This is a genomic window from Paludibaculum fermentans (assembly GCF_015277775.1).
Lineage (GTDB): Bacteria > Acidobacteriota > Terriglobia > Bryobacterales > Bryobacteraceae > Paludibaculum > Paludibaculum fermentans.
In genome coordinates, this window is sequence record NZ_CP063849.1 from 8,724,833 (window position 1) to 8,781,748 (window position 56,916).

Consider the following 56,916-nt stretch of genomic DNA (forward strand, 5'->3'; position numbering starts at 1 on the left):
CCTGAGCACCAGGGATCGGGCCAGGGCGACGCGCTGTTTCTCCCCACCGCTCAACTGAGCCGGCTTGCGGTCCTGCTTTCCGTCCAACTGCATCATCTCGATGCATTCGCGGACACTCTCCCTGGCATCGGCACGCGGGTTGTAGCGCAGCCCGAACTCGATGTTCTGCCGGACCGTGAGATGTGGGAACAGGGCGTAGTTCTGGAAGACCGTGGAGACCTTCCGCGCATGCGGAGGCAGTGCGGCCTGGGGCTCACCGCGCAGCAGGATTTCTCCGCGGCTCGGAGCCTCGAAGCCTGCAATCAGGCGCAAGGTCGTCGTCTTGCCGCAGCCTGACGGGCCAAGCAGGGAAAAGAACTCACCCTCATCGATCGCAAGAGACAAATCGTCCAGTGCGACGTGGTTTGGAAAGTGCTTTGAGAGTCCGTGCAGCTCCAGAACATGGCCCATGGCTTTCACAGCATGGTAGCGCGAATGCCGCGGCACGCGACGAGGGCCGGTGTCAGGCGATGATGACGGCTGTGCCCGCGGCGGTAACCATCAACATGCCGCCGCCGTGGCTGGTCGAGATCGTCTCGTAGTCGAGATCCACCCCAATCACGGCGTTGCCGCCCATCTGGCGCGCCTGCTGGCACATCTCCTCAATGGCGATGTCCTTCGCCTTCCGGAGCTCCGCCTCATAGGACGCCGAGCGTCCGCCCACGATGTCACGGATACCGGCAAAGAAGTCTTTGAAGATGTTGGCGCCCAGGATTGCCTCGCCGCTGACGATTCCCAGATACTGGCGAATCTCCTTACCCTGGAGCGTGGAGGTGGTGACCACAAGCATATTGGACATTCAGTAAGGTATTTTGTTCACACTCGATCGCCAAATGGCAAACGGACGGTCGCCTTCGTCCGGCAGCAACCGCTGCGTCGGCAGGGACCGGTCCTTTTCATCAAGTGGGATCTGGACGTACAGGAAAGAATCATCGAACCCGGCTGCGGAGGCGTCGTCCTTGGACGCTGCGTAGTAGAGCGCATCGACCCTGGCCCAATAGATCGCGGAGAGGCACATGGGGCACGGTTCGCAGGACGCGAAGATGGTGCAGCCCCGCAGTTCAAAGGTGTTCAGCTTGCGGCAGGCTTCCCGGATCGCAACCACTTCCGCATGGGCCGTGGGGTCGTTGAGCGTGGTGACATGATTGGCGCCTTCGGCGAGAATCGTGCCGTCTTTGACAATCAGGGCCCCAAAGGGGCCGCCGCGCCCCAACTCGACGTTTTCAACGGCGAGCTGAATGGCGCGGCGGAGGAACTCTTCGTGCATAAGATTCGCGAGCGCGACGGCGCTCTCTGTGTTACTTGGTGAAGTGCTCTTCAGCCTTTTCCCAGTTCACCACACCCCACCAGTTGGTGATGTACTCCGGCCGGCGGTTCTGATACTTGAGGTAGTAGGCGTGCTCCCAGACATCGAGACCCAGCACGGCCGTCTTGCCTTCCATCAGCGGATTGTCCTGGTTCGGAGTCGAAACGATCTCGACGCCATCGCCGGACTTGATCAGCCAGGCCCAACCGGAGCCGAAACGCCCGACGGCCGCGGCCGCGAACTTCTCCTTGAAGGCATCAAACGTGCCGAACTTCGCGTCGATCGCGGCGGCGAGCTTGCCCACCGGGGCGCCGCCCTTGGCCGGCCCCATCACTTCCCAGAAGAAAGTGTGATTCCAGTGGCCGCCACCGTTGTTGCGCACGGCGGTGCGGATGGCTTCCGGCACGCCGGAAACACCGCTCGCCAACAGCTCTTCCAAGCTCTTCCCGGCCAGATCCGGAGCGGATTCCAGTGCCTTGTTCAGGTTGGTCACGTAAGCCTGATGATGCTTTCCGTGGTGGATCTCCATCGTCAGCTTGTCGATGTACGGCTCCAGCGCGTCGTGGGCATACGGAAGCGTCGGCAAAGTAAACGCCATTGTTTGTGAATCTCCTTCAACTATCCCAGATGATTGAAATGACTCAAAGGATGCGGCCCGATTCCAGGGAACCGGGCCGCATCCTTTGACTTCTGAATTTTAGAACGAATTGGCGGACTAGACGGCGAACCCGCCAGCCTGCTCGAAGGCCGAGGCCAGCCGAAACATGCCGGATTCGTCAAAGTGGCGCGTCAGAATCTGCATGCCCACCGGCAGCCCTTCGGCCGTGTTGCCGCAAGGCACGCTCATGCAAGGAATGCCCGCCAGGTCGCCGGTGATCGTGTAGATGTCGGACAGATACATCTGGATGGGATCGTCCAGTTTTTCGCCCAATTTGAAAGCCGGGAAGGGCGAAACCGGCGTCACCAGTGCATCCACCTGGGTGAAGGCCTGTTGAAAGTCGCGGGCGATGAGGGAGCGAACCTTCTGCGCCTTCAGGTAGTACGCGTCGTAATACCCCGAGCTGAGCACGTAGGTGCCGAGCATGATGCGCCGCTTGCACTCCGCCCCGAAGCCCTCACCCCGCGTCATTCGATACATGTCCTGCAATGTCTTCGCCTGGGCGGAGCGTCTGGTATAGCGGACGCCGTCATACCGCGCCAGGTTGGCGCTGGCCTCAGCAGTACAGATGATGTAGTAGCAGGCCACCGCGTAATCGGTGTGGGGCAGGCTGACGTCGACAATCTCGCAGCCCTGCTGTTTCAGCAGCTCAATGCCCTTGTGGATCTGGTCGCCGCTCTCGCTGTCGAGGTGGGCAAAATACTCTTTCGGCAGGCCGACACGCAGTCCGCGAACATCCTTGCCCAGGCTTTCGCGATAGTCGGGCACCGGTGCGAAGGCGCTGGTCGCATCCTTCGGATCCCGGCCGGCGATGGTTTGCAGCAGGATGGCCGCATCTTCCACATTCCGGGCGAACGGACCGATGTGATCCAGGGAACTGGCGAAGGCCACCAGGCCGTAGCGGGAGACCCGTCCGTAGGTGGGCGTCACTCCAACAACACCGCAGAAACTGGCCGGCTGCCGGATGCTGCCGCCGGTGTCGGATCCCAGCGAGACTGCCGCCGTCCCTTGAGCGACCACAGCCGCCGAGCCGCCGGAACTTCCGCCAGGCACCCTGTCGAGCGCAACTGGATTCCGTACTGGTCCGTACGCGGAATTCTCGTTCGACGACCCCATCGCGAACTCGTCACAATTCGCTTTGCCGATAATCACTCCGCCCGCCGCTTCGAGCCGTTGTACCGCCGTGGCATCGTAAGGAGGGATGAAGTGCTCCAGCATTTTGGAGCCGCAGGTGGTGCGCAGCCCCTTGGTGACGATGACATCCTTCACCGCGATCGGTACGCCCGCCAGCGCCCCTGGCGCCTCTCCGCGCGACAGCTTCTCGTCCACGGCTGAGGCCGTCTGCAGCGCCCGCTCTTCGCTGAACGTGAGGTAGGCGTTTGTCTTCGAATTCTCGCCCCGAGCGAAGGCCAGGGCTTCCTGAGTCAGCTCGGTGGCGCTGAATTGACGGTTCCGCAGGCCTTCCTGTATCCCGGAGATGGTGAGTTTGGCGATGTCCATTTCGATTGCACTTCCAACTTCTCGGTCGGTCTTCCGCGGCCGCTATCTCTCGATGATCTTCGGCACTTTGAACTGGCCCGCGCCGGACAACGGGGCGTTCGCCAGGGCGGCCTGATTGTCCAGGGACGGCTCAATCACGTCTTCGCGCAAGGTGTCCGTCTCTCCGGAATCATAGAGGACCTGAGCCATCGGCTCGACGCCGGTCACATCCAGTTCATTCAACTTATCGATGTGAGACAGAATGCCGTCCAGGTCATGAGCCATGCGGGCCGTCTCTTCCGCGCTGAGCTGCAGATTCGCCAGGTCGGCGACATACTTGACCTCTTGTTCCGTGATCTTCAAGACGCTTGTGCCTTTCTGCGGGAGTTCACATAAATGCGGCGCAGGACCGGATCGGCAATTCCATCGGCGTCATCCTTCGGCCGCAGCGCAGGCGCTGTCAGCGCGAAATTGGAGGGCGCTTCTTCCCGCTGTGGCGGACGCCGGGCCACCCCAATCCGAAACTCAATCCCTTTCGGCGCCGCGCCCTCCAGCAAATCGCTAAGATTCCTGAGGATCTGCTGCCGCAAGCCGTACAGATTGCGCTTCCACTGGTCGTCTTCCACCAGCACCACCAGATTGTTGCCCTGGATGGCCACGGCGCGCGTGCGTCCGGCCAGCCGCTTGCCGATGGCCGCGGGCCAGGCAGCCAGGGTCAACTCCTCTTGTGTGAAGTGTTTCTGGGCCGTTCTGATTCTGGCGATGATCCGCCCGGCTCGTTCCATTGCGGTGCTTTCCTGGAACGGTCATTTTAACATGCGATGAGGCTCCGGCCCCCATGCTAGTCTGGACTTCCCATGATCGTATTGGCTTCGCAATCGCCGCGTCGCAAGGAGATTCTGCGGATGGCCGGACTCCCTTTCACCGTGCGTGTCCCCGGCGTGGAAGAGGTGCGGCAAGCCGGCGAAACGGCGCACCAATATGTTGAGCGCCTGGCTCGCGAAAAGGCACTGGCTGTCGATGCCTTGCCCCAGGAGTTCGTGGTTGCCGCTGACACTACGGTTGTCGTCGATGAGCATGTTCTCGAGAAGCCCGCATCCGAGGCGGAAGCCATAGGCATGCTTACCCGTTTGAGGGGCCGCCAGCACGTCGTCCTCACCGGAGTCTGTGTCCGGCACAATCATCAAGTCTGGAGCGGGGTGGAGTCGACGGCCGTCACCTTTGCGCCCCTCACGGACGCGGATATCCAGGCCTACGCTGCCAGCGGCGAGCCCTTCGACAAGGCGGGCGGCTACGCGATCCAGGGCTTGGCCTCCAAGTACATTACGCGCGTCGAAGGCTGCTTTTTCAATGTGGTAGGGCTGCCGGTCGCCCGGCTGTACGAGATGTTGAAAGCCGCCGGCTACAGTTTGGCTTTGGGGTAACGCTTCTTCATCCAGTCCACAAAAGCCTGTGGGACAGCCATCGTGGAGAGCCGCCCCTGCCGGATCAGCGCCCAATCGTCAAACAGCCCGGTAGCCTTGATCTCAGGCAGGGTGACAGGCGGATCGATCTCGCCGGTAAACTCCAGGTCGACAACCGCCGACTTCGGGTTTGCCGGGTCAGGCCGCGGTGCAGAGGTGATTTTCGCAAGCCCCAGGATCTTCGACTGTCCACCGCTGTGATAGATGAACACCCGGTCGCCAGGCTTCATGCAGCGGATCACCGCCACCGCCTGGGCATTCGTCACTCCATCCCAGGTCGTGGCTCCATCCCGTTTGAGTTCGTCGATGGAGTAGGTGTCAGGATCAGTTTTGGCGAGGAAGTAGGCCATCATTTGCCGCCTTTGTGCAGGGAATACCGGATTGTTGCACGGGCCAGTAGTCCCATGACTTTCGCCCCCGGAAATTCGGACAGGATCGTATGCTTCATCATATCAGTGAGTTGCCCGATCTAGCCGGCCTCCCCAGGGACCCGGCGGACTCACATTGCTGTTGTACAATAGATTGAACAATAAACTGGGGCGCGTCAACGATCCCGGATTGCTGGCAGTGTCAAGTGTGGCCCCGGTGAGTGAGAGTTTCGTGGTCAAGCGGAGGGTGACGAATGAGGTCGAACTGGAAGCTGTCCCTGGGACGGCTCCTGTCTTTGTTCCTGATGTTGGCGGCTGGAGGGGTTCTCGTCGCTCAACAGGAGAATGCCAAAGGCGCGGGCGGTCAAAAGCCGGCCGAACAAGGTAAGCCAGTTGCTGGCGGCGAAGATCTCAATGTTGCCGCGCCGGTAGACCCCAAGAGCTACAAGATCGGTGCGGAAGACGTACTCAATATTCGTGTCTGGCGCGAGAACGACCTCAGCGGGAATGTTGTCGTCCGGCCTGACGGCAAGATCACTGTGCCCCTGGCGGGCGAGATGGAAGCCGCCGGTCTGACGCCGGAACAGCTGACAACGAGGGTCGGCGAGGCGCTTTCCAAGTTCCTGACGAAACCCGAAGTGATCATTTCCGTCGTGTCGGTGATGAGCAAGCGGTACTATCTCTCGGGCAATGTCAACCGCTCGGGGCCAACCCCGCTCGTCACCCCCACCACCATCCTGCAGGCGCTGAGCGCCGCTGGTTTGGGGCAGTGGGCGAAGAAGGGCAAAATCGTCGTCATGCGTGGGACTGAGCGCATCAAGTTCAACTACAACGACGTGATCAAAGGCAAGCACCTGGAGCAGAACATCTACCTCCAGGATGGTGACCACATTTTTGTGCCGTAGGCTGTCACCCCGGAGGAATTAACCATGACGACAGCATCAATGCAGCCGACTCAGGGTCTGCAGGACCAACCCATTTCAGTGCCCCGGCGCGCGCTTGATATCGAAGACTACATCGATATCCTTCGCCGCCACCGTTCCTGGATCCTCGGACCATCTTTCATCGGCTTGGTGGCCGGCGTGGTGACCGCATTCCTCTGGCCCAACTCCTACATGGCCCAGGGCATGATTCGAGTGGTGCCTCCTCAGGTCTCCTCCCGCCTGGTTCGGACCAACATCACGGAAGAAATGTCGAGCAAGATTGCGTCGACATATCAGAACATTGTCAGCCGCCCGAATCTGCTGAACCTGATCCAGACCTACAACCTGTACCCCGACGACCGCAAGCGGCTGCCAACCGAAGATGTCATTGAGAACATGCGCAAGGACATCCAACTCGGGCAGATGCAATCGGTTTCCCGCGGTATGGGCGGCCGCGCCAATAGCGTCAGTGCTTTTAATGTCAGTTTTTCGTATTCCGACCGACGGCTGGCCCAGAAGGTCACCATCGATTTGATGTCCAGGTTCATCGACGAGAGCATCAAGTCGCGTTCCAATCAGAACCTGATGACGACTGAGTTCTTCAAGGACCAGTTCGACACCGCCAAGCGGGAGTTGGAAGAGATCGACAGTAAGATCTCCGCCTTCCGCGGCAGCAACATGGGCACGCTGCCGGAGCAGGAACAGGCGGCGCTCGGCCGCATCACCGCCCTCGAGGCGTCTGCTCAATCCATCAACAGCGAGATCAGCCGTGCGCATCAGGACAAGTTACAGTTGGAATCGCAGCTCCGCGACCTGAGAGATCAGGCCCAGGCGCTGTCCCAACCGGTAGCCGAAAGTTCAGTGCCCGGCACCGCGAAGAACGAGCGCCTGGCCGAAGTGAACCGCGAGATCGAACGCACCGAAGCCACCATCGCCGCCCTCCGGGAAGCTTACAAAGACTCCCATCCGGACGTGCAGCGGGCCCTCGCCTACCTGCAGAGCAAAACCAAGATTCGCGAGCAGATTCTTCGCGAGAGTGAAGGGGCGAGGATTGACACCTCAGCGCCCAAGACCAGAATGGTGATTCCTCCCGCGAATGCCAGCAAGTTGCGTGAAGTGAACAGCCTCATTTCCCGCGTGCAGACCAGCCTCCAGTCCAAGGACATGGAACTCGAAGATCAGAACCGCCAGTTAGCGGATTTGCGCGGGAAGATCCGGAATGCCCAGGCACGGCTCGAATCCAGCCCGTCAGCCAACCAGGAATACCTCCAACTCATGCGTGATAGGAGCCTCGTCGCCACGCGCTACGACAACCTGAGCAAGAGCATGCAGGAGTCCGCGATGGCGACTGATATCGAAACGCGCAAGCAGGGTGAACTTCTGGAAGTGCTGGAGCAGCCGGCCATTCCCGAAGAACCCTATGCTCCGAAACGGCCATTGATTGTCGGTGTTGGAGTATTGCTCGGAGTTGGTCTCGGTTTCTCGCTCGCCGCTGGGCGGGAGCTGAAAGATACCTCTTTGAAGAATCTCAAGGATGTCAGGGCCTATACGCGCCTCACTGTCCTTGGTAGCATCCCTCTGTTGGAAAACGACTTTGTAGTGCGCCGCCGCCGCCGTATCGGTTGGCTCGCCTGGACCGCCGCGTTTCTTGTCGGGGTTCTTTTGATGGCTGGCTCCGTGGCGTATTACTACACCTCGAAAGCGTAGTGCGTTCGCGGCAATTTCTGTAGAGAATGACTGGAAGAAATCGGAGAGACCTATGAGCCGAGTGCACGATGCCTTGAGGCGTGTCGAATCCACCGTGATGGGAACACCGGTTCCACCGGAATCGGTTTCGGGCGGACGGATAATCAGTCCCGAACCTGCCAATGCACTGCGTGGATTGCTGGAACGCATTCAGACGATCCCGTTCACTCCTTCTCCAGACGCTTCTCTTCTGGATTCCAGCCGCCCCAGCGAATCGCCGGCCGAGGAGTTCCGCAGTCTTCGGACCCGCTTGAACCATCTGCAGAGCCTGCAGCCGATTCATAACGTCGTGCTGACCTCCGCCTCACCTGCGGAGGGTAAGTCCTTCTCGGCCACCAATCTGGCGCTGGCTCAGGCGCAGTTGGAGGGCAATATGACCCTCCTGGCTGACTTCGATTTCCGCCGCCCCGTCATCCACACCTTCTTCCAGGTCCCTCGCAGCCCGGGGATCACCGACTATCTTCAGGGCAAGGCCACCCTGGAAGAGGTCATCAAGCGGATCGAAGGCACCAATCTTTGTATCATGCCCGCGGGTGAAGCCGTGCTGAATCCGCTGGAACTCCTGAACCTGCCGGAGGTCAAGAATATGCTCGACCTCCTGCCCTCCATCTTCAACTGGGTGATCCTCGACACTCCACCCCTGCTCTTCGCCGCCGATGCCAACCTGCTGGCCACTCTCTGCCACGGGTTGGTGATGGTTGTGCGCATCGGCAACACGACCATCGACGCCGTGACTCGCGCCATGGGTTCGCTCTGCCAGAACAACATTCTCGGCATCATCGTGAACGGCGCGCATCGCGGAGAGCTGTACAGCAAGTACACCTACTACCACTCGTATTACTACTCGAAGCCGGACTAACCACCACCCGGTCTTTGTCTGATGACGCAAGAACCAGCCGGTTCCTATCCGCCGAAAGGCCTCAGTGAGCGCTCTTGCCGGCTGCTCGCCGGCCTCGATACGGGGCTCGCGGGGGCGATTGTCCTCGTTGGCTGGTTCCTGTTCCACTCCTGGCTCACCGGTGAGTTCTGGTGGGCGAAGCTAAACGTAGCTGGGGCTCTGTTTTACGGCAGCTCTGTCTACACCATGGGCTTCAGCCGCGCTTCCCTGGCAGGGGCTTCTCTCCTGCTTGTCCTTTACACCGCGTTAGGCGGGCTTTTCGGTCTCATCGCGCGCCCGAGCGGCTTCACTCGCAACCTTTTGCTGGGCATGCTGCTTGCCATGACTTGGCACCTCCTGTCTCAGCGTTATTTCTGGCGCCGTCTCGACTCCTTCGGACCGGCATACTTTCCAGTGCTCTCCACTTTGCCGGCTCACCTTATCTTTGGTTTGAGCCTCTCAAGATTTTCCAGCCGCTTCCAGCGTCTCGCCTTGGCTTTTGGGGATTCTGAATGGGTGGAGGATTTGTTGAGGAACCTCCATCAGGAAGAGGCGCAGCCACCGGCGGAACCGTCGCCCGTGTTCGGCCCTGCCGGCTCATCAGAGGTCACTGACGTGGCGGGTCCCGTGGAATATACCCATGAGACTCCTGAAGTCTCAACAATAGGCCCGCCAGAGCCCGTGGATGCAGCGCTGCGGGCTTCGACGGCCCCCGTCGCAGGCGAGCCCGCAGCCGACCCTGGAACCCCGCTGGAAGCCTCCCAGCAGACAGCTTCTGAAGCTCCTCCGGATCAAACCAAGCCGCCGGCCGGCGAGGAATCTTCGCCTTCGGTGAAGTCGGATTGTTGATCGATTCAAGATTCCGCTAGAATGGAGGCTTGTGCCTGCGTGCAGCGATGTTTCTTCCATGTAACGGCGCCGGACTCCGGTGCGTCTGAGGCGAAGGCGCAGAAAGAAAGGATCTTGACTGTTCACGATGACCCGCAGGCGTAGAAGCCTGAAAGCCGTACCGCTTTGCCTCGTTGTCCTTTCGATGATCATCGCGGGCGCGGCGGGAACTGTGCAGGCAGAACCCCAAGCCGCGCCTCCACAGGCGCAGGCCCCAAAACCGGCTGAGCCCAAGAAGGCAAGTCCTTTCGAGAACGTATCCCCAGCGCCGGAGGCTCAACCCCCGAAGCCAGCTGAAACCAAACCGGCCCCTCCCTTCGAGACGGTACCGGCTCCCAAAGAGGAGCAGGTCAAGCCGCCCGCCGGTACACCGCCCGTGGCGGAGCCCGCCAAGGCTCCCCAAGCGCTGCCCGACGTCATTGAAGCCATTGAGTTCCGCGGTGCGCGACGCGTTCCGCAGGACACCCTCAAGGCGTTGATCATGACGAAGAAGGGCGACTACTATGACGCCGACGGCCTCCACCGCGACTTCATGCGGTTGTGGAACACGGGCCGCTTCGACGACATCACGATCGAACGCGAAGCCGGCAAGGTCGGTTGGATTGTCCGTTTCCTGGTCACTGAGCGGCGCGTCGTTCGTTCCATCAAGTACGAAGGCAACAAGTCGATCACCGTGTCCGAAATCCTGGATCGCTTTAAGGAACGGCGCGTTGGTCTGTCCGTGGAACAGCAGTACGAGCAGGGCCGCGTCCAGCGGGCTACCAACGTGCTGAAAGAGTTCCTCTCCGAGCGCGGCCGCCAGTTCGCCTCCGTGACTCCGGAAATCCGCCAGATTCCCCCATCTTCCGTCGAAGTGACCTTCAAAATTCAGGAAGGCGCCAAGGTCAAGGTGGGTAAGATCGACATCGAAGGCAACAAGGTATACGCCGACCGTGCTGTCATTCGGGCGATGAAGAATCTGCGGCCGATTGGTGTCCCGCATTCCGTCTTCCTCGAGAGCCTTTTTGCCAAGACCTTCGACTCCACCAAGCTGGAAGAGGACAAGGAACGCATCCGCCAGTTCTATGCGTCGAACGGCTACTTCCTCGCCCGCGTCACCGATCATAAAGTGACGATGCGCGATAAGGCCGGTGCCTCGATGCCTTTCACTCGTGCCAAGGCCGGCAAGGTGGCTGACGTCACGATGAACATGGACGAAGGCGTGCTCTATCGCCTCAACAACATCAACTTCGTCGGTGTCAAGTTGTTCCGTACGCCGGAAACCCTCATGCGTCCCCTGTTCGGAATGGACAAGGGCGACGTCTTCTCTACTGAGAAACTGCAGAAGGGCTTCAAGAATCTCACCAAGCTGTACGGTGAATTCGGCTACATCGACGCAGTGCCCGAGCCGGATTTTAACCCGCTCCCCGAAGGCAAGATCGACCTGACGCTCAATGTTGACGAAGGCAAGCAGTTCTTCGTCCGCCGCATCGATTTCCAGGGCAACACCACCACTCGCGACAAAGTCATCCGCCGCGAATTGCTGGTCGATGAAGGCGACATGTACAACACGCGTTTGTGGGACCTCAGCATCCTCCGCCTGAACCAGCTCGGCTATTTCGAGGCGCTGAAGGAGAACGAGTCCACGAACGTTACTCGCGACACGAAGAACAACACAGTTGATCTCACGGTCAAGGTGAAGGAACGCGGCAAGAACTCGATCAGCCTCAATGGCGGTGTTTCGGGTATCTCCGGCAGCTTCATCGGCTTCGGCTACTCCACCAACAACTTCCTGGGTCTTGGTGAAACACTGAGCCTCAACGCCGAAATCGGCGACCGCATGAAGAACGTGACATTCGGCTTCACTGAGCCCTATCTGTTCGACAAGCCCATGCAAGCCGGCTTTACGATCTACACGCAGCATTTCAACTACGATCAGGCGCGTGAAGTGTCACTGTTCTCCGGCCGCAACCTGATCCCGCTCTACAACGCACTGGGTGCCGACAACCTGCTGAAATATACCTCCAACGGTTACGGCGCAACTTTCTTCGTCAGCTATCCGCTGAAGCGTTCCTTTGCGCGCCTCAGCATGACCTACGGTATTGATCGCTCGAACATCGTTCCGAACAACACAGGATCGAAGAGCTACTTCGATTACTCGAACTTCCTCAACTTCGACGGTCCGAACTCCCTGAACGGCATCGTGACCAGCCGCGTGATCCCGGCCTACACCTACAACACGGTAGACCACCCGATCACGCCGAGCCGCGGCCGCAGTCTCTACGCCTCGTTCTCGTTCGCCGGCGGCCCCCTCGGCGGCAACGTGAACCTGATCGAACCGACAGTGTCCGCCACCTATTTCCGGAAGGGCTTCTCACCCAAGCACGTGATCGGTATGCGCGCCATGGGGCGCTACATTTCGGGCTATGGCGATCGTGTCGCACCTCCTTTCAATCGCGTCTTCATGGGCGGCGAACAGGACGTCCGCGGTTTCGAAATCTGGGGGATTGGGCCCTTTGCCTACATTCCCAGTTCCGCCGCCGTCAATGTGCGCAACAACGACGGCTCCGCACGCACCCAACAGGTCATCGTCAACGGAGTCCTCCAGTCGCAGAACGTCACTCAGAACATCCCCATCTATCAGTTGGTGTTCCCTGGCGGCGACACCCAGGGTGTCGGCAACTTTGAATACCGTATCCCGATTGTTGGACCGCTTGTCCTTGCGGCCTTCTTCGATGCCGGTGTCAACCGCATCAGCAGGGATAGCCAGTTGCGGTTGAATGCCAGCCGTGTGGATACGCTGAACGGCGCGTTTCCGCAGGCCGGTTTCGACAACAAGGCTTTCATTGTTGGAGAGAGCCAGAAACTTCGCACCTCCACCGGTCTCGAACTGCAGATCATGATGCCGGTGGTCAATGCACCATTCCGTCTCTACTGGGCCTACAACCCGACGGTTGTCAGGCAGTACTTCGTTCCTCCCATCGCTGTAACGCCCGCTATGTTCCCGAACTACGCGACGTATGCCTACGCCTCGCAGACCTTCGCGAACCCGGCGCCCTACTACGAAAAGAGGACGATGTTCCGGTTCACCATCAGCCGTACCTTCTGAGCCTCAGCCTGACGCTGCAGCGGCATGTTAGGATCATATAGTTTGAGGAGTTTGACACAAGTGAGATTCGACGCGAAGCAGATGGGCCTCTCTGTCCTGGCCCTCATCCTGACGGCCCCGGCCCTCCCGGCGCAAGCGCCCACCAAGGTGGCCATTATCAACATCCAGAGTGCCATCTTGGCCACGAAGGACGGCGAAAAGGCCCGCACCGCACTGACGGCAAAGTTCGAGCCCCGCGCAAAAGACCTCGAAAGCCGCGGTGGTGAGCTGCAGAAGAAGCGGGAAACCCTCAACAAGGGCGCCAACATGATGTCCGCCGAGGCTCGCGAGAAGCTCACTCGCGAGATCGACGACTTCCAGAAGAAGCTGCAATGGGATAGCGAAGATATGCAGCAGGAAGTGCAACAGGAGCAGGGCAAGCTCGTCAACGACATCGGTCAACGCATGATCCAGGTCCTCGACGAGTACTCCAAGGCTCAGGGCTTCACCATCGTTCTCGATGTCAGCACCCAGCAGAGCCCGGTGCTCTGGGCTGCCAATGGCATCGACGTCACCCAGCAGATCATTGATCTCTACGACAAAAAGTACGCCTCTGGCGCTCCGGCCGCCACTCCGGCTGCCCCGGCAGCCAAGCCTGCCGCTCCGCCCGCTGCCGCGCCCAAGAAGCCGGCTGGCGCAAAGTAAGGCAATCTTCGGATAGATAGAGAAAGAGCCCGGCGCAAGCCGGGCTCTTTCGTTTTGGCGAGTCCCAAACTCTCGGGATCGCCGCTTTCCCTACTCACCGCAGCCCGCTACGCCTAGTAGCCACTGGGTACAATCCGGAAACTCTCTTTCCACTGTCCGCCCGCCGCCACGCTCTGCAGCCCTTTGTACCAGCCGTCATGTGCGGCATTGAATGCGTTGGTGGGGCCAGTCATGGGCTCAAAGCAGACAAATCCGCGGCCGGGGGGCGCGTACACCACCGCGACCTCAAAATGCGGACCGTACTCCACCGTGATCTTCTGCTTCTGCCCCTCCACCCAGAATCGCGCCTTGCCATCCGCATCCCGCACGAGTCCATCGAACACATCATCGAGAGTGATGCCTTGCAACGGTTGCGGATCCTTGTATGGATTGATTGCACGCTCACCGGTCGGGATCAGCCGGTTCGAAAGCGCCAGTCGGTCCTTGGCGGGCAGGTGGACTTTCCACGCGTCGCGCGGTGCATCCGTCACCTGAAAATAAGGGTGATAGCCAAGCGAGACGGGCATCGGTTCCGCACTCAAATTCTCGATCGCGGTCTCTACTTCCAGGGCGCCGTCCGCCAGGCGGTATGTCATCTCAATGTTGTGCGCGAACGGGAACTGCGCCATCAACTCCGGATGCCTCCAGAACTCCAGCCGGGACGTGATCACCGCGGCGTGCCCGTCGGCCTTTGCACTCTTTACCCGCCAGAGATCCGTATACACCAGCAGGCCGTGAATCGGCGTGTTGTTCGGCCCCGGCTTCACATTGCCCACCTCCAGGTCGAGCGAGTACTTCCGGCCCGACGCATAGTAAGTCGTGCCATCAATCCTGTTTGCCCAGGGCCAAAGCAGCGGATTCCCGAGATGGGCGGGCTTCGCCGCAAATTCGCCCACGCTGGTGTAAGGCGACCAGAATACCTTCTGTCCCTTCACCGTCATCTCGTAGGAGTTGTTACCCAACCCCGGAGCGATACGGACCTCGGCCGCATGCGCCTGGTCACGCAGGATGTAAACTTCGACGGAATCGACCGTCGTCTTTTCAATGGAGTAGTTGGCAGCTTGTGTCATGGAAGTGGCGCCGAACAGGCATAGTCCGGCTGCAAGTGGAACGAGCGCGTTGCGCATGTTCCTGAGTTTAGTTCGTTGGGTCGGTATCTTCCAACGCCGGATCCCGCAAATCCAGTTTCATGGGACGCTGGCAGCACTGGCAGTTACCCGGAGTCCAGGCGCGGATCGAGCAGATCTCGCACCAGTAGGTGACCATCATGCGTTTGCCGCCGCTCCAGGCAAACAGTGCCTTCTTGTAGATCGGATCGGCTTCAAACTGGGTTGGCCCCGTAAAGTGGCCCATGGCCTCGAAATCCGCATCCTTCAGCCTTTGGTCGCGCAGGACGCCCACCGTGGCCGCATCACCACTTAAGTCAATGACCTTCCCGTCCTTAGTGAAGATGCCTGGCTTCGTTCCGTCAGCCTGCCGCAACCGGCCTCTCACGGACGTACGCTCTTCGGCCGCCGTCATCCGGAATGGCAACACAGCGGTCGCGAGAAGCAATACACGGCGCGTCATCAATCAGTTGGATGCGTTTTGGTCCGCAAGAGTCGCAGCCCGTTCAGCGTAACGGCAAAGGTCGCGCCCATATCGGCCGCCACCGCCATCCACAGCGTTGCCATGCCCGCCATGGCCGCCGCCAGGAACAGGACCTTCGCTCCCAGGGCAAAGAGAATGTTGCCTTTGATCACACGCAGCGTCCGCCGCGAGTGATCGACCAGAAACACCATCCGCCCCAGGTCATTGGTCATGAGTACGCCGTCCGCCGTTTCCCTTGCCATATCCGCACCTTGGCTGCCCATGGTGATACCCAGACTGGCTTCCGCCAGCGCTTCCGCATCCGTGAGGCCATCCGCCACCATGCCGACATGGCCGTAGAGCCGCCTCAACTCCCGTACGCGCGCGGCCTTCTCAAGAGGGTAAAGATCCGCCTCCACTTCGCTTACCCCAGCCGCCGCGGCTGCGGTCCGCCCGGCTTGGCAAGGGTCGCCGGTCAAGACCAGAACCCGCTCCACCCCCCGCTGCTTCAACTGCCGCAGAACCTCGCCGGCGCCCTGCCTGGGTGCGTCGCAATAGGCCTCCAGCACCAGATGCCCCGACTCCTCCCAAACCGCCGCTGTCCAACCCTTCCCCGCAAGCTGCTCGACGGCCTGGAGGACGCTGCCCTGTGCGCCTGACTCGCTCAAGGTCCGGGGTGTCAGCGGCCAGTCGACGCCCTGCTCGCCCTTCCATGCCTGCCAGTTCCGAATCTCCTGGCTCTCGGCTTCGTTCAGAGCCCTCTGGTCCGCCGCCTCCGGCAGGCCGCTTGTCAGCACCCCAGCCCGTCCCAAGACCAGCACCCGCATCCGTGCTGCTTCTTCGAGGAATGTCCCGCCTTTCAGCAGTACACCTTGCCTCGCCGCACTCGTCAGCGCCGCAACAATTGAGACCGGCGTCGAAATCACCAGGGCGCACGGGCAGGCGATCAGCAATACCACCATTCCCTGGTAGAACCATTCGCTCCAGCCGCCGCCCTTCCAGATTGGCGGGAGCGTGCTCACGAATAATGCCAGCAGCAGCACCGCCGGCGTGTAGTACCGCGTGAACCGTTCGACGATCTGCTCGCTGGGTGCTCTTCGCGAATGAGACTCTTCCACCATGCGAATCATCCGGGCGAGCGTGCTGTCTGAAGCTTCCCTGCTGGTCTCCACCTCCAGCGTGCCGCTTTCGTTGATGGTTCCCGCGAAAACCTCTTCGCCAGCGCGCTTCTCCACCGCGACAGACTCACCCGTGATCAGCGCCTGATTGACGAAGGAGACACCCTCCACCACCCTGCCGTCCGCCGGGATCCGTTCACCCGGACGGACGCGCACCCGGGCGCCCACCCGAATCGTCTCCACCGCCACTCTATGCTCATGACTCCCGTGGATGACGGACGCTTCCGGTGGAGCCACGGCCAGCAGGCGCGCAATCGCGTCCCGCGCCCGAACCATGCTCCAATGCTCCATCCGGCCCGCCAGCGCGAACAAGAACGAAAGCGTGGCGGCCTCGGTCCATTCGCCCAGGATGCTGGCGCCTACAACGGAAAGCAGGACCAGCAGGTTCATATCCGCCCGCAGGCCGCGCAGTGCGGCCCACGCCTTCGGCAACGCAGGTATCGCGCCAGCGCAGATGGCCGCCCAGAAACATAGCTGCACCGCCAGCGGCAGATGATGGCCCGAATGCTCGTGAACCAGCACCGCGTGCACCAGATCGCCCGACTGCCACGCCTCCACGGCCATGCCGCCGGCAAGTGCCAGCCCACTGGCCCAGGTGAAGGCAACCGCACTATCGATGCGGACAGCCTGTCCCGCCTTTGCGCTGCCTCTCAACCACTTTTCACACCGCATCCCAATCGAGGCAACGGCGGATTCGATCTCTTCCGGCGAGGTCTTCTCGGCCGAGTACTCCACGTCCATCCGCGCCTGAACTACGTCGAAGCGCAGGTCCCTCACTCCGTTCACCCGGCTGAGCCGTGAACGCAGCAGTGATACCTCCTGGGCGCAGTCCATCCCATGAACACGATACTGGGCTACTTTGTTAATGAGAATCTATCCTCAATAACATTGTAGCCGAATTGGCCCTCACCTGGGTAACAATGGAGGAAGAGGGCCACGATGGCAGCGCACAAGATCCACGGCAACCATTCCCACGTGCACGGCGAGGATTGCGGGCACACCGCCATCCTGCACGCGGGGCATGTAGACTACTTGCACGACGGTTGCCTGCACACTGCGCATGGCGACCATTTCGACGAATGCAGGATTCCGGTTTCCAGCGCCAATCCCGATGCGTGTACCCCCGCGCACACCTGCGCCGGGCACGAGGCAGGCCATCGTCATGGCGTGGGCTGCGGACACGAACCGGTGCCGCATGGGGACCACGTCGACTACCTGGTGGACGGGCACCTGCACCATCCGCACGAGTCGCACTGCGACGATCACGGAGCGGTAGAGCTGACCTGATGCGCCCTAGTCGTCGCCGTTTCTCGAAAGCAGTTCGCGCAGCCGGCTCAGGTCGGGAATGCTCACCCGGTTCTTGCCCAGGCGCACCAGTTCCAACTTCTCCAGGCGGTTGAGCTGGGTCGAAACCGTTTCTCGAGTCGATCCCGCCAAGCCTGCGATCTGGATCTGGGAGATGCCGATATGCGCCTGCATGGAGTCTCCTGCTGGAGCCGGAAACACCGTCGCCAGTTCGAGCAGGGCGGCGAGCAACCGCTGCTCCACACCCATCTGTGAGTGCTGGCTCATGCGAAGCAGCAGCGACCGGCGCTGCAACGCGAAGCGTTCGGCCAGCCAAAGCCCGACGTTCGGGTCTTCGGTCTTTGCCTTCAACAGGTTTGACCGCCGGATGCGCCATACCAGCGAAGGATCCATCAGCGCCGCGCTGGTTTCCCGCTTCCGCTTTCCATAGATCGCCTCGTCGCCCAATACTTCACCGGGGTGGACCAGCGTCAAGACGTACTCAAGGCTACCGCGCCGTTGTTGAAACAGGCGCGCTGCTCCACTCTCTACGAAATAGAAGCTGTCCGCCGCGTCGCCTGCCTGGTAGAGGGCAGAGGGGTATTTCCAGGACGCGAGACGCTCTCCATCCATCGCCTGCACAAATTGCAAACCTGCGTGAACACTGGGTTTCATGGATCAGAACTGCGAAGCTGAGCGAGAATGGCCGCTTCGACAGGCGGCTGGATAAAATCTAAGAGCCATTATAGTCGAAATACTGCGGCGTGCTTATAGCGGCCCGTTTATTTTGCCGCCTGTTCGCTTTAGGCGGTCAGCGCGATTTGCGCAGGCGTAGGGCAAATTCTTTCCCCTGCGCGAAGTCCGCTTCCAATTCGGCTGTGGCGTAGCGGGCCCGCAGGGCTTGGGCTTCAGCGATAAACAAGTCGAGAGCCTCCAATATTGACGGCCGGTTGGTCTCGAGAATATCGCGCCATATATCCCACCCGCTCAAGGCGAGCCGCGTGGAATCGACAAGTCCTGGTCCCGCAGCAGCGGCAATTTGTTCTGAATCAGGATTACGGCCAAGAGATCCTGATAGCGTTGTGGACAACAACTGTGGCAAATGCGAAGAATGAGCCACGATCCGGTCATGCTGGGCTGGCGATAGCACTCTTGGCACGGCTCCAATCTTCCGGACCCAGTTGACGAACGCCCGCGACGCTGGCGTCTCCAAGTCGGCCTCGGCCTTGGGGGTCAGCAGATAGGGCCGGCCTGCGAACAATTGGCCCTCAGCGGCCTGCACGCCGCGCGACTCCTTGCCTGCCATCGGGTGGCCGCCCAGAAACTGAGCCCGTCGCAATTGGGCGCCGCAATCCGCGATTCTTTGCTTCGTGCTGCCGGCGTCCGTCACCAGGGCGCCTTCTTTGACGAACGCGTCCAGTTGCGGGATGGTCTCGAGAATCGAGTGAATCGGACCGGCCAGATAGACCAGGTCGGCTTGCGCGCACGCCCGGTCCAGGGACAGACCCTCGTCGATTACCCGGTAACGCAGCGCTTCGGCAATGGTCCGCTCCGAGCTGACCCCGATAATGCGGCCGCCGAATCCGGCCTCCCTCAGCGCGAGAGCGAACGAGCCGCCGATCAACCCCACCCCAACAATGGCCACCGTCTCCATGGCTTGCCTAGATCGTCCTGCCGACGGCTGGCGCGATGTTGTGGAGTTGTCCCATCAATTCCGCAAACTGCTCGGGACTCAACGACTGGGCTCCGTCCACCAGAGCCGCATCGGGATCGGGGTGGACGTCGATCAGCAAGCCGTCCGCACCGGCGGCCACGGAGGCCCGCGCCATCGGTGTCACCTTGTCGCGTCGCCCGGTGGCGTGCGACGGGTCGGCCATGATCGGCAAATGCGACAATTTGTGCGCCACCGGAATGGCCGAAATGTCCATCGTGCTGCGGGTGTCCGCCTCAAAGGTGCGGATACCCCGCTCGCAAAGCACAACCTCATAGTTGCCGCCCAGCAGGATGTACTCCGCCGACAGCAGCAGCTCTTCCATCGTCGAGGCCACACCGCGCTTCAGCAGGACGGGCTTGCGCACCTCGCCCAAACCGCGCAGCAGGACGTAGTTCTGCATGTGGCGCGACCCCACCATGAACATGTCGGAATACGCGTCCACCAAGCCAAGTTGGGAGAGGTCGATCACCTCGGAGCAGACGAATAGCCCGAACTCGTCCGCCGCCTGGCGCACGAGCTGGAGCCCGGCTTCACCCAGGCCTTGGAACTGGTAGGGGGAGTTTCTCGGCCGGAACGCACCCGCCCTCAGGAAACGAGCTCCCGCCTTTGCTACGGCCTCAGCGGTGCGCCGCACCTGGTCTTCGCTTTCGACGCTGGGTGGCCCGGCCATCACGACGACTCTTTGGCCGCCGATCTCCACCGTGCCCGCACCTGCCCGCTCCAGCTTCACCACCGTGCCTTCCGGCCGGAAGCGCCGGCTGGCCAGCTTGTACGGCGACATCACGCGCAAACACTCTTTGACTCCGTCCATCACCCGGAACTCTTCCGGATCCACCACTTCGGCCGGGCCCACTCCGCCCAATACCGTGTGCACTACGCCCGTCGAGCGGTGCACGGAGAATTCGAGGTTCACCAGCTTTGTGATGACGTTTTGAATCTGCTCCTCGGTCGCGCCTTGCTCCATCACGACGATCATTTGGTTTTATCCCTTTCCATGCGCTCGCGTTGCAGGGTACGCATCTCGTCAATGATGCGTTCGAACAACCGCCGTACCGCGCCCTCGGATAGGGGGCCGCGGTTGCCCTGCAGCACGTTGCGGAATACTTCATCTTCCCGCTTTGGCTCGTAGATTGGCATGGTCATCGTCTTCTTGATGTCGCCAATGCGGGAAACCACGTCTGCCCGCTCGTTGAAGAGCGCCAGAATTCTCAGGTCGACGTCGTCGATCAGGGTACGCAGGTCGGCTAACGCTGCCTGTGCTTCTTCATTCGTCATGGCCGCCCGCTCAACCCCCGAGTGAATGATTCCAACTGCGCCGCCAGGTCGGCCGAGGCTCCGTGCTCCTCCACCACCCGCATGAACGCACTGCCCACCACCACGCCATCGGCGTAGCCGCCAATCGCTTCCACATGCTCGCGCCGGGAGATGCCAAAGCCCACTGCCACCGGCAGCGGGGTCAGGGCCTTGAGCTGCGAGACCAGTTCGTGAACGCCGCCCGCGACCGTAGCCTGCTCACCGGTCACACCCGTCCGCGACACCACATAAACGAAGCCTGTCGAATACTCGGCCACCAGCTTCAGGCGCCGCTCCGTGCTCGTCGGCGCGGCCAGGAACACTGTGTCGAGCCCGTGCTTCTTCATCGCCGCAACGGTCGAATCAGCTTCCTCTACACTCAAATCGGTGAACAGGCACCCATCCACCCCGGCTGCCCGCGCCTCCGTGCACAGCCTGTCGAAGCCGTAGCGCAGCAACGGGTTCATGTAGCTGAACAGGATGATCGGCATCGCACTGCGCGCCCTGATCTCTTTGGCTATCTCCAGGACCCGGGCTACGGTCGTCCCGGCGTGCAGCGCCCGGTCCGATGCGTGCTGAATCACCGGGCCGTCCGCGATGGGATCGGAGAAGGGAACACCCAGTTCCAGCACATCCGCTCCGCCGCGCTCCAGCGCCAGCGCCAGTTCCACCGTGCGGTCCGGGTGCGGATCCCCGGCGGTCAGATAGGCGACCAGGGCCGGCCGGCCGGCTTGCTTGCACGCCTCGAAACAGCGCGCGATCCGTTCACTACTCGGCATCGTCTTTGTCCAGTTCTGGGAAGTTCTCGCGGTAGATGTCAGTATCCTTGTCTCCGCGGCCCGAGAGATTGATCAGGTAGACTTCGTCCTTCGCCCCGGGCGCCCGCCGTAGCGCTTCCGCCACGGCATGCGCCGACTCCAGCGCCGGGATAATGCCTTCGGTCCGCGCCAGGGTTTTGGCTGCAGCCAAAGCAGCTGTGTCAGTCGCAGAGACATACTCCGCCCGGCCCTGATCGTGCAGCCAGGCATGCTCCGGGCCCACCAGCGCATAATCCAGGCCGGCCGAGACCGAGTGCGTCAGCGACACTTGCCCGTCTTCATTCTGCAGGAGATAACTGTACGCGCCCTGCAGCACGCCGGGGGAGCCGCCCGAGAACCGTGCCGCATGCTCGCCCAACTGCCCGCTGCGTCCGCCCGCTTCCACTCCAACCAGCTTCACGCCGGCATCCCCGATAAAGGCCGTGAATACGCCAATCGCGTTCGAGCCGCCGCCCACACACGCAAAAATCGTATCCGGCAGCCGGCCGATCCGCTCCAGGAACTGGGCGCGCGCTTCGTCACCTGTGCAGCGGTGGAACTCCCGCACCATCATCGGGTAAGGATGCGACCCCAGCGCCGAGCCCAGCAGGTAGTGCGTGCTCGATACGTTGGTCACCCAGTCGCGCATCGCCTCGCTCACGGCGTCCTTCAAGGTCCGGCTGCCGCTGGTCACGCTCACGACGCGGGCGCCCAGCATGCGCATGCGGAACACATTCAGCCGCTGCCGGCGCATATCCTCCTCACCCATGTAGACGACGCATTCCAGCCCGAATAAGGCGCAAACCGTAGCCGTGGCCACGCCGTGCTGTCCGGCGCCGGTCTCGGCGATGATCCGCTGCTTGCCCATGCGCCGCGCCAGCAGGATCTGCCCCAGGCAGTTGTTGATCTTGTGGGCGCCTGTATGCAGCAGGTCTTCCCGCTTGATGAAGATCCGCGCCCCGCCCAGCGTCTGGCTCAGCCGCTTCGCTTCGTACAGCGGCGTCGGACGTCCGGCAAAGTTGGCCAGCAGGTCCTTCAGCTCCGCCCGGAAGCCTTCGTCCTGCTGCGCTTCGTGGAATGCCCGCTCCAACTCCTCCAGCGGAGCCATCAGCGTCTCCGGGACATAACGCCCGCCATACGGCCCGAAGTGGCCGCCGGCGTCCGGTGTTTGTGTAGTTGTGCTCATAATCTTGTTTGCCGTACGGCCCTCAGGAACTCCGAGACCTTGCCGTGGTCTTTCCGCCCCGGTGCCCGCTCCAGTCGCGAACAGGCGTCCACGCCCCACGGCCGCACCTGCTCAATCGCCTCGGCCACATTCTCCGGCCCCAGGCCGCCCGCCAGCACGATCCGGCCCGGCAGATCCATGGCTAGGGACCAGTCGAATGTACGGCCCGTGCCCCCGCGCAACGCTCCGCTTGGCGTATCAATCAGATACGCCTCCGCGCCGCCTGCTTCTATTCTCTCCCTCAGGCCTTCGCTGGTGGCGGACCATGCCAGCCACAGCCGCAGCCCGTCCAGTTCCGCCGGCTGGCCGTGCAACTGGGCGACATCCAGCCCGGCGGTCTCCATCACCTCGCGCACGTGGGCGGCCTCGGCGTCGACGAATACCCCGACCCGCAGCACCCGCCCGGCGAGCGCATCCGTAATCGGCCGCGCCGCCTCAGGCGCGATATAACGCGGACTGCGGGGCCAGAAGTTGAAACCCAACCCATCAGCCCCGGCTTCCACTGCCTGGACGGCATCCTCCATGCTCGTAATGCCGCAGATCTTGACGAAGGTGCTCATCCGATCAGCGCCTTCAGCGCCGCCGTCGGATCGTTCGATTTCATGAGGTGCTCGCCCACCAGGAAGGCGTGGAAACCCGAGGCGGTCAGCCGCTCGACATCGGCCCGCGAGTGGATCCCGCTCTCCGCCACCTTCAGCATCGAGGCCGGCATACGTGCCGCCAGCCGTTCGCTGGTTTCCAGGCTCACCTCAAAGGTCCGCAGGTTGCGATTGTTCACGCCGATGATCTCGGCGCCGCTCTCCAGTGCCTTGTCCAGATCTTCCTCGTCGTGTACTTCCACCAGGCTCGACAGCTCAAACCGCGAGGCCAGCTCCCGGAGATGCTGCAGCTCCTCCCGAGAGAGGATCGCCGCAATCAGTAGGATGGCGTCCGCACCGCTGGCCGCCGCCTCCAGCACGTCGATCTCATCAATGGTGAAGTCCTTGCGCAGCACCGGCAGGAACACCGTGGCTCGCGCCGTCTTCAGATCGCTGAGACTGCCCTGGAAGAACTGCTTGTCCGTCAGGACCGAGAGGGCCGCCGCACCGCCCTCAGAGTATTGCTTGGCCTGCAGGCCCGGATTGAAATCGTGGCTCAGGACGCCCTTGCTGGGCGAGGCCTTCTTGATCTCGGAGATGATGGCCGGCTGCTTCTTCAGCAGCGCCTGCCGGAAATCGCGCCTCTGCCCTTTCTGGAAGTTAGCGCTCTGCTCGATACTCCGCCGGAGCTTGCTCTTCTCAGCGACTTCTTGGCGCTTGACCTCGACAATGCGGGCGAGGATGTCAGGAATAGATGCGGACATCAGGGGAATCTCCTACGATATCAAATGCTTGGAGACGGGGCGGCTAGCGGAGGTTCCAGCGCAGCCCCAATCGCCAAAGCCGGGGCGCCCCCGTCAGCACCGTCGGGCTGAAGCCCACCGCATATTCACGGTCCAGGGCATTCTCCAGGGCGAATGTCGCCATCACGTTGTGGGTCAACTGCTGCCGCGCGGCCAGGTGGAGCACCGCGAAACCCGGCAGCAGGAACGAGTTCCTGTCGTCCTCAAACTGCAGGCCCGCCGCGCGCAGCCCGCCGCTGACCAGGGTCCGGCCGCGCGACCAGGTCAGCAGCGCCGACCCCTGATGCTTCGGGATCTGCGGCACCCGCTCACCGGTCGCATAGCGTGAGTCGGCCAGTAGATAAGATGCCTCACCCCGCCAGGCGCCCCAGCGGTGGGAAGCCGTCGCTTCCACTCCGCGCGACGTCGTGGCGGCGGCATTGAACCGCTGCCTCGTGATCAGGGTGGGCGTCACCGACAGCGTCACGTTCGTCACCAGGCCGTCCAGCCGGTTGTCGAAGCCCGTCAACGAGATCCGCGTTGTGCCGGCGCTAAAGTCCACCCCCGCTTCCACACCCCGCAGCGACTCAGGCTGCAGCGCCGGATTCGCCAGTGTCAGCGCGTTGCCCACCCGGAACTGGCGGTACAGTTCGTTCAGGGTCGGCGCGCGGAATGCCCGGTAGGCCGACGTGCGGAATCGCCACCGCTCCAGCCCCACCGTGACGCCTCCGCTGGGACTCCAGAACGCCGTCCCGTTGCCCGCGTCGCTACCGCGCAAGCCGCCGTAGAGCCGCACAATCCCAATGGCCAGGTCCCCCTGGCTGAACAGCCCGTACTGCATCTGGGTGCCGCCGCCCACGCGCGAGCCCGCCGGATAGACCCGCTCCAGCGAATACCCCTCAGAGCGGTTGAAGTCGCCGCCCGACAACAGGTGCCACTTCACGCCCGACTTGCGCCACAGCCCGGCGCCGCCGGTCGACTCCGCCGGCACACTCTGCCGCAGGGTCAGCGACTCAGTCAGGCGCCCGGCTCCGATGGACGAGAACGTCGCGTGGAACTCCTCGCGGTTGTGATAGCCCAGCAAGGTGAAGGTGGAAGAGCCCTGTTCCCGCGTGTAGTTGGCGGCCACCGTGCCCAGGATGGTCGAATTCTGGGTGAGCGTCGAGCCGTTGTCCCGCTCTTCGCTGAGCGCATCCAGCCTCAGGAACAGCTTGTCATGCTGGGTGAAGTAGTCGGCGCGGACCGTGCCGGTGGCAAACTTGATGTTGGCTTTCGTATCGATGGGTCCGCGCGCATAGGCCGGTACGATGTAATACCCGTCCGTGGTGAACCCGCGGCCGTTGCCGGAGACCGCCCAGCTCTGCCCCAGGTAGATCGAGCCCGCGCCCTCCACCATATGGCTCTGCTGGTTGCCGCCCTCATAGCCGAGCCAGGCCCGGCTCTTCTGCGGCTCCTTCGAGAAGAGTGTCACCGCACCGCCCATGGCCTTGTCGCCAAAGACACTGGTGGAGGCTCCGCGCGAGACTTCCACGCGGTCTAACTCCTCTGGATTCACACGAGTCCAGTAGATCCAGCCCCCAAAGGGGCTGTTCAGCGGAACACCGTCCCACAGCACCACGCTCCGGCTGGCGCCGCTCGAGCCGATCCCTCGCAGGCTCACGCCTTGCGTGGTCGGATTGGCCACCAGCGAGGACGATCGCCGGAACAGCGAAAAACCCGGGACCAGCCGCAGCCGGTCATCCATATTGACGCCCGGAGCCTGTTGCACCTGCTGCGCATTCAACACGGTCAAGGCAGCCGGAGCCTCGGTGCTCACGTGCTCCGTCACCGTGATTGTCGTCTTAACTGGTTCCGGCTCAGTCTTTTGCTGTGAATGCCCAATGGTCGGGAGCCAGAATGCGAGCGTTGTTCCAATCGCAATCTTCCAGCCGGCGCGGCGATGAGGTAAAGACGATGGCAACACTCTCTTCTTCCAGGTTCCTGAGGGGCGCGGCCCTGTGTCTGCATTCCACCAGAGCCAGATACTTCAGGATAACGTACACATCGCCTTCCACCGGAGTCAGTACTTCAAAGTCCTGGGTTCGGAACCGGACTCGCGACCCGCCCTGGATGCATCGCCAGGCCAGGAACGCACAGCATTCCACTGCCTGCTCGAACCACTCCTCCTGCTCCCGTGGCACTTCCAGGTCCAGGAACAGCGTGATCAGGTGCTCCTGCTCGCGCGCGAACTCCCTCACCTGCAACTCGCCGGTATGCGCCGTGGCCCGCCAGTCCACGTGCCGGGCGCTTTCCATCATTTCGTAGGGACGGATCCGGTAGAAGTCGTGGCCGCGCCCGCGGAAGCGCGTCTCGGCTTCTCCGTTGACGTCGGCCAGGATCTGCTCAAACCCGGGCTGGGGTTCCAGGGCGGGATAAACCAGTACGTCCCGCTTCATCGTCACCCGCGCCCGGCGCTCGGCGAAGCCGAACGGGAATCTCGACGAGAACAGGAAGCTGTCTTCCGTGCGCAGGCCCCGCCGTCCGAAGCGGACCTCCACCGTCGTCTCAATCGACCCGCCGCCCGGGATCACGGGGAAGTAGAGATCCGTTGTGAAGACACTGTCCTCGACGCCGACCAGCCGGATGGAAAACGAGGGCATCCAGTGCTTTTCGTTCCGCAGCACGACCTTTGCCGCCACGGGCCTTTTGGCCGCGATATGGTCGGGCAGTTGGATGTCGAGCTCCAGGCCGGCGATCCCGATGCGGCTGACGAAACTGCTCACCAGCAGGGTGGCGAGCATCGCTGCCAGCATCAGGAAGAGGAGATTGTTGGCCGAGGCGAACGCCGCGAATCCGGTCAGCGCCAAGGCGAGCAGGAATACCAGGCCGGTGGAGGTCACGCGCTCGCGAACCCGAGCCTCCAGCCAGTGCTTGAGCTCTAACCGCTTCCTGCGTATCGAAGATCGCATCGCTGGTCTTGTCCGGCCGGGCGCGTTCGATCCCAACATGGCACAATCAAAGTTCTCATGTCGAGCAAACCCGCCGAACCCGTCCGCCTCAGCCGTACCCTGGGCCTGTTCCAGTTGCTCATCATGGGCGTCATCATGGTGCAGCCCACCGCGCCCATGCCGCCCTTCGGGGCTATCAGCGCGGGCGCCAACGGGCATGTCGTCACCACGGTTCTGATCGCCATGTTCGCCATGCTGCTCACGGCGTTGAGCTACGGCCGCATGGCCCGGGCATACCCCAGCGCCGGCAGCGCCTACACTTACGTGGCGCGCGAAATCCATCCAGCGCTCGGCTACCTTACCGGCTGGAGCATGCTGCTCGACTACGTGGTCAACCCCCTCATCTGCACGATCTGGTGCGCCCGGGCCACCATGGGCCTTTTCCCCGGCACGCCGTACTGGTTCTGGGCGCTCGCCTTTGTCATCCTCTTTACGGGCATGAACCTGCGCGGCATCCAGGCCACGGCCCGCACCAACGAACTGCTCACCCTTGCCATGGGCGTCGTGATCCTCTGGATGCTCGGCGTCTCGGCCCGCTACATCTTCGCCCTCCCGCAGCTCTCGGGCTCCGACTTCATCCGTCCCTTCTACGACCCGGCCCGCTTCACCTGGGGCTCGATCTCCAACGGAGCCTCCATCGCCGTCCTCACCTACATCGGCTTCGACGGCATATCGACGCTATCTGAAGAGGTGCACGACCCGCGCCGCAACATTCTACGGGCCATGGTCGGGACCTGCCTAATCATTGGGGTCCTCTCCGCCATCGAGGTCTATGCCGCCCAAATGGTCTGGCCCGCCTCGCAGCCCTATCCCGACAGCGACACCGCCTACATCCACATTGCCGGGCGCGCCGGCGGCCGCATCCTCTTTCAGGTCATGTCCTGGACCCTGGTCGTCGCGACGATCGGTTCCGCTTCCGGAGCCATGCTGGCCGGCGCCCGCCTCCTCTATGGAATGGGCCGCGACAACGCGATCCCCAAGGCCTTCTTCGGCTACCTCCACCCGGTCCGCCGCATCCCCAGCCGTAACGTCCTGCTGATCGGCGTGCTCTGCGCCGTGGGCGCCTTCGCCATGAGCTACCAGACCGGAGCGGAGTTGCTGAACTTCGGCGCCCTCATCGGCTTCACTGGGGTCAACGTATCCAGCCTGGTTCATTACTATATGCGGGGCCGTGACCGTCACTGGTCGCACCTCGTCCTGCCGGCCGTCGGCGGACTGGTCTGCCTCTATCTGTGGCTCAGCCTCAGCGTCCTGGCCAAAACCGCGGGCGCCATCTGGCTCATCGCCGGGGTTGCCTACGGAGCCTGGAAGACTTCGGGCTTCAAGAAGAACATGATCGACTTCGACGCCCCGTTGGGTGAGTAGTCCTGACGCAGTCCGCTCCGAGACGCTATGCTCTCAGTCGAGAGGTGTCCCATGTTGTACGAAAAGCTCTCGGATAAGACCATTGACGAAATCGACCTGGCCCTGCGGGATTCCGCGGGCCGCCACCAGTTCGGAGTCCTGCACGTTCACGATCTCCGGCAGGCCATGAAGAACAAGGGCGTCGAGTACCACCGCCAATGCTCGGTCTTCGAACTCTGCAATCCGCGCCACGCCAAGCGCGTCCTTGAAGCAGACCCGGCCGTCTCTTCGATGCTCCCCTGCCGCATCTCCGTCTACGAGACCTCTGACGGGCTGATGCTCTCCGCCATCCTGCCTTCGGCCATGATGTCGATGTTCTCCGATCCCAACATTAAAGAGGTGGCCGAAGAGGTCGAGGTTGTCCTGAAGGCCATGATCGACGAGTCAGCGTGAGCGCTTCATCGCCAGTTTCCACAGCTATGAACTGAACAGACCGGCCCCGCTCAGCGGAGGGGGGCCGGCCTGCTTCTTGTGCTTCGATTCGTGCGAACGGCTGCGGGCTAGAAGTAGTACTTGAATCCAAGCTGCACGTTGCGGTTGCCCACCTTCGTGCCGGTGATCTGGCCGAAGCTGGTGGAGCCGAAGCTGCCGTTGGGGTCGCCGAAGACCGGGTGGTTGAAGGCGTTCTGCGCCTCCAGCCGGAATTCGAACCGTTGCCGCTCCGTCACGAGGAAGCTCTTCAGCAGGGCGGCGTCGAACATCTTCATGCCCGGGCCGCGATAGCTGAGCGTACGCGGAGCGGAACCAGGCACGTCAATGTCGGGTTTGGTGAAGGCGGCCGGGTTGAACCAGCCATTGGTACGGCTCTGGATCGAGCCTGGCGTGGATGGGTCGCCCACCAGGTTCGGCCGCTGTGTGCCGTCCCAGATGTTGCCACCCGATTGCGTCACCTGCAGCGGCATGCCGGCCGAGAGCGTGGCCAGTCCGCTTACGTTCCACCCGCCGGCCAAGAGTTGCCAGGCCCGGTTCATGTTCGCGCCCCAGCGGCGGCCCTTGCCGAACGGCATCTCATAGGCGCCGGTGATGACGGCGCGATGGGAGATGTCGTGGGACGAAAGCGAGCGTTCGCTGCGCAGGTCCCAGATGTTCTGCAGCGACGAGTTCCCGCCCAGCCAGCCGTAGTTGCCCGAGCCGTAGGAGGCGTCGTCGATCATCTTGGACCACGTGTAGTGAACCAGCATGGTGAGCCCGCTGGAATACCGTTTTTCCCACTTCAACTGCAGGGCATGGTAGTTGGAATCGGCGCGGGGCGGTTCCGCCGTCCCGACGCTGGTGCCGTCAAATTGAGGCATGGGGCGCAGCAACCGGTACATCTGGATGGTTGGGTTCTTGAGGTTGGTGGCCCGGGGGTCAGTGATCTGGCCGTAAAACGGATTCGTCACGGCCGAAGTGAGGGTATTCCGGCCCAGCGACCAGTACTGCGGCGCCAATGGGGACAGCGTGGTCACGGGCAGGAACAGATGCGTGCCCCGGCTGCCGGTGTAGTTCATCTCGAATACCGATTGCCAGCCCACTTCGCGCTGGATGGAGAAGTTCCAGGAGTGGTACTCCGGGTTGCGGCTGTTGGAGCCGAGAATCGTTCCGGCGCCAAGACCGATGAAGGTGTTGTCGCCGAGGGAGCGGCCGGGCGGCAGCAGCATGCCATCCGGATACGGGTTGTTCAGCTTGGCATAGAGGGTCGCATTCGAGTCCAGCGAGGAGTTCGAGGTGGAGTTGACGTTGAACCCCGCGCCGGTGTGGCCGAAGACCGTGGCCCGGCTCAACTGGTAGAACAGCCCGTAGCCCGTGCGGATCGACGTCCTATTGTTGAGGGCGTAGGCCAGCCCAATGCGCGGCTGCCAGTTGTTCATGTCTGAATTGAAGGGGGAGCGTTTGTTGTCGTCGTTGAAGCGGAAGACTCCGCGGGTGTTGTAGCCGGGCGCCTGCACGGGGGACTGGGCATCCAGATCCCAATAGCTCTGGCGGTTTGTGGTTTCCCAGCGCGGCACATCGAAGTCGTAGCGCAGGCCAAGGTTCACGGTGAGTTTGCGCGTCAGCTTCCAGTCGTCCTGGATGAAGAAGCCCCAGTAAGCGGACCGGGTATAGGCCTTGGGATCAATGTGGAACTGGTTCGAGGTCCACCAGCCGGTCAACATGGTGGCCAGGCCGTTGCCCTCATCACCGGGGCACGAGAAACGGTCCTTGCAGGTGATGCCGCGAGCGAAGGAATACTGCCCGGACGGGTAGCCGGGCTGCGCGTAGTCCAGGAAGTTCTTGCGATACTCGCCGCCGAACTTGATGCTGTGGCCCCCGATGAACTTATTGGCCGAGGCGGAGTAGTGATGCACGCCTTCCTGGCGGTCCATCACGACCCACCCTTCCGTGCCGATGTCCTGGTAGCCCTCGGGCCCGATCGTGGGGAAGACCAGCAGCGTGGCGTTGTCCTTCATGTACTTGGGGAAGCCCAGAGAGGTGAGGTCGAAGTTGGGCACCATCGGGTTCCGGAAGTAGGTAGAGTAGGTCAGGCCGTAGCGTGCGGACCACAGGAACGTGGGGCTCTGCGCGCGGGTGAACTCCGCGACCATGGCGTGCGTCGTGCCCATATTCGGGCCGTCATTGAAGGTGAACGCGGGATTCCCGTCGCCGAACAGGTTGGCCGGATTCCCGGTGCCGCGGTTGTAGCTGTAGCGGCCCGTAATCCTGCTCTTGTCGCTGAAGTTGTGGTCGCCCTTCAGGTTGGTCTGGTGACCACTGCTGAGATTGATGCCCTGCTCATACCAGTTGTTGGTCTCAGTGAAGGGCGCGCCAGGCTGATTGGGCTTGGGGAAGTACTCCAGGGCCTTCAAGGCGATGGGATCCATCATCGATTTGGGGACGATGTTGCCCGCGAACGGCCTGCGCTCGATATTGCCGGCGGCATTGGTGAAGGTGTCGAAGGGGTTGTGGATCGTCATCAACTGGCCGGACGAATTGAACGTCTGCGAGAAGTTGCCATCGCGCTGGAGCAGGGTGGGCCACGTTGCAGTCTGATCCGTCGGGCTCTTGGACTTGGTGTATTCGTACGAGGCGAAGAAGAAGGTCTTGTTCCGGACCACGGGTCCGCCCAGGACGCCGCCCAGTTGGTCGCGGCGATAGAATGGCCGGTCGCGGCCGGATCTGTTGGAGAACCAGTTGTTCGAGTTGAGGTCGGAGTGGCGCAGGAAGTAATAACCGGTGCCGTGGTACTCGTTGGTGCCGGACTTGGTGACCATGTTCACGACCGCGCCGCCGGTCTGCCCGTACTCCGCGCTGAAGAAGCTCGTCTGCATCTTGAACTCCTGCACGGCGTCGACCGAGGGGCTGAACTTCAGGTCGGTAATGCCGGAGTTCTGCTCGACTGTCACGACGGTTACTCCATCCAGCAGCACGTCCGAGGTGGAATTGCGCGACCCATTGGCGACGAAATTCGTATTGGAGTCGGAGTTCGCCCGTCCGCCAGAGCCAACGACACCGGGCGTCATGTAGGTCAATCCCATGGCGTTTCTGCCGATATTGGGCAGGGATAGGATGTACTTGTTCTCGATTACCTGGCCCAGGTTGGAAATAGTGGTGTTGAGCAGCGCGGCGCTGGAGGTCACCTCGACGGCCGTGGAGATGTCCCCCACCTGAAGCTGGATGTCGAGGGTAGCCTGTTGCTGTACGGCTAGGGTGAGGGCCGTCTGCACATACTTGCGGAAGCCCTTCGCCTCGACGTTCACGTTATACAAGCCCGGCGGCAGGGCCGTCAGTTGGAAGCGGCCGGAATCGTCCGCGACCGCCGAATGTGGAACGTTTCGCTCCGATTCGGTCAGCACAATCCGAGCCGCGGGGATGGCCGCCCCGCTTGCGTCGGTAACAGTGCCGCGCACGGCGGCGGTAAATGACTGGGCAGACAGGGTGGCGGCAAACAGAGCGCAGGCAAGGCTCAACCGCGCACACGTGGAGCGTTGGAACATCGCATCCCCCCTCGGAATGTCGCGGCTGCTATGCGCCAAACGATAGGCGTTCGGCCGCGTTCATTACCTTATGTCATTGCGTTACAAAAATGTCAAGGATAAACGATCTAATGTCTTTCTAATAGACCGACAGGCAATCCTCAACTGAACGCGAAAATAAGGCGAATTATGCAAATGTATGACAGCCTGCACACGGTACGGAGGAGGCCGGGCCGAGCCGCCTCCGTACCCCTCCAGGGCATGTAAGCGATTCCCGTGTGGCTTGCGGGAATGCCGTCCACCTCAAAACACCCAGTGAAGGGCCTGGTATCGAGGCGCGGCGAACAGCCAGTGGCCGAAGTCGCGCGGCTCGCGGGACCTCTGCCACAGGCTGGGAAGGCAAGGTGCGGTTTTCAAAGAGCGTGTCCGGGCTGGCATTCACCGTGTCCGGGCGGCATTCCGGGGGAACTGGGTTTGTTTCGTCGAAACCGGCTAAACCGCTGCTTCGGCCGCCAGTCGCTCTTTGCCGGCGACCTTGAGCCAGGCGTCGGTCCAGGATTTGCTGAACTTGATGGCGGTTTTCGGTCCGGAGGTAAAGCGGGTTTGCGCCAGCACCTGCTCGGCGTGGTGTCCGACGAAGCATTCGCTGAGCCGCGGCTGCAGTTTCGAGACTTCGGCCATGGGGGCGGCTTCGGTGAGGGAGTGGATGGCAAAGGGGCTCTGGAGTTGGAGCAGGGCACGATCTGTCTGGAGTTTGCGGAGTTCGTTCATGGCCCGGTAGAGGGAGCGTTCGAGGTCGCGGCGGTAGCGGGCGAAGTGGTTCAGGCGGGCGGCGTCGGTCTCGGAGAAGTCGATTGGGTCCGTTTCGGCGAGGATGGCGGACTCGAAGGATTCGATGCGGCGAAGGTTCCAGGTATGCGCGAGGATGCGATGGAAGACTTCTTCCTCCAGGCAGGACTTGGGGTGAGTCTCGCGGAGGAGGCGCGCTTCCAGGGCGGCGAACTCGGCGCGGTCCTCTTCCGAGATGTGGGGAGTGCGAGCGGTGAGGCCGTGGCGGCGGGCGTTCTGAGCGGTGCGGGCTTTGCCCTGGGCGGTGACAGGCCCGGTGGACAGTTGAGCGTTAGCCTGGTTGGCGGTGATTTGAGCAGCGGAAGCCATGATGACGAATCTCCTTAGAAATAGAAAAAGCCGGCGTGGGAGCCGGCGCGATTCCAGGGTAAGGGGTGCGTCAAGGGGAAAAGGGCAGTTTGGGAGAGGGTCGTGTTGAAAACAAAGAGAAAAAAGAGTTTGCGATCTGGTGATGAAGAAAGCGCAATGGTGGAAATGGAGAGAGAAGTGGGGGTGAGAAGTAGAGGAGGGCGTCGGTGGGTGGCTGCATCCGTGATATCGGCGAAGGGTTCCCGGATGGGGATTTCGGGGGATTGGTAGGGGCTGAACAGGATCGGCGCAGTGTTGAGAATTGCCGGGGATCTGGTAGGAGAGCGGGTGGGGCAGTCGCACCAGTCCCTCCGAGGTCTCCTGCCGGCGATTGCGCCCTCTTCGTGCTCTTTGTGCAGTGTTGCGCAGAATTTAGCCTGTCTTGGCGGGTCGGACCGGATTCACTCCGACTGGTGGGTGAGGACGCGCTGGAAAAGGGAAGTGGGCACGCCCAATTTGGCTACGCTGCTGGGTGATTATCCCCTGTCGGAGAACTGCTCCTGGCGATTCGTGGTGTGACGGAACGTCTCCTTTCCCCGGTCGTTTGCGCCCGTAAGGCATGAGGAAGTCATTCGTTGTATATTGGCCAATACGGTCGGTGAATCGCAATGATGAACACCCTCACGATTGACAACCTCATCGAGTTGGTTACCAAAGCGCCCGAGCAAGCCGTCTTCGACTGGAAGACGGATTTCGTCTTGCCGAACGACGATGAGAAACGGGGTGAGATCATCAAGGATCTGGACGCCCTCGCGAATGCCATCACGTCTTCGTATGGCTTCGTTATCTATGGAGTCGATCCAAGGCGACCCGATCCCGTTGTCGGTATCACTGCGTCCTACGACGATGCCAAGCTCCAGCAGCTTGCCAAAGGAAAGATTGATCCTCTGCCCGAATTCCTCTATTACGAATTACTGTACGGCGCCAAGACCGTTGGCGTTCTCCAGGTCAAGGCGACTCGCCAGCGCCCCCATATCATCAAGGTTGATCTTGGCAAGGTCCGCAAGGGGCAGATTCTCATTCGCCGTGGATCATCAACCGAAGGCGTGACGCCTGCCGATCTGTGGGAGATGTACTACGGACAGAGCAGTGGCCACTTCCCCAAGGTGCTTCAGTACATGGAGGCTCACGCCAAAGCGAGGCAGGCAGATGCGGACTACCTCGGGCGGTTGCAAGCCGGAGCGGACAGCGCCCTGCGCGACATGGAAGTCATCGCCGGCGTCCCAAGGGGGTCTTTGGGCGGCAAGTGGTAGGCCCGCATCGTCAAGCCAATTCCCAAACTGGGACCCGAAAAGCGCTCCGAAGGCGAACTTGCTTGGAAAAGATCAGTAGACAATGGCGCCCGGCGACGGGATGACGGGGCGCGCGTTAGGATATTGCGCTCAGCTCAACTTGCCGGCTGCCTGACCTTTGGCGACAAGGGCCTTGAGCTTGGACAGGTATTGGCGGCACAGTTCTGTGGCGTCCTCCTTTCCAGTCCAATCATTGAAACTGATGAAGAGAGTAGACTGGGCCCCCATCTCTCCAGGTGGTGTGAAATGCTCAACATCAGATGTGCCGGGCTTGAACTTGAGCGTGCCCGGCGGACTCATCACCACCGCCTTCTGGTGGGTGGTGGTCACCGGGCGTGTGTGAATATTGAGATCCCGTTCGGTTTTGAAGAATCCGATTACCGGGTCGTTCACCTCGGCGTCATACCAAGCCTGACCACCGGTATTCGTTTGGCACTCCTTGTGCGCATACTGGAGGATTGATCGTGCGGCATTCAGAAACGCGCTGCAGTAATGGCGGTACTCTGTCTCCCTATCCCGTGCCTCCACGAGCTTTCCAAGGAAAAATTCGGCTTCTGAAATCTTCGTCGATTCGAGCATCGTATCCTTTCTGATCGTCCACTTTGCGGCGGGAACTGTAGCCTTCTTTCCAAGTGAAAGCGTGTCTTATCCATAGTAACTCAATGTTCAATGCGATTGAATGCGGTCCGGTTTGACGGATGGCGCGATGAAGAGGGACTTCGTAAGGGTCCGGCCAAGAATTTGGAACTGCCATCTCATCCGCTTGGCGGTTCAACCATGGCGGACAGCTGCTCCCGGCGCAGAGTTCTCAACGCAGAACCGGTTCGATGCATGCCCGTTTGGCGCATCGCATCCATTGGAGGCGCTACGATGTATCGAAATGAACCCTACTCGGGTCGGATTGGTGATGTCTCCGCGCTGTGTTGAATGGTCTAGCGCTGAACCGCATCTCCCAGGGCAAGATCCCGCACGGTTTGCGGACAAGTCGTTCTGGTGCACGGTAGGTGGCGTTCCCGCCTGGGCGGGCCTGTTGAACGAACAGGAAGCTGAAATCGAGCTTAAAGTGCCGCGCAGTGCGACCCGCTCTGTCAGCCGTTTGGGGCTTAGGCGTTTCGAGAGGAACTGTACGCGCAACGGTCGCAAAATCAGCTGGCGAGGTTACATAAGCCTTCTCATGTTGACCATTATGAGCCCCGGAGTCGTAGATGGTGAGTTTGAGTTCATTGATAATCACTTCAGGCCGGAAATGGGGGAGCAGTAAGGAGGCAACTGGCGGGATGTCGCGGCTGAGGGGTTCCCCTGGCGCATCGACCAGGGATATTTGCCGGGCGATTCGGTTTGTGGGAACCACGCCACACCCGGTGAAGACTACAACTCTGTGCCAGCGCACGCACCCGATTGTCCGTGTACGAGACGGGGCTGTCGACGAGATGCGATCAGGCACTGTCGTTAGCGTGCTTCCGGCTGTGTGGCTTCTGCTCCAGTCCTTCCCCGGTAAGGCCGGAGAGAACGACGGGCTCGCGATCTGGAAACTCTGCGACGAGAGAGAGCGTGCCGCCCATGGCTTCCACGGTCTTGCGCAGAGTCGAGATCATGAGATCGGCGCGCCGCTCAAGTTTGGATACGCCGTCCTGCCCGATTCCGAGGGCATTAGCCATCCGGACCTGTGTCAGCCTGCGGGCCTGCCGCAACTCCTGCAAAGTCATCTCCTCGCCAATGAGCTGCGCCGCTCGAGCCTCGACCTTCTTGCGACGGGCCGGGCTCAGTTGCTTCCGTATCCGTTCCAGGTTGGTCATGGTCTCTACGTCCTTTCCTTCTACTTCTCGATCTTCTTCTGCTTCCTGATCACGGCCAGATGCGCGTCAAAGCGGTCATCGGCCCTGTCTATCAGTTGGCGATAAAAACGCTTCCCGCTACCGCCTGACTTGTCACCGCCGCACAGAATGATCGCCCGGCGTTTTGGATCGAATGCGAACGCGAAGCGCCAGACGCCTTCGGCCGTGTCAAACCGCAATTCCTTCCTATTCGCGTGACGCGAGCCGTTGAGGGTGTCCACTCGAGGCCGTCCCAACTGCGGGCCGAAATGTTCGAGCAACTCGATGTGAGCGAGCAGTTCGTCCTGCACGTCTTTATGCAGTTCTCCATACTCAGGCACGAAGTCATCGTGCAGGTCGACTTCCCACTTCACAAATCCAGTATGCACTAGAATAACTATGCCATCAAGTGCATAGTATCCCCGCTGGACCGGGAATCCGCGCCGGTGAAAGCACAGGTATCCAAAGAATCAGCTACTTGGATGCTCCTTGTCGCACGGCTGGTCGTGGTCAGGGAATTTTGAAATGCGTCGGATACGCACTCCGGACACGCGCTTTGAACGGACCTTCGCGTCGGTGGCCGGCCCCGGGCCTATCGCTTCTTCCCCCCGACACCGGGCGCGGCCGTGATTTGCTTCATCCACTCCGCGATCTGGCGTTCGTCGAGGTCGTCCAGGGATTCGAGTTCCACGCCGCGTGTGGCCTTGCCCATGGCCACCGGCGTTACTGGCGGTACCGGCGTGAGGGTGACGCCGTTCACGAACATGAGCTTGACGTGATTGGCGAAGCCACCGCAACAAAAGCACCAGCCATCGCCGACACCGTAGTACGACATGCCCCACTTCACAGAGCGTTGCAGGCCTGGCAGCGTCTTGACCGCCAGGGCATCGACTTCTTCGGCGATGCCGCGCTGCGGTTGCGGCAAGCTGGCGATGTAGGCAAAGACCGGCTTGTCGCCGTCCGCTGCCTTCGCGGGGCTTGCTTTGCCGGTGACCATGGTTTCCGGGAGCGTCGCGGGTGCTTTGGCTTGTGTCGCCGTCTGCTTGGCCGGTTTGCGGACTGTGGGCTTGGCTGTACTGTCTGCCTTGCGGGCTGGCATGGTCGTCTCCTGTTGCTCCGAGGTCTGTTGGCTTGACTCCAGTTTAGGCTGAACTGGATAATGCCGACCCTGGTTGGGCCAAGACGAAACCGCTCGCGGCGGGCCGAGAAGGGGACGGCCTGTGGAACCGTCAGGCAGGATCTTTGGCAGAAACAGATGTCATCGTCCGGCGTTACTCGCTCGAGGTCCCTCGTGACTCGACGCGAACCACTATGCCTTTCAGCCTCTTGGCCCTCGTTCCCGGCACCAGAATCGGCGTCTACGACATCACGAGGCAAATCGGCGCCGACGGCATGGGAGAGGCCGGTAAATTAACGTCGGGAGGCCTCTGATGTATCCTATAGTCCTGCGGTGAAGGCGGGCTCAGCAATCACACTCGCGCAGGTCAACAACAGAGGGAGCAACCACCCGCCGACTCATCGACAACGGCTGCTCAGGCCGATGAACCCCAACCCTCAGAGCGCGCGACGGGGGGGGCGGGAGGCACGGGGTGCGATCGCGGGTGTCTGTTGTCATCAGGGCGTCCGCGAGATTAGATTGCCCCACTTCACCCAAGGCAACGGATGGAAGATAATCACCGACCAAACTACGGCCTGGACGCGCCCCGCGCCGTGCGCAATCTGTTCATCGTCGCTGCGCTGGGCATCCTCTCACTGATCACGAGGCTGCTGGGTGTGTGGTCAAGGCATGACCTCATCGCGGTGATCGCGCGCCCACTGATCGGGGCCGGCCTGAGCTGCGGAGCGATGGGCTTGTGGATGGTTTACGACAGCAAGATCGGCAAGGTGCGCGAGCGCGAAGATTATCTCGACAAGATTGTCTGGCGGGGTGATGAGCGCGTGCTGGATGTGGGATGTGGTCTGGGATTGTTTCTCATCGGCGCGGCCAAGCGTCTTAAGACCGGCCGCGCGGTCGGGATCGACTTGTGGCAGGCCGAGGATCTCAGCGGGAACACGCCGGCCGGCACGCTCAACAACGCAACGATCGAAGGCGTGGCCGACAAGGTTGAAGTGCACACGGGTGATGCGCGCAAGTTGCCGTTCGACGACGCGAGCTTCAACGTCGTCCTCTCGAGCATGGCGTTGCACAACATCTATAACGCCGGCGAGCGGCAAACCGCCGCGCGCGAGATCGCGCGGGTGCTCAAGTCCGGCGGGCGTGTGCTGATCCTGGACGTGCGCCACATCAACCAATACGCCGCCACCCTGCGCGATGCCGGCCTCGATGCGCGGTGCGTCCAGGGAATCGGCGCATACCTGCTGACCGTGATCAGTTTTGGATCGATTCGCTGGGGATACGTTATCGGCAGCAAGTCGTGAGGAAGCTAGACAGCGCCGAAGAAGCTGTCGATCCCATTCCAGCGGACCTTCGACTTCGCCGACTACCTGCAGCAAGATCGCACCGGGCACCAAGTAACGCGTCGCGTTGCGCCGAATCACTCCGTTGAAAGTCAGGTCGGTGCGCGACGATCCGCGTCCGAGTGGTCGACCAGGGGGGCGACCGCCGACCAGGGGGTCCGCCGTCCCAAGTGCTCCGGCCCACAGGAGCTTTCATCCGCTTTGGCGGCCCGTGGGGCCATGGGGACTCCTGAGTAGTCGTCCAGTGTAGAACTACGGTCACGGTTCCGGTCCAGTAGTCCCGGTCTAAAATGTTGGGCAATGTTCTGTCCGGATGGCTATCCGGAAGCGATCCACTTGGAGGTGTAGCCGCCTATGGTGAGATTGGTGGAAAATACCCACGACGATCCTCCTCGATAGGGTTGATTCGTCGGCTTGAGTCTGCCGATTCGAGCGGAGAACGCGCAAACGGGAAGTTGACGCTGCGGCGGCTGAGTTTGACGGTCTACTTCCTGATTGCCGGCGATACGGGAGTTATGTAGATACAAGGGCGTTCCCGGGAGTAATCCATCGAGAGGGCCGCAAATCCGGGCACATCAGACACGTGGTCTCCCGTCCCCCACTGCTGTGCAAATTAGCCTCTCCGGCCCTCCTCCCACATTGCAGGCATTGAACATAGCAATAGCTTTGGCTTCCTGACGGAATCCTGGTTGCCGTGCCACTGCTGCGAGGTGTTACTGGGGTGGGCTCCTCCTGCTGTCCAAATTCGAGCCCACGTTCACCGGCATTCCTACGACTTTCTGGTTCTCACCGCGTTGTGCTGTCCAATTTATAGGCCGAGGGGCAACTGCTCGGCCAGCACCAGAGACGGCGGAGCTTGGAATGGGTCATTCAGCCACGTCCAAAGGTCGCGGTGCACGAATAGCTGCTGCCGTAGCAAGGCGATCAGATTGGACAGGCTCCAACCGAAGGTGCTTTTCAGCTGCAGGTACTTCAGGATCAGTATCGCGATCAGCGCCGTCCAGATCTGGATCTGTACGGCATTCTCGCTGGTGCCAACAAAGGTTTTCACCTTCAGTCCCTGCTTCAGCGCCTTGAAAAATAGCTCAATTTTCCAGCGTTCCTTGTAGATTCTGGCGATGGTTCGGGCCGACAGCTTCAGGTTGTTGGTGACGAAGACCAGGGTCGCCTGCTTCTCCTCCACCCAAACTTCAATGCGCCGCAGGCAAGCCTCCGGGCCGATCTCCTGCTGGCTGGTGAGGAGAATCACCTCATCTCGCACAACGTCGGACCCGGCCGGTATCGGGCGGCTTTCGACCACCCCATAACTGGCGCTGTCCTTCAGCCGCGTGACGAAGCTCACATGACTTCTGGTGAGTGCCAGCCACCAGTTGTAATCGGCGTAACCGCGGTCGAAGACGACCAGCGTGCCCGGGGCGAACTCCATCTGCCGGGCCTCCCGCACGTCGGCCCGCTTGCCTTCGGTGACGACGGCAAAACAAGGCAGGCAGCCGTCGTGGTCGAGTACCAGATGCAGTTTGAGCGCACCCTTGGTTCGCCCGTAACGCGCCCAGTCGAAGGTCTCGGCGCACAATTCGATCATGCTGGCGTCGAGGCTCAGGAGCTTGTGCTTGAACCTGAACTTGTGCCGCGTGCGATGAGCGACTTCGGCTTGGCAGCGGGAAAGGGTTTGATAGAAGATCGCCTCATAGAGTTGCCATGGACGATGCGCATTGGCATAGGAAAGAGTGGTGGTTTTCGGGCAGTTCGTCACGCCCAAGTGGAGGAGTTTGCCTTCCAGTGCGGCCAGGCCGCCGCAGATTTCACGCAGGCTCTGCGCGTGGGCGAGCTGACAGAAGAGCATGGCGACGAACTGTTGCCAGCAGGTGAAACCGCGAGCGTGGCGTTCTGCCTTGAACTCGCGGACGAGGGCGGCGAACTCGAGGCGGGGGAAGGTGTGCAAAATCTGGCTGAAGATGCTGGATACTCGAATCATGGCGGAGGGCTCCTTTGCGGTCGGTTTCAGTTTCTTGCGGAAACCTGAGCCAACCTATCAAAGCGAGTGCTCCGCCGTGCTGCTACACCTCATGCCGGTGGCTGCGGGCTAATTTGCACGGGAGTGGTTCTCCACAGCATTGGCATCGTTCTTATCTTAGCGGGAGAAGAGCCTGGCCAGCGCAACGAAGATTCCGAATAGGATTCTTTTCAGAGTGACAGGTGGACGTCCTGGTACGTCACTCTCGCATTTGGGTGAGCAAAAATCATTCTATAGCGTATAGATTGATCAGAATGCCTCGATCCACTCAACTCATTGCGTCAGGTCTACCGCATCACACTACCCAACGTGGTGCCGACCGCCAATTGGTGTTCGAGTCCCGCCGTGACCTGCTGACATACCTGCGCTTGATACGGAAACAGGCGGCAGCCAGGAAAAAATCGAGTTAAGAGCGCTGGGCCGTGCAACACACACTCTTCAGCCGTTTGCGGATCAGGCGTTTCGGGCGGAAATGCAAGTGCAACGGGTGGTGCTGTGGGCGAAGGTGTCCGAAGAGCCGGCCCCGGCGAGGGAGGTTGAGCTACTGAGAGCAGGATCGTGAATGATGGGGAGCCGATGTGATCGGAGGTGGTTGCGCTGAGTCGAATACTGGAGTGTATTCTCTGGAAATATATGCTGACAAATCGAAAGTGACAGTCCAGGACGTCCGTGCGCCGGGATAAACCGGCATGCAGTAGGGAATGAGAGAGTCCCACAGGAAAGGAATAGCGAACCACCTGGCCTCGAGTCTTGCGGGGCGCGTCGTGAGGCGCGAGTCGAAGCGTAGACAGAGGTATCAGTGGGCTGGGTATTGAGCTTCGAGAATGAATTCTGGGATGCCGACCCTGTGGACGTTAGGGGAAGGCTACACGCCGGCAGTCGATAGCGCGAGACCTCCGGTGATCCCACGTAGTCGTAGACCCCAGGCACGCTGAGAAACTGCATGCACGAGAACCGGGAGACCTCGTCGCTGGCTGCACGGAAACGGAGCAGTCCGGCCGGTGAAGGCGGCAGCCGCAAGACCGGCATGAATGGCGATGAGGAGTCGGATTGCGCCGTAGTATCGATGAACCCCTCGAACAAAGCAACGGAGCAACAGGCCGAAGCCGCGGAGAGGGAGGAGAAAAGGGCGCGAACCAAGGAGAACACTGACCCGACCAACACACCACCGGCACAGGACGGGAGAGGGGTGTCACAGGGTTTGGCCGGTGTGCGCAAAGTAGCGAAGGAAAGGAAGCAGGAGCAGTTCACCACGCTGCTGCACCATCTGACGCATGATCTGCTACGGACGAGTTTTTACGCGTTAAAGAAGAACGCGGCGCCGGGAGTGGACGGAGTCACGTGGCAGCAGTACGAGGAAGGGCTGGAAGGGCGGCTTGCCGATCTGAAAGACCGGATTCACCGGGGAGCGTACCGGGCGCAGCCTTCAAGACGGATCTACATACCGAAGGCGGACGGGCGGAAACGCCCGATCGGAATTGCGGCGCTGGAGGACAAGATTGTTCAACAGTCCGTGGTGACCATCCTCAATGAAATATACGAGGTGGACTTTCGGGGATTCAGCTATGGGTTTCGGCCCGGGCGGAGTCCGCACCAGGCGCTGGATGCCTTGAGTGTGGGCATCCGCCGGAAGAAGGTGAACTGGGTTCTGGATGCGGACATTCGCGGGTTCTTCGACCAAATGAGCCACGAATGGACGATCAAATTCATCCAACACCGAGTCGCCGATACGCGCATTCTGCGCCTGATCCAGAAATGGTTGAAGGCTGGAGTGAGCGAGGAGGGCGAGTGGTCGGAAACGAAGGTAGGCACTCCGCAAGGGGCGGTGATTTCGCCGTTGCTGGCGAACGTATACCTGCACTACGTGTTCGACCTGTGGGTGGAGGCATGGCGCAAGAGGACGGCGGAGGGCGACATGCTCGTCGTCCGCTACGCGGACGATCTTGTGGTGGGGTTTCAGCATCGGGAAGAAGTCGAGCGATTTCTGGAGTACTTCCAGGCAAGGCTGGCGAAATTCGGGTTGGAATTGCACCCAGAAAAGACGCGACTGATCGAGTTTGGTAGATTCGCTCAGAACAACCGGCAGCAGTGTGGTGAAGGCGAACCGGAGAGCTTCACGTTTCTGGGGTTCACGCACCAGTGTGGGCGCAACAGTCTCGGGCGATTCACTATCTGGCGGCGCACGGCGAGGAAGCGCTTGGAGGCAAAACTGCAGCAAGTTAAGCAGACGCTTCGCGAGCGGATGCACGAACCGGTGCCGAAAGTGGGAGAGTGGCTCGGGCGCGTGCTTAACGGTTTCTACCAATACCATGCAGTGCCGGGCAACTGGGCGAGCCTGGACCGATTCCGCGAGCGCATCGGACGTTATTGGTGGCGCGTATTAAAACGGCGCAGCCAGAAAGCCCGAGTGAGCGCGGCGCGGGCAACTCGACTCTTCGAGCGCTGGCTGCCGCGCCCCCGGCTACTGCATCCACATCCAGCAGTACGCTTTGACGCCAGATATCCAAGGTAGGAGCCGTATGCGTGAGCAGCGCCAGTACGGATCTGTGCGGGGGGCGACCAGCAATGGCCGTCCCTACCGCGACACCTTTCCCACTTCACAGAGCGCTGACCGGCTTGTCGCCGTCCGCTGCCTTCGCAGGGTTTGCTTTGCCGGTGACCATGGATTCCGGGAGTGTCGTGGCCGCTTTGGCTTGGGCCGCCGTTTGCTTTGCCGGTTTCCGGACTGTGGGCTTGGCCGTAATGTCTGCTTTGCGGGCTGGCATAGTTGTCTCCTGCACCTCCGCAGTCTGTTGGCCTAACTCCTGTTTAGGCTGACCTGGATCAAATCGACCCTGGTTGGCCCAAGACGAAACCGCCAGCGGCGGGCCGGGAAGGGGCCGGAACTGCTTCGTGTGCATTGTTCTGCCGCTTTCTATTTATTGAGCAGGGCTCCGCCCATCCTCTCTCCAATCATCTGCATGCAGAATGGCGTCTTGGCGTTCGGGGCACCTTGGCAATGAACGCTTCGTGTGTTCGCGGCTTCTGGCTCAGTGGGAATGCGATGGCTAGTGTCAAAAGGATAGAACACCGGGATTCCCCAATTGTAGGCAAACCATGGATCCGATCTCAGGACAATCGAGATGAGGCGCACATTCAAGCCTCGAAACCTCCTCCAGATTGCGTTCGCAGCAGCCTGATCAAGGGGGCCATGGATCCTGGCATAAAGAAAGAGATCCGGTACGGGGTCAGTCGATGTCGGGGCGCTTCTGGTGATGTGCACAATATCCGCAAAGACGCCGTCTTCTTCGACATTCAGGATCTCATCGCCGGAGACTGACTTCCGGTATACACCACCAAACTTATCTCTCACTTGCAGAACGGATGCACCTCTGAAGGAGATGTACCTCCCTATTGACCAGTCCCGCGCCGTGGCCGCGTCATACATTGTCACCCAGTCACTAAATACTCGCCGCATGGTAACAGTGTCTTTCCAAAACAGAGATGCTTCCTCTTTCGACACAAAGAACCATACAACGAGCAATCCCGGATGCCTCGCTGCCTCCTCTTTTCCTATCAGCTCAAGTCGCTTCGGGCTAAATTCCGGAGCTGGGACAATGCGTTGCTGCGTGAAAACCTCATCTGATGCCTGAGCCTGAGCAGATAAATGGAGGCAGCAGATGGCCATCAGTAGGGTAGTAGCCAGGAGGCGGATGAAGTTCAGTTGTGTGTACCGCATTTCTCAGTAAGCGACGAGCACAAATTCAGAGATCCAGACCTGATACGGTTCAAGTAAAGCCATGCCGCCATTCGCCCGATGCGATGTTATCACCGCCGCCTTCCCGATCCTATGTCTTCCAGGCCCCAATGCAAATCGGGCGGCCAACCCGTTGTCCGGATCGCCGCCCGATGGTGTGCCTACCGGCAGAACTACGCCAGTTGGTGAATCAGCCCGTACACCGGCTTCAGCGTCGGATACAACACGCTGAACACCTCATACCCGCGGTCGTAGGCCGCCGATTCGTGCACGCTGGGGATCAGGCAATCCTTTTCCTTCACCGCTGCTTCGCACAGCTCTTCCACGTTCTTGTACTCACCCGCCGACGCCAGGGCCAGCAAGGCTGCGCCGTAGGCCGAGCCTTCGGAATTCTCCAGCGTCGAAATGCCGCGCCGGAAAATGTCGGCCAGCATCTGCCGCCAGAAGAGGCTCTTGGCGCCGCCACCGGAGGCACGCACCGAATTCACTTCCACGGCCATGCCTTCGATCACGCCCAGGCAATCCTTGAGGCTGTAGCTCACGCCTTCGATGATCGACCGCACCAGGTCGCCCCGCCCATGCTTGGCCGTCAAGCCGATCCAGCCGCCGCGCGCGATCGCGTCCAGGTGCGGGGTCCGCTCGCCCATCAGGTAAGGCAGCCAGTACAGCCCGTGCGACAGCGGTGGAGCCTGCTGGGCTTCGGCTACCAGGTCGTCATACTCCACGCCTGGAGCGAAGTGATTGCGGAACCATTGCAGGCTGAGGCCCGCTCCCTGCGTCACGCCCATTACGTGCCACTTGCCGCGCACCGCGTGGCAGAAGGTGTGGACCCGGCCCGTCGGGTCATATTGCGGACGGTCCAGGTACGCGAAGACCACGCCCGAGGTGCCAATCGTGCACGACGCCACACCGCTCTTCACAATGCCATTGCCGATGCCGCTGGCCGCCTGGTCGCCCGCGCCGCCCACCACCGGAGTTCCTTCCTTCAAGCCCGTGGCGGCGGCCGCCGCCTTGCTGATGGTCCCGCTGACGTCCACCGACTCTTTCACTTCCGGCAGCAGCGAGGAATCCAGCTTCAGCCGCTCGATCATCGGTCCGGACCAACGCCGCGTCACGACATCCAGCAGGCCCGTGCCCGAGGCATCGCTGACTTCCGTGGCGTGCTCGCCCGTGAGCATAAACCGCACGTAGTCCTTGGGCAGCAGCATCTTCTTCGCTTTTTCGAAGTTCGCCGGCTCGTTGTCGCGCACCCACAGCAGTTTCGGCAGCGTGAAGCCGGTGAGCATCGGATTCGCGGTGTGCGCCACCACATTGGCCTTGCCCACCGTCTGGTTGATGGCGTCCACCTGCGGCTGGCTGCGCTGGTCGCACCAGATCAGGGCCGGACGGACCACTTCGTTCTTCTCGTCCAGCAGCACCAGGCCGTGCATCTGGCCGGACAACCCGACGGCCTTCACTTCCGCGCCCGAGACGCCGGCTTCCTTCAGGACACCCTGCACCGCCTTCTGCGCCGCGGCCCACCAGTCCTCCGGGCATTGCTCGGCCCACAGCGGCCGTTCCATCTTCATCGCTTCGTGAGGTGCCGTGAAGCCCGCCTTCACCTTGCCTTGTGCATCCACCAACAGGGCCCGGCTGCCGCCCGTGCCGATATCAATTCCAAGCCAATACATAGTGATGAATCCTTTGCTAAGTCTCTGCGCGCTTCAGCTCACCCGAACATTGGAAAGGCAGATAGGCCGCGCCATACAGCCCTGCTTCACCGCCAAGGGTTGCTCTTTCAATCCTTGTCTTGGTGTTGCGGTAAGTGAAACTGCGCTTCTCCACTTCCCGGAAGATCGCCGGGGCAAACAAATCCCATGCCGGCAGCGGTCCGCCGCTCAACAGGTATAACGGAAAATTGAAGATGTTGATCAGATTACCGATGGCGATGCCCAGCGCCGTGCCCATCAGCTCAAACACGTGGCGGGCTTTCTTCGCGTCCTCACCCTCGCCCATGGCGATCTGATAGATGTCCTTCGACGTCGGATTGTCGCCGAGATGCAGCAGCCGGCCCATCGACGCCACGGCCGTGGCCGACGCGTGCTTCTCCAGGCAGCCTTCGTTGCCGCAGCCACACGGATTGCCGCCGGGAATCACCGTCATGTGGCCCAGTTCCGCTGCCATGCCGACAAAGCCGTGCAGGATCCGCCCATCGGAAATGATTCCGCCACCGATGCCTGTCCCGAGTGTCAGCAGTACCAGGTCGTTCACGTCCTGGCCCGCGCCCAGCCACTTCTCGCCCAGCGCGGCGGCGTTGGCGTCGTTCTCGAGGATCACGGGCTTGCCCAGCTTTTCGCTCAGGTCGTCCCGGAGGGGGAAACCATCGAAAGCGGGCAGGTTGTTCGAGCCGACGATCAGGCCTTTTTTTAGTTCGATAAAGCCCGGGACCGCCACTCCGATCCCCGCCAGCTTGTCCTGGCCGAACTCGTCCCGCAGGGCCCGGATTGCCAGGACGATGTCTTCAATCACCGCCTCCCGGCCTTCCCGCAAGTTGGTCTTTCCGGAGCTCTTACCTAGCTGTTTTCCGTCGGAATCGATGGCCGCGGCCCGAAGGTTTGTACCCCCCAGGTCGACTCCAATCGAGTAGCGGTTCGTCGTCACCATGAAGCCGCATGATAACAAACTCGATGGTCCGAATTTAACCGAACCCGCGATTCCTGCTACTTTGAGGCCGTCTGCCCACTGACGTCAAGGGCCTTGAGCAGAAACGCGTAGTCGAACGCCGTGTCCTTGAATCGTTCATACCGGCCCGAGGCCCCGAAGTGTCCGGCGCCCATATTCGTCTTCAGGAGCAGCAGATTGTTGCCCTTCTTCATCGTGCGCAGCTTGGCGACCCATTTGGCCGGCTCCCAGTAGCTCACGCGCGGATCGTTCAGGCCCGCCGTCACCAGCATGTTCGGGTAAGCCTGGCGCTCCACGTTGTCATAGGGCGAGTAGGTCCGCATGTAGGAGTAGTACTTCGGATCCTCTGGATTGCCCCACTCTTCATACTCACCGACCGTCAGGGGCAGGGAAGCGTCCATCATCGTGCTGATGAGGTCGACGAACGGAACCTTCGCGACCACGGCGCCGAACAGGTCTGGCCGCAGATTCACCACGGCGCCCATCAGCAGGCCGCCCGCGCTGCCGCCCAGGATGCCCAGCTTCTTCGGTTGCGTGTACCGCCGGGCGATCAGCATCTGCGCCGCCGCAATGAAGTCTGTAAACGTATGCTGCTTGTTCAGCATGCGCCCCGCCTCGTGCCACGGCTTGCCCAGGTCGCCGCCGCCCCGGATGTGCGCAATGGCGTAGACGAAGCCGCGGTCGAGCAGGGAAATGCGCTCCGCACTGAACGTCGGATCGGACGAGATCCCATATGCTCCATATCCATAGAGAAGGCAGGGATTCGAGCCGTCCTTCACCAGGCCCTTCCGAGATACGACGGAAATGGGAATCAAGGTTCCATCGCTGGCCTTGCCCATGATCCGTTCGCTGACGTAGTTCTCCGGTTTGAAGCCGCCGAGCACGGCCTGCTGCTTCACCAGCGTCCGCTGCCGCAGGTTCATGTCGTAATCGAAGATCGACGGCGGGGTCACCAGGCTGGTGTAGTTGAAGCGCAGCACCGGCGTGTCGTACTCAAAGCCGCCGCCGCCCTTTACGGTATAGTCCGGTTCCGGCATCGCTACCAGGTGCTCCTGCCCGTCCGAGAAGCGCCGCACCAGCAAGCGCGGCAGACCCTGGGCGCGCTCCGTCACCACCAAATGATCGGCGTAGGTATCGACGTCTTCCAGCGTGACGTCCTTGCGGGCGGGGATGATCTCCTTGCGCGCTTCCGGATGCGCAATGGGCGCCTGCATCAGTCGGAACGTCTTGGCGCCTTCGCTGGTGCGTACATACCAGTTGCCGCCGTGATCGGAAACCTGATACTCGACATCCTGGATCCGCTCGTACAAGCGGGTGAACTTGCCGTCCGCCTGATCGGCCGGCAGGTACCAGACCTCGGAGGTCGTCTGGCTGTCGCAGTCGATCAGCAGGTAGGCCCGGCTCCTCGTTTTGCTGATCGCCACCTCGAACCGCTCGTCCGCCTCGTGAAACACCTCCACGTCGGCTGCCGCCGAGCCCAAGGCGTGCCGGAACACCTTGTACGGCCGCTTTGATTCGTTCAGGACGTTGTAGAACAGGGTCTTGTTGTCCGCCGCCCATTCCACGCTGTAATAGGCATTCCTGATCTGGTCCGGCAGCGGTTGCCCGGTGGCCAGGTCTTTCACGTGCACCGTGAACGTCTCGTCGCCGGAAGTATCTGTCCCGTACGCCAGCAGCTTCTGGTTCGGGCTCACTGAGAAAGCACCCACCTGGAAGTACTTTTGTCCTGCCGCCAGAACATTCCCGTCCAGCAGCACCTCTTCCGGTCCGCTGGCGCCCTTGCGCCGCAGGTACACCGGATACTGCTTGCCCTTCATCGTCCGCGTGAAGTAGTAGTACTCCCCGTGCTTCACCGGGGCCGATGTATCATCTTCCTGAATCCGCCCTACGATCTCTTTGTAGATCTGCTCCTGCAGCGCTTTCGTATCGCCCATCTGCGCTTCGGTGTACTTGTTCTCCGCATCCAGGTAGGAGATCACCTCCGGATTCGACCGGTCGCGCAGCCAGAAGTAATTGTCCGTGCGCCGGTCACCGTGCTTTTCCAGTTCCTTGGGAACGGTCTTCAGGGTGGGAGGCTTTACCTCGGCCATTTGAGCAGGAGTTGACATAGATAAAGAAAGGCTCATCCAGAGCGCGGCGGAGCCGCAACGGGACAGGGATGCCATACCCACCATGATCGCACCGCGCCCGGCACCCGCTGTGACCGGTGGCCGGCAATGACGGTAAACTCCGCTGGAATAGGGCAGAATCAGGGAATTCGCCCAAGGGCACCCATCCAACGGCCAGTTTTCGGCCCTTTTTCCACTGTTGAGTTAAAATTCACTCAGATTGGGCCGTTCCACTTGCGCGGTCTCTTTTTTTGGTATTGAATACAAGCAGGTCCTAATTACTGCATTGAGGCGAGTACGAACGCCAGGGACAGCTCCCAGGCTGTCACTGGATGATTCGAGGACGAAGACGGCATACACCCCTCCGAATGCCGCCTTCACCAAAATGGCGGCCCGGCGAACCTCCTCCTCTGCCGGGCCGCTTTTCTTTTTACGGAGCGGCGTCCAGACCCACCTGGTGCAGCAGATCCTTGAAGCGCGCTTCTTCCCACAAAGGCCGAAAACGGGGATCCACCTTGATCCAGATCACCTGGCTCTCCCGCACCTTGATCGCCTCTGCCAGCGTATTCAGCGCCTTCTGCTTCTCGCCGAGCATGGAGTAGGTCCGCGCCAGGTCCATCCGGTCTTCCTGGCCTGCCCTCACCTCCGCCTCGATCACGGGCAAGCTGCGCCGCGCTGCTTCGACATCCCCCGCAAAGTAGGCCTGCAGGCCCACCAGCGGCAGTTTGGGATCCCGTCCCTGCATCTCCATCGACTTCCGCATCGCGGCTTCGGCTTCTTTGTGCCGCCCGGCGAAGCCCAGGGCCATGCCCAAGTCCCAGTACATGTCTGGATGGAGGTTCTTCAGCTCCAGCGTGCGCTTGTATTGCGTGACGGCATCGTCGTAGCGGCCCTCCACCTGCAATGCGTAGCCATAGGAGAAGTTGATGAACGACGCGAGGGGATCCAACTCCAGCGCTTTTCTATATTCCACCCGGCACTCTTTCATGCGCCCCTGCGGCAGCAGCACCGCCGCGGCGTACATCCCATGAGCCACCGCCGAACCGTCGTCGATCTCGATTGCGCGCCGCGCTTCCGCCTCGGCTTCCCGCCACTTCCAGTCGTGGAAGGCGAGTGTGAGGCCCAACGCCGAGTGCGCGTCCGCCAAGGTCGGATCCAGGGCGATCGCCCGCTCCGCTGTCCGCCGCGCATTTGGCCACGCCACATCGGCCGGCAGCGAGTTGTAGTAGCCCAGCAGTGAATAGGTGGATGACAGCCCGGCCAGTGCCGGCGCATAGTCCGGATCGAGCCTCAGGCACTCCTCGAAATACTCGATGCTCTTCTGCATCCCCTGCCGCGAGTACAGATTCGCCTGGTACTTGCCTTTCAGGAACGCGTTGTACGCCTCGATGCTGGATGTCGTGCGTTTGCCGGCGGCCGCCGCTGCCGGCCCCACCTGCACCCGCAGGGCATTCGCAATCGACTGGGCGATCTCGTCCTGTACCGCGAAGATGTCTTTCATTGGCCGGTCGTACGTTTGCGACCATACCGACGATCCGTCCCTCGGATTCGCCAACCGCGCCGTCACGCGCAGCCGTTCACCCTGCCTTCGGACACTGCCTTCCAGTACCATCGACGCATTCACGCGGCCGGCCACTTCGTCCAGCGCGGCGTCGCGTCCCTTGAACTGGGCCATCACCGTCCTGGAGATCACCTTTAGCCCCTGGACCCGCGCCAGCCGGTCCATGATCTCTTCCGTCAGACCCTGGCTGAAGTACTCGTTCTCCGCCACGCCGCCCACGTTTGCAAACGGCAACACTGCCACCGTCGCCAGCGGCGCCTGGCGAACGCGCCGCATATATGACGTCTGCCAGTACCCCAGGGAGATGCCCACCACCGCCAGGCCGGCGAGGATGCCCACCAGTTTCCAGCCGCGCGGCATCGGCGCCGACTCCACTTCCACCGTCGGCGGCCTGGGGGCGGCTGGTGCGGCTGGAACCGCTGCCGCAACGGGTTTCGCTACCCGCTTCCCGAACGATGGGACGTAGCCGCCCTTGGGCAGCTCAATCCGTACCGCCTCGTCCTTGCCCGCGCCGGCGTAGTACTCCTCCAGCCGGCTCCGCAGCCGCCGTGCTTCCACCCGCACGATCGGGTCGGTCCGAGGGTCGTACCCGGTGCTGCGTTGGAAGACTTCCACCCCCAGCACGGACTCCTTCAGCCGGTCGGTCTCGCCGCTGAGGGTCCGCTCCACCAGGTAAGTCAGGAACGAGGAGAGCCGTCCCGCGCCCGCAAAACCCGCGCTTTCCACAATCCGCCCCAGCGCGTCGCGGACCTCCTGCTGTTCCGGCTGTTGTTCTATCATTTCAGTGGGTTACAGCTTGAGTATACCGTTAAACCTACCCCCCGCTACTCACGTTGACGGCTGTTTCCGCCCCACCATGGCTCAATGAAACACGACTCCGAACGCTTTCACGCCTTCGACGCCCTGCGCGCCGCCATGATGCTGCTGGGGGTCGCGCTGCACAGCTCCACCGCCTACTCCACCTTCCCGGATGTCTGGTGGCTGAAGGACCCGGTCACCAGCCGCTGGCTGGACGCCTTCCTGCTCTTCGTCCATGGCTTCCGGCTGCCCGCCTTCTTCGTCATGAGCGGGTTCTTTGCGGCCCTCCTCATCAGCCGCCGCGGCTGGCAGGGCTTCCTCGAAAACCGGGTCGCCCGGCTGGGCTTGCCGTTCCTGCTGGGCATGCTCGTCCTGTACCCGTTCCTGAAGATCGCCGCCGTCTTCGCCTATTTCCTGGTCCGCGACCCCAACGCCTGGAACCGAACCCTCGGCTGGCTGGCGGAGGGACGGCTCGAACGCGCCATCGAGCCGATGCACCTGTGGTTTCTTGAAATCCTGATGTGGCTGTGCCTCGCCGCCGCTCCGCTCGCCCCGCGCCTCACCCGCTGGCTGGGCCGGCCCTGGTTCCGCTCCATCCTGGCCAGCCGCCTGGCTCCGGTGTTCTGGAGCCTCCTCACCTTCTTCACCCTCCTCTCGATGGAGTTCGGGATCCTCGATACCCCGCACAATTTCGCGCCCCACTTCCGAATCATTGCCGCCTACGCCGTGTTCTTCGCCTTCGGCTGGGGCCTCTACTGTCATCGGGCCTCGCTCCCACTGCTGCGCGGCGCCGGTTGGCCCCACCTCTGCCTCGCCGTCCTGTTTACCTTCATCACGCTGGGCGCCATCGACCGTCAGGTAGCCAACCGCGCCGTGCGCGACTGGCCCGCCTTCCTCGCCACCTGTGCCGGCACGGCTCTCACCGCCTGGTGTATGATCTTCGGCCTCATCGGCCTTTTCCTGCGCTACTTCTCCCAGCCTTCGCCGCGCCAGCGCTATCTGTCCGACTCGGCCTATTGGCTGTATCTGGTCCACCCGCCCGTCCTGGTCGCCTTGCAGCTCCCCATGATGCTGCTGCCCTGGCCCGCGGAACTGAAGGCCGTCATCGGACTGTTGTTGGCGGTGCCCATCCTGCTCGCCAGTTATCACTACTTCGTCCGCTCCACCTGGCTGGGCGTCATCCTGAATGGGCGCAAATATCCGGCACAGCTCCAAACCGTCGCAATTGAAACTTGTTTGGAACCGCAAGCATCCGTATAATCGACAGAACCATCAGGAAAGCGGCCAGGTCTGCCGATCACTTTACAGAGGTCTTTATGGAGATCCTTGGTGACAGACACTTCGTCGAGATTCCGGGCGACAAACTTCACCAGTTGCCGCCCCTCCTCATTCGCGTGGGCGCAGAAGCCGCTCGAATGAGCCGGACCATCGAGATGGCCAGCACGCTCATCGAATCCGAGGACATGCTGCCCGGCCTTCAGATGGAACCGCTCGACCAGGAACGCCGTAAGATGGACCTCGCCATCCAGCTCGTCGAGCAGTACCTCGGCCTCATCGAGCACTGGCGGTTGGGCGATGCCATCCTCGACTGGATCCGCCAATGCGAAATGACCTTTGAGATGCGGCAGGACCTGCGTCCGCTGCTGCGCCCCGACGTGTGGCCGCATGCCGGCCGGTCCAGTTTTGTCATGCTGCTGCGGGACAAAGCCGTCGACACCAAGGGCATCGCTCCAGAGAGCGCTGTGGGCACGCGCCTGTCCTTCCGCCAGCCGCCGCCATTGAACTGCTTCTCCGACCAGTTCCTGTTCTATTTGAAGGCGACGCTGGCCTCGACGGCGTACCAGACGTGGTCGAACCTCTCGCCGGACCCGATTTCGGCCTTCCCGCCGGAGCGCTTCTCGTTCGAGGTGCACGCGATCTAGTCCGGGCATCCTCCCGCGGCCAGCCGCGCGATTCCTGCGCTCCGCCGGCCGGCCTGACCTTGTTTCCGAGCGTCGAACACGTCCACTGCAGCACCTTGCTACGATGGCAAAGTCTATGCGCATCGCAGTGGTCGGACTTGGCTTCATGGGGCTCACCCATCTGAAAGCCTACAAACGTATCCCCGGCGTCGAGATCGGCGCCGTAAGTTGCAATGATCCAAAGGTCCTGGCCGGAGATCTATCCTCCATCCAGGGCAACCTCGACGTCGCCGGCGAAGCGGTCGATTTTCAATCGGCCCAGAAGTTCGCCGACGCCCTCGAATGTGTACGCGAAGCGGACGTAGACGCCGTGGACCTCTGCCTGCCCACGGCCATGCACGCGCCCATCGCCATCGCCGCCCTGCGGGCCGGCAAGCACGTCCTCGTCGAGAAGCCCATGGCCCTCGACGCCGCACAATGCGATGAGATGATGGCCGAGGCCGAAAAGGCCGGACGCCTGCTGATGAGCGCCCAGGTTTTGCGCTTCTTCCCCGCTTACGTCCCGCTCATCGAGGCGGCCCAGACGGGCAAGCTGGGCGAACCGCGGCACGCGCTGTTCCGCCGCCGGTGCGCCGCGCCCGGCTGGAGCGCCTGGCTCACGAACAAATCCACCTCAGGCGGGGGCGTCTTCGACCTCCTTATCCATGACGTCGACATGGCCCTTGTGTGCTTCGGCATGCCCACCGCTGTTTCGGCCACCGGCTATGAAGACCTCCCAGCCGGTGTCGACATGCTCACCGCGCAGCTCCATTACCCGTCGGGCTTCGCCGTGACCATCACCGGCGGCTGGCACTTGCCGTCCAACTACCCGTTCTCCATGGAGTACACCGTCGTTGGCCAGGACGCGGCCATTGAGTACAGCTCCGCCGGCCGGCCGCCCCACTGGTACGGCCGCGGCGAGGAGCGCGCCCTGCCGCTCTCCGACGTCGACGGCTACCAGGCCGAAATCGAGTACTTCGTCCACTGCATCCAGACCGGCGCGAAGCCAGAGCGCTGCACTCCGCAGTCGTCGGCCGCCGCCGTGAAGTTGACCCGGCTCCTTGAGGAGGCGCGGGCCCGCCAGGGAGAAATGTTGCCATGTCCACTCTCACTCTGAAAGACCGCGAAGTCGGTATCTTCTTCTGGGCCGAGCCCGACGCTCTGGCCACCTTGCGCACCGTGAAGTCCTGCGGCGTCGTCTCGGGCCAACTCGCCATCGATGGCACCGTGCAGCTCACGCCGGAAACGACCGCTGCCTGGAAAGCCGCCATCGCCGCTGAGGACTTCCACGTCTTCACGGTATTTGCCGCCTATGAGGGCGAGAGCTACGCCGATATCCCCACCGTGGTCCGCACGGTCGGCTTCATGCCGGCCGATACCCGCGCGGCCCGCGAACTGCGCACGCGCGAGGTGATCGACTTCGCCGCCGCGCTGGGCGTGAAGAGCTTCGGCTGCCACGTGGGCTTCATCCCCCACGACCCGACGCACCCCGAGTACATTGCCGTCCGCGATCTCGTGCGCCGCATCGCCGACTATGCCGCCACGTTCGGCATGACTTATTGCCTGGAGACCGGCCAGGAACCGGCCGATCAGCTCCTCGCCTTCTTCGGCGACGTCGATCGCAGCAACGTCAAAATCAACTTCGATCCCGCCAACATGATTCTCTACGGCTCCGGCGAACCCGTGGCCGCGTTTGAACTCCTGGCCAGCCAGGTGATCAGCGTGCACGGCAAGGATGGAGATTGGCCGGATCCCGCGCAGCCGGGTTCGTTGGGTACTGAGCGGATCCTGGGCGAAGGCTCCGTCAACATCCCCAAATTCATGGCGGCTCTGCGGGAGAAGGGCTACAACGGGCCCGTCTGCGTGGAGTCCGGAGTCCACGGGGAAGAGCAGCGCTGGCAGACGCTCAGCAATGCTGTGAAACTCCTCAACAGCCTCCGCTAAATTGACGGCAGGTTCAAAAGGGCCGCGGCTGGTGGAAAATCCACTGGCCGCGGCCCTTTTCGTGTCCCTGGCGCAGAGAGCTATGTCATCGCACCAGCGCCGGCATAATTTCGTCCCTCGCCTACTCAGATCGCGACCGGGCTAATCTAGGGATGTGCGGTATCCGGCCGATGTGGATCATGTTGGGAAAAATGAAGCACAGAACCTCATTCAATCCAAAGCGCCGAATCTGTGAAGGAGAAGCCGCGACGGTTCGTTCCGTGCCGGTTCAGATGCAGGGGATTCAGTACACCGGCAACCCCGAGCACAAGAAGCATCCCGGCGACTTTGGCCTGACGCCACCCAGCGCGCCACGGCTCGGCAAGACGCTATGCGATTCGGTGAATATTCACACCCGGGCGGAAGCGGAGAGGCTCCTTCGGGAGGGAATCCAACGAGGGTTCGTGAGCGCGCAGGAGCGGGGCTCATGGCCTCAGAATATCTGGGCTGTCAGTCACGCTGGCGAGCCGTTGGAGGCGTAACACGAAGGAAACGGCCGGTATCACGGCTACCCCATGCCCGAGGCTGACCCATTTCGAGATGAGATTATTGCCCGGTGGCGGCGCGCATGACAGCGGAATTTCAGATCGACGTTTCGTGGTTAGCCGAGGCCTATGGCCCGATCGAGATCGGCAAGACGGCGGCATCCCTCAGCATCCGGATTGGCGAAGAGACAGCCACGCGCATCGAGGACGACTGGGCGAAAACGGTTCAGTCTCAAACCAGAGTGGCGGCCTATCCGCTTGCAATTTGGCTTGCCTCCTCGTGGTGGAGGTTGCGCTGGGAAGCGCGCCCGTTCAAAGGTGTTCCCGGCACCTCCTGGCGCATGGCTCACGAACTGCCGGCTGCCGGTCACGGCTTCCTGTGGCCCCCCCTCACCTTTGAGAGCGATGGGGAGCGAATTCTGGCGTCCTGCCGGCCGACACGCCCCTTATCTGGAGAACCGCTGCGCTACCTGGCGGACTTTCGAGAATCGATTTCCGCTTCCAGTTTCGAGCGCACCATCGATGATTTCCTTGATCTGGTTCTTGCCAGATTGGCTTCATCGGGAGTT

The 56,916-nt window shown here is 61.6% G+C and carries 52 protein-coding genes (2 of these 52 only partly in view); 18 read left to right on the top strand and 34 right to left on the bottom strand.

Annotation, left to right across the window (positions count from 1 at the left end):
- From IRI77_RS34690 to IRI77_RS34720, 7 genes are all read right to left on the bottom strand, one after another.
- Nucleotides 1-450, bottom strand: the 5' portion of a protein-coding gene (locus tag IRI77_RS34690) for an ABC transporter ATP-binding protein (protein WP_194449500.1). Its footprint begins 519 nt before the window's first position; only the first 450 of its 969 coding nucleotides appear in the window; the start codon lies at nt 448-450; its stop codon lies beyond the left edge, outside the window.
- Nucleotides 451-502: 52 nt separating this feature from the next.
- Nucleotides 503-829: a heavy metal-binding domain-containing protein gene (locus IRI77_RS34695; RefSeq protein ID WP_194453911.1), complete on the bottom strand. Its 327-nt coding sequence runs from the start codon at nt 827-829 to the stop codon at nt 503-505.
- Nucleotides 830-838: 9 nt separating this feature from the next.
- The gene (locus tag IRI77_RS34700) at nt 839-1,306 is read right to left on the bottom strand and encodes a nucleoside deaminase (protein ID WP_194449501.1); all 468 of its coding nucleotides are present in this window, start codon (nt 1,304-1,306) and stop codon (nt 839-841) included.
- Between the two features lie 31 nt (nt 1,307-1,337).
- Nucleotides 1,338-1,943, bottom strand: a complete 606-nt coding sequence (locus tag IRI77_RS34705; protein ID WP_194449502.1) for a superoxide dismutase — start codon at nt 1,941-1,943, stop codon at nt 1,338-1,340.
- Between the two features lie 117 nt (nt 1,944-2,060).
- A complete protein-coding gene (gatA, locus tag IRI77_RS34710) occupies nt 2,061-3,503 on the bottom strand; it encodes an Asp-tRNA(Asn)/Glu-tRNA(Gln) amidotransferase subunit GatA (protein ID WP_194449503.1) in 1,443 nt (480 codons plus the stop codon).
- 42 nt (nt 3,504-3,545) lie between these two features.
- Nucleotides 3,546-3,845, bottom strand: coding sequence for an Asp-tRNA(Asn)/Glu-tRNA(Gln) amidotransferase subunit GatC (gene gatC, locus IRI77_RS34715; protein ID WP_194449504.1), 300 nt, complete (start codon nt 3,843-3,845; stop codon nt 3,546-3,548).
- The gene (locus IRI77_RS34720) at nt 3,842-4,267 is read right to left on the bottom strand and encodes a DciA family protein (RefSeq protein ID WP_194449505.1); all 426 of its coding nucleotides are present in this window, start codon (nt 4,265-4,267) and stop codon (nt 3,842-3,844) included. The genes gatC and IRI77_RS34720 overlap by 4 nt, the downstream gene beginning before the upstream one ends.
- A 72-nt stretch (nt 4,268-4,339) precedes the next feature.
- On the opposite strand from IRI77_RS34720, the gene IRI77_RS34725 reads away from it, so the two are divergent.
- The gene (locus tag IRI77_RS34725; RefSeq protein ID WP_194449506.1) at nt 4,340-4,906 is read left to right on the top strand and encodes a Maf family protein; all 567 of its coding nucleotides are present in this window, start codon (nt 4,340-4,342) and stop codon (nt 4,904-4,906) included.
- Here the strand turns inward: IRI77_RS34725 and IRI77_RS34730 are convergent.
- Nucleotides 4,885-5,298, bottom strand: coding sequence for an EVE domain-containing protein (locus IRI77_RS34730; protein WP_228486478.1), 414 nt, complete (start codon nt 5,296-5,298; stop codon nt 4,885-4,887). The genes IRI77_RS34725 and IRI77_RS34730 overlap by 22 nt on opposite strands.
- Nucleotides 5,299-5,567: 269 nt before the next feature.
- Between IRI77_RS34730 and IRI77_RS34735 the strand changes: the two genes are divergently transcribed.
- From IRI77_RS34735 to IRI77_RS34760, 6 genes are all read left to right on the top strand, one after another.
- Nucleotides 5,568-6,218 carry a polysaccharide biosynthesis/export family protein gene (locus tag IRI77_RS34735; RefSeq protein WP_194449507.1) on the top strand — a complete coding sequence of 217 codons (651 nt, stop codon included), beginning with the start codon at nt 5,568-5,570 and terminating at the stop codon, nt 6,216-6,218.
- A 24-nt stretch (nt 6,219-6,242) separates the two neighbouring features.
- Complete coding sequence (locus IRI77_RS34740) at nt 6,243-7,943, top strand: GumC family protein (RefSeq protein WP_194449508.1); 1,701 nt, start codon at nt 6,243-6,245, stop codon at nt 7,941-7,943.
- 52 nt (nt 7,944-7,995) lie between these two features.
- Nucleotides 7,996-8,841, top strand: coding sequence for a CpsD/CapB family tyrosine-protein kinase (locus IRI77_RS34745; protein ID WP_194449509.1), 846 nt, complete (start codon nt 7,996-7,998; stop codon nt 8,839-8,841).
- Between the two features lie 21 nt (nt 8,842-8,862).
- Nucleotides 8,863-9,708 (top strand): hypothetical protein, encoded by an 846-nt coding sequence (locus IRI77_RS34750; RefSeq protein ID WP_194449510.1) that lies wholly within the window; start codon nt 8,863-8,865, stop codon nt 9,706-9,708.
- Between the two features lie 127 nt (nt 9,709-9,835).
- Nucleotides 9,836-12,835, top strand: a complete 3,000-nt coding sequence (bamA, locus tag IRI77_RS34755) for an outer membrane protein assembly factor BamA (RefSeq protein WP_228486479.1) — start codon at nt 9,836-9,838, stop codon at nt 12,833-12,835.
- Between the two features lie 60 nt (nt 12,836-12,895).
- The gene (locus tag IRI77_RS34760; RefSeq protein WP_194449511.1) at nt 12,896-13,519 is read left to right on the top strand and encodes an OmpH family outer membrane protein; all 624 of its coding nucleotides are present in this window, start codon (nt 12,896-12,898) and stop codon (nt 13,517-13,519) included.
- Nucleotides 13,520-13,632: 113 nt separating this feature from the next.
- Here the strand turns inward: IRI77_RS34760 and IRI77_RS34765 are convergent, their stop codons facing one another.
- From IRI77_RS34765 to IRI77_RS34775, 3 genes are all read right to left on the bottom strand, one after another.
- Nucleotides 13,633-14,628 (bottom strand): aldose 1-epimerase, encoded by a 996-nt coding sequence (locus IRI77_RS34765; RefSeq protein WP_194449512.1) that lies wholly within the window; start codon nt 14,626-14,628, stop codon nt 13,633-13,635.
- 67 nt (nt 14,629-14,695) lie between these two features.
- Entirely contained in the window at nt 14,696-15,112 is a 417-nt protein-coding gene (locus IRI77_RS34770) for a hypothetical protein (RefSeq protein WP_194449513.1), read from the bottom strand.
- Between the two features lie 14 nt (nt 15,113-15,126).
- The gene (locus IRI77_RS34775; protein WP_323745382.1) at nt 15,127-17,178 is read right to left on the bottom strand and encodes a heavy metal translocating P-type ATPase; all 2,052 of its coding nucleotides are present in this window, start codon (nt 17,176-17,178) and stop codon (nt 15,127-15,129) included.
- 66 nt (nt 17,179-17,244) lie between these two features.
- On the opposite strand from IRI77_RS34775, the gene IRI77_RS34780 reads away from it, so the two are divergent.
- Nucleotides 17,245-17,592 (top strand): hypothetical protein, encoded by a 348-nt coding sequence (locus IRI77_RS34780; RefSeq protein ID WP_194449515.1) that lies wholly within the window; start codon nt 17,245-17,247, stop codon nt 17,590-17,592.
- Nucleotides 17,593-17,598: 6 nt separating this feature from the next.
- Here IRI77_RS34780 and IRI77_RS34785 read toward each other — a convergent pair whose 3' ends face one another.
- From IRI77_RS34785 to IRI77_RS34830, 10 genes are all read right to left on the bottom strand, one after another.
- The gene (locus tag IRI77_RS34785) at nt 17,599-18,264 is read right to left on the bottom strand and encodes a Crp/Fnr family transcriptional regulator (RefSeq protein ID WP_194449516.1); all 666 of its coding nucleotides are present in this window, start codon (nt 18,262-18,264) and stop codon (nt 17,599-17,601) included.
- 136 nt (nt 18,265-18,400) lie between these two features.
- Nucleotides 18,401-19,243 (bottom strand): prephenate dehydrogenase, encoded by an 843-nt coding sequence (locus IRI77_RS34790; RefSeq protein WP_194449517.1) that lies wholly within the window; start codon nt 19,241-19,243, stop codon nt 18,401-18,403.
- A 7-nt stretch (nt 19,244-19,250) separates the two neighbouring features.
- The gene (gene aroF / locus IRI77_RS34795; protein ID WP_194449518.1) at nt 19,251-20,279 is read right to left on the bottom strand and encodes a 3-deoxy-7-phosphoheptulonate synthase; all 1,029 of its coding nucleotides are present in this window, start codon (nt 20,277-20,279) and stop codon (nt 19,251-19,253) included.
- Nucleotides 20,276-20,578, bottom strand: coding sequence for a chorismate mutase (locus IRI77_RS34800; protein WP_194449519.1), 303 nt, complete (start codon nt 20,576-20,578; stop codon nt 20,276-20,278). The genes aroF and IRI77_RS34800 overlap by 4 nt, the downstream gene beginning before the upstream one ends.
- A complete protein-coding gene (gene trpA, locus IRI77_RS34805; RefSeq protein WP_194449520.1) occupies nt 20,575-21,375 on the bottom strand; it encodes a tryptophan synthase subunit alpha in 801 nt (266 codons plus the stop codon). The genes IRI77_RS34800 and trpA overlap by 4 nt, the downstream gene beginning before the upstream one ends.
- Nucleotides 21,365-22,579 (bottom strand): tryptophan synthase subunit beta, encoded by a 1,215-nt coding sequence (trpB, locus tag IRI77_RS34810; protein ID WP_194449521.1) that lies wholly within the window; start codon nt 22,577-22,579, stop codon nt 21,365-21,367. Before trpB ends, trpA begins: the two co-directional genes overlap by 11 nt.
- Nucleotides 22,576-23,178: a phosphoribosylanthranilate isomerase gene (locus IRI77_RS34815; protein ID WP_194449522.1), complete on the bottom strand. Its 603-nt coding sequence runs from the start codon at nt 23,176-23,178 to the stop codon at nt 22,576-22,578. The genes trpB and IRI77_RS34815 overlap by 4 nt, the downstream gene beginning before the upstream one ends.
- Complete coding sequence (trpC, locus tag IRI77_RS34820; protein WP_194449523.1) at nt 23,175-23,960, bottom strand: indole-3-glycerol phosphate synthase TrpC; 786 nt, start codon at nt 23,958-23,960, stop codon at nt 23,175-23,177. Before trpC ends, IRI77_RS34815 begins: the two co-directional genes overlap by 4 nt.
- A gap of 43 nt (nt 23,961-24,003) precedes the next feature.
- A complete protein-coding gene (locus tag IRI77_RS34825; protein WP_228486480.1) occupies nt 24,004-25,806 on the bottom strand; it encodes a TonB-dependent receptor plug domain-containing protein in 1,803 nt (600 codons plus the stop codon).
- A 28-nt stretch (nt 25,807-25,834) separates the two neighbouring features.
- Nucleotides 25,835-26,926: a DUF58 domain-containing protein gene (locus IRI77_RS34830; RefSeq protein WP_194449524.1), complete on the bottom strand. Its 1,092-nt coding sequence runs from the start codon at nt 26,924-26,926 to the stop codon at nt 25,835-25,837.
- A 57-nt stretch (nt 26,927-26,983) separates the two neighbouring features.
- Here IRI77_RS34830 and IRI77_RS34835 point away from each other — a divergent pair, with 57 nt between their 5' ends.
- Complete coding sequence (locus tag IRI77_RS34835) at nt 26,984-28,330, top strand: APC family permease (RefSeq protein WP_194449525.1); 1,347 nt, start codon at nt 26,984-26,986, stop codon at nt 28,328-28,330.
- A 51-nt stretch (nt 28,331-28,381) separates the two neighbouring features.
- Nucleotides 28,382-28,762, top strand: a complete 381-nt coding sequence (locus IRI77_RS34840; RefSeq protein ID WP_194449526.1) for a DUF302 domain-containing protein — start codon at nt 28,382-28,384, stop codon at nt 28,760-28,762.
- Nucleotides 28,763-28,869: 107 nt separating this feature from the next.
- On the opposite strand, the gene IRI77_RS34845 is transcribed toward IRI77_RS34840, so the two are convergent.
- Nucleotides 28,870-32,322: a TonB-dependent receptor gene (locus IRI77_RS34845; RefSeq protein WP_194449527.1), complete on the bottom strand. Its 3,453-nt coding sequence runs from the start codon at nt 32,320-32,322 to the stop codon at nt 28,870-28,872.
- 471 nt (nt 32,323-32,793) lie between these two features.
- A complete protein-coding gene (locus IRI77_RS34850; protein ID WP_194449528.1) occupies nt 32,794-33,459 on the bottom strand; it encodes a hypothetical protein in 666 nt (221 codons plus the stop codon).
- Nucleotides 33,460-34,106: 647 nt separating this feature from the next.
- Between IRI77_RS34850 and IRI77_RS34855 the strand changes: the two genes are divergently transcribed.
- Nucleotides 34,107-34,751, top strand: a complete 645-nt coding sequence (locus tag IRI77_RS34855) for an AlbA family DNA-binding domain-containing protein (RefSeq protein WP_194449529.1) — start codon at nt 34,107-34,109, stop codon at nt 34,749-34,751.
- Nucleotides 34,752-34,880: 129 nt separating this feature from the next.
- Here the strand turns inward: IRI77_RS34855 and IRI77_RS34860 are convergent, their stop codons facing one another.
- The 4 genes from IRI77_RS34860 to IRI77_RS34875 form a co-directional block, all read right to left on the bottom strand.
- Nucleotides 34,881-35,369: a hypothetical protein gene (locus IRI77_RS34860; RefSeq protein ID WP_194449530.1), complete on the bottom strand. Its 489-nt coding sequence runs from the start codon at nt 35,367-35,369 to the stop codon at nt 34,881-34,883.
- Between the two features lie 857 nt (nt 35,370-36,226).
- A complete protein-coding gene (locus IRI77_RS34865) occupies nt 36,227-36,586 on the bottom strand; it encodes a helix-turn-helix domain-containing protein (protein WP_194449531.1) in 360 nt (119 codons plus the stop codon).
- A gap of 20 nt (nt 36,587-36,606) precedes the next feature.
- Nucleotides 36,607-36,978: a type II toxin-antitoxin system RelE/ParE family toxin gene (locus IRI77_RS34870; RefSeq protein ID WP_194453915.1), complete on the bottom strand. Its 372-nt coding sequence runs from the start codon at nt 36,976-36,978 to the stop codon at nt 36,607-36,609.
- 218 nt (nt 36,979-37,196) lie between these two features.
- Nucleotides 37,197-37,703, bottom strand: a complete 507-nt coding sequence (locus IRI77_RS34875; RefSeq protein WP_194449532.1) for a DUF1801 domain-containing protein — start codon at nt 37,701-37,703, stop codon at nt 37,197-37,199.
- A gap of 563 nt (nt 37,704-38,266) precedes the next feature.
- On the opposite strand from IRI77_RS34875, the gene IRI77_RS34880 reads away from it, so the two are divergent.
- Complete coding sequence (locus IRI77_RS34880) at nt 38,267-39,022, top strand: class I SAM-dependent methyltransferase (protein WP_194449533.1); 756 nt, start codon at nt 38,267-38,269, stop codon at nt 39,020-39,022.
- An 847-nt stretch (nt 39,023-39,869) separates the two neighbouring features.
- Here IRI77_RS34880 and IRI77_RS34885 read toward each other — a convergent pair.
- Nucleotides 39,870-41,036: an IS4 family transposase gene (locus IRI77_RS34885; protein WP_194449534.1), complete on the bottom strand. Its 1,167-nt coding sequence runs from the start codon at nt 41,034-41,036 to the stop codon at nt 39,870-39,872.
- 1,066 nt (nt 41,037-42,102) lie between these two features.
- On the opposite strand from IRI77_RS34885, the gene ltrA reads away from it, so the two are divergent.
- Nucleotides 42,103-43,587, top strand: a complete 1,485-nt coding sequence (gene ltrA, locus IRI77_RS34890) for a group II intron reverse transcriptase/maturase (protein WP_228486482.1) — start codon at nt 42,103-42,105, stop codon at nt 43,585-43,587.
- A gap of 85 nt (nt 43,588-43,672) precedes the next feature.
- On the opposite strand, the gene IRI77_RS34895 is transcribed toward ltrA, so the two are convergent.
- The 6 genes from IRI77_RS34895 to IRI77_RS34920 all read right to left on the bottom strand — a co-directional run bounded on the left by IRI77_RS34895 (nt 43,673) and on the right by IRI77_RS34920 (nt 51,921).
- Nucleotides 43,673-43,840, bottom strand: a complete 168-nt coding sequence (locus IRI77_RS34895) for a hypothetical protein (protein WP_194449535.1) — start codon at nt 43,838-43,840, stop codon at nt 43,673-43,675.
- A 149-nt stretch (nt 43,841-43,989) separates the two neighbouring features.
- Nucleotides 43,990-44,793 (bottom strand): hypothetical protein, encoded by an 804-nt coding sequence (locus IRI77_RS34900; protein ID WP_194449536.1) that lies wholly within the window; start codon nt 44,791-44,793, stop codon nt 43,990-43,992.
- 191 nt (nt 44,794-44,984) lie between these two features.
- Entirely contained in the window at nt 44,985-46,481 is a 1,497-nt protein-coding gene (xylB, locus tag IRI77_RS34905) for a xylulokinase (RefSeq protein WP_194449537.1), read from the bottom strand.
- Nucleotides 46,482-46,497: 16 nt separating this feature from the next.
- Nucleotides 46,498-47,454: an ROK family protein gene (locus IRI77_RS34910; protein ID WP_194449538.1), complete on the bottom strand. Its 957-nt coding sequence runs from the start codon at nt 47,452-47,454 to the stop codon at nt 46,498-46,500.
- Between the two features lie 56 nt (nt 47,455-47,510).
- Nucleotides 47,511-49,580 carry a S9 family peptidase gene (locus IRI77_RS34915; protein WP_194449539.1) on the bottom strand — a complete coding sequence of 690 codons (2,070 nt, stop codon included), beginning with the start codon at nt 49,578-49,580 and terminating at the stop codon, nt 47,511-47,513.
- Nucleotides 49,581-50,010: 430 nt separating this feature from the next.
- On the bottom strand, nt 50,011-51,921 hold the full coding sequence (locus IRI77_RS34920) for a tetratricopeptide repeat protein (protein WP_194449540.1): 1,911 nt from the start codon (nt 51,919-51,921) through the stop codon (nt 50,011-50,013).
- Between the two features lie 84 nt (nt 51,922-52,005).
- On the opposite strand from IRI77_RS34920, the gene IRI77_RS34925 reads away from it, so the two are divergent.
- The 5 genes from IRI77_RS34925 to IRI77_RS34945 all read left to right on the top strand — a co-directional run.
- Nucleotides 52,006-53,199 (top strand): acyltransferase family protein, encoded by a 1,194-nt coding sequence (locus tag IRI77_RS34925; RefSeq protein ID WP_194449541.1) that lies wholly within the window; start codon nt 52,006-52,008, stop codon nt 53,197-53,199.
- A gap of 56 nt (nt 53,200-53,255) precedes the next feature.
- The gene (locus tag IRI77_RS34930; protein WP_194449542.1) at nt 53,256-53,861 is read left to right on the top strand and encodes a hypothetical protein; all 606 of its coding nucleotides are present in this window, start codon (nt 53,256-53,258) and stop codon (nt 53,859-53,861) included.
- 115 nt (nt 53,862-53,976) lie between these two features.
- Nucleotides 53,977-54,996, top strand: coding sequence for a Gfo/Idh/MocA family protein (locus IRI77_RS34935; RefSeq protein ID WP_194449543.1), 1,020 nt, complete (start codon nt 53,977-53,979; stop codon nt 54,994-54,996).
- Nucleotides 54,978-55,823: a sugar phosphate isomerase/epimerase family protein gene (locus IRI77_RS34940; RefSeq protein ID WP_194449544.1), complete on the top strand. Its 846-nt coding sequence runs from the start codon at nt 54,978-54,980 to the stop codon at nt 55,821-55,823. Before IRI77_RS34935 ends, IRI77_RS34940 begins: the two co-directional genes overlap by 19 nt.
- Nucleotides 55,824-56,430: 607 nt before the next feature.
- Nucleotides 56,431-56,916: the start of an ImmA/IrrE family metallo-endopeptidase gene (locus IRI77_RS34945; RefSeq protein ID WP_194449545.1), read on the top strand. Its footprint extends 813 nt past the window's final position; only the first 486 of its 1,299 coding nucleotides appear in the window; it begins with the start codon at nt 56,431-56,433; its stop codon lies off the right edge, out of view.

Excerpts from the sequence above, each read along its gene's own strand:
- IRI77_RS34695 (WP_194453911.1), bottom strand. The coding sequence starts at position 829 with ATGCTTGTGGTCACCACCTCCACGCTCCAGGGTAAGGAGATTCGCCAG.
- IRI77_RS34700 (WP_194449501.1), bottom strand. The coding sequence starts at position 1,306 with ATGCACGAAGAGTTCCTCCGCCGCGCCATTCAGCTCGCCGTTGAAAAC.
- IRI77_RS34705 (WP_194449502.1), bottom strand. The coding sequence starts at position 1,943 with ATGGCGTTTACTTTGCCGACGCTTCCGTATGCCCACGACGCGCTGGAG.
- gatA (WP_194449503.1), bottom strand. The coding sequence starts at position 3,503 with ATGGACATCGCCAAACTCACCATCTCCGGGATACAGGAAGGCCTGCGG.
- IRI77_RS34720 (WP_194449505.1), bottom strand. The coding sequence starts at position 4,267 with ATGGAACGAGCCGGGCGGATCATCGCCAGAATCAGAACGGCCCAGAAA.
- IRI77_RS34725 (WP_194449506.1), top strand. The coding sequence starts at position 4,340 with ATGATCGTATTGGCTTCGCAATCGCCGCGTCGCAAGGAGATTCTGCGG.
- IRI77_RS34730 (WP_228486478.1), bottom strand. The coding sequence starts at position 5,298 with ATGATGGCCTACTTCCTCGCCAAAACTGATCCTGACACCTACTCCATC.
- IRI77_RS34735 (WP_194449507.1), top strand. The coding sequence starts at position 5,568 with ATGAGGTCGAACTGGAAGCTGTCCCTGGGACGGCTCCTGTCTTTGTTC.
- IRI77_RS34740 (WP_194449508.1), top strand. The coding sequence starts at position 6,243 with ATGACGACAGCATCAATGCAGCCGACTCAGGGTCTGCAGGACCAACCC.
- IRI77_RS34745 (WP_194449509.1), top strand. The coding sequence starts at position 7,996 with ATGAGCCGAGTGCACGATGCCTTGAGGCGTGTCGAATCCACCGTGATG.
- IRI77_RS34750 (WP_194449510.1), top strand. The coding sequence starts at position 8,863 with ATGACGCAAGAACCAGCCGGTTCCTATCCGCCGAAAGGCCTCAGTGAG.
- bamA (WP_228486479.1), top strand. The coding sequence starts at position 9,836 with ATGACCCGCAGGCGTAGAAGCCTGAAAGCCGTACCGCTTTGCCTCGTT.
- IRI77_RS34765 (WP_194449512.1), bottom strand. The coding sequence starts at position 14,628 with ATGACACAAGCTGCCAACTACTCCATTGAAAAGACGACGGTCGATTCC.
- IRI77_RS34780 (WP_194449515.1), top strand. The coding sequence starts at position 17,245 with ATGGCAGCGCACAAGATCCACGGCAACCATTCCCACGTGCACGGCGAG.
- IRI77_RS34785 (WP_194449516.1), bottom strand. The coding sequence starts at position 18,264 with ATGAAACCCAGTGTTCACGCAGGTTTGCAATTTGTGCAGGCGATGGAT.
- IRI77_RS34790 (WP_194449517.1), bottom strand. The coding sequence starts at position 19,243 with ATGGAGACGGTGGCCATTGTTGGGGTGGGGTTGATCGGCGGCTCGTTC.
- aroF (WP_194449518.1), bottom strand. The coding sequence starts at position 20,279 with ATGATCGTCGTGATGGAGCAAGGCGCGACCGAGGAGCAGATTCAAAAC.
- IRI77_RS34800 (WP_194449519.1), bottom strand. The coding sequence starts at position 20,578 with ATGACGAATGAAGAAGCACAGGCAGCGTTAGCCGACCTGCGTACCCTG.
- trpA (WP_194449520.1), bottom strand. The coding sequence starts at position 21,375 with ATGCCGAGTAGTGAACGGATCGCGCGCTGTTTCGAGGCGTGCAAGCAA.
- trpB (WP_194449521.1), bottom strand. The coding sequence starts at position 22,579 with ATGAGCACAACTACACAAACACCGGACGCCGGCGGCCACTTCGGGCCG.
- IRI77_RS34815 (WP_194449522.1), bottom strand. The coding sequence starts at position 23,178 with ATGAGCACCTTCGTCAAGATCTGCGGCATTACGAGCATGGAGGATGCC.
- trpC (WP_194449523.1), bottom strand. The coding sequence starts at position 23,960 with ATGTCCGCATCTATTCCTGACATCCTCGCCCGCATTGTCGAGGTCAAG.
- IRI77_RS34830 (WP_194449524.1), bottom strand. The coding sequence starts at position 26,926 with ATGCGATCTTCGATACGCAGGAAGCGGTTAGAGCTCAAGCACTGGCTG.
- IRI77_RS34835 (WP_194449525.1), top strand. The coding sequence starts at position 26,984 with ATGTCGAGCAAACCCGCCGAACCCGTCCGCCTCAGCCGTACCCTGGGC.
- IRI77_RS34840 (WP_194449526.1), top strand. The coding sequence starts at position 28,382 with ATGTTGTACGAAAAGCTCTCGGATAAGACCATTGACGAAATCGACCTG.
- IRI77_RS34845 (WP_194449527.1), bottom strand. The coding sequence starts at position 32,322 with ATGTTCCAACGCTCCACGTGTGCGCGGTTGAGCCTTGCCTGCGCTCTG.
- IRI77_RS34850 (WP_194449528.1), bottom strand. The coding sequence starts at position 33,459 with ATGGCTTCCGCTGCTCAAATCACCGCCAACCAGGCTAACGCTCAACTG.
- IRI77_RS34855 (WP_194449529.1), top strand. The coding sequence starts at position 34,107 with ATGATGAACACCCTCACGATTGACAACCTCATCGAGTTGGTTACCAAA.
- IRI77_RS34860 (WP_194449530.1), bottom strand. The coding sequence starts at position 35,369 with ATGCTCGAATCGACGAAGATTTCAGAAGCCGAATTTTTCCTTGGAAAG.
- IRI77_RS34865 (WP_194449531.1), bottom strand. The coding sequence starts at position 36,586 with ATGACCAACCTGGAACGGATACGGAAGCAACTGAGCCCGGCCCGTCGC.
- IRI77_RS34875 (WP_194449532.1), bottom strand. The coding sequence starts at position 37,703 with ATGCCAGCCCGCAAGGCAGACAGTACAGCCAAGCCCACAGTCCGCAAA.
- IRI77_RS34880 (WP_194449533.1), top strand. The coding sequence starts at position 38,267 with ATGGAAGATAATCACCGACCAAACTACGGCCTGGACGCGCCCCGCGCC.
- IRI77_RS34885 (WP_194449534.1), bottom strand. The coding sequence starts at position 41,036 with ATGATTCGAGTATCCAGCATCTTCAGCCAGATTTTGCACACCTTCCCC.
- ltrA (WP_228486482.1), top strand. The coding sequence starts at position 42,103 with ATGAATGGCGATGAGGAGTCGGATTGCGCCGTAGTATCGATGAACCCC.
- IRI77_RS34895 (WP_194449535.1), bottom strand. The coding sequence starts at position 43,840 with ATGCCAGCCCGCAAAGCAGACATTACGGCCAAGCCCACAGTCCGGAAA.
- IRI77_RS34900 (WP_194449536.1), bottom strand. The coding sequence starts at position 44,793 with ATGCGGTACACACAACTGAACTTCATCCGCCTCCTGGCTACTACCCTA.
- xylB (WP_194449537.1), bottom strand. The coding sequence starts at position 46,481 with ATGTATTGGCTTGGAATTGATATCGGCACGGGCGGCAGCCGGGCCCTG.
- IRI77_RS34910 (WP_194449538.1), bottom strand. The coding sequence starts at position 47,454 with ATGGTGACGACGAACCGCTACTCGATTGGAGTCGACCTGGGGGGTACA.
- IRI77_RS34915 (WP_194449539.1), bottom strand. The coding sequence starts at position 49,580 with ATGTCAACTCCTGCTCAAATGGCCGAGGTAAAGCCTCCCACCCTGAAG.
- IRI77_RS34920 (WP_194449540.1), bottom strand. The coding sequence starts at position 51,921 with ATGATAGAACAACAGCCGGAACAGCAGGAGGTCCGCGACGCGCTGGGG.
- IRI77_RS34925 (WP_194449541.1), top strand. The coding sequence starts at position 52,006 with ATGAAACACGACTCCGAACGCTTTCACGCCTTCGACGCCCTGCGCGCC.
- IRI77_RS34930 (WP_194449542.1), top strand. The coding sequence starts at position 53,256 with ATGGAGATCCTTGGTGACAGACACTTCGTCGAGATTCCGGGCGACAAA.
- IRI77_RS34935 (WP_194449543.1), top strand. The coding sequence starts at position 53,977 with ATGCGCATCGCAGTGGTCGGACTTGGCTTCATGGGGCTCACCCATCTG.
- IRI77_RS34940 (WP_194449544.1), top strand. The coding sequence starts at position 54,978 with ATGTCCACTCTCACTCTGAAAGACCGCGAAGTCGGTATCTTCTTCTGG.